This window comes from Wenjunlia vitaminophila DSM 41686 (assembly GCF_000380165.1).
GTDB lineage: Bacteria > Actinomycetota > Actinomycetes > Streptomycetales > Streptomycetaceae > Wenjunlia > Wenjunlia vitaminophila.
On record NZ_KB904676.1, the window covers coordinates 1 to 51,372 of the forward strand.

Genomic DNA, 51,372 nt, shown 5'->3' on the forward strand with positions numbered 1-51,372 from the left:
CGCCCCTGCCAAGAGACGAAGCCAGCGACCGAGGAACGAGGGAGCCGGCTGAGGAACGCCGGCAGGGGCACCCCAAAGCGGCCGGAGGCGAGCGAACACACAAAAGCAGCCGGCGGCGAGCGAACACAGGTAAGGCCGCACCCACTCCCCTTCCTTCCCTACGATGGCCCGGTGACCAGTGACACCGCCACCCAGGCACCAGCCGGCGCCGACCCGGGCCCTGCGGAGGAGGTGGCTGTCCGTCCCGCTTCCTGGCAGCGGAAGCTGCTGCGGTTCGGCTACGCGCCGCGACCGGGGACACCGGTGCGCGAACGGTTGGTCCCGCCGATGCCCGACCCGCGGCGGATGCTCGAGGGGTGGGGTGCCAACCCGGCACTGGCCAGACGGCTGGCCTGGTGTTCCGGCTGGGCGGGGCCGCTGCTGGTCGCGGTGGTCGCGGGGTTCCTGCGGTTCCGGAACCTGGGGCAGCCGCGCGAGGTCATATTCGACGAGACGTACTACGCCAAGGATGCCTGGTCGCTGCTGCACCTGGGGTACGAGGGCACCTGGGGCGAGGGCAAGAAGGTCAACGCGGAGATCCTCGACCCCACGCCGACGATCTCGCTGGATCCGGCCGCCTCGTACATCGTCCATCCACCGGTCGGCAAGTGGACCATCGCCATCGGCGAGTGGATGTTCGGTCTGGAGCCCTTCGGCTGGCGGTTCATGCCGGCCCTGCTGGGCACCCTCTCCGTCCTGATGTTGTGCCGCATCGGCCGGCGGCTGTTCCGTTCCACCGCGTTGGGCTGCCTGGCCGGCGGGTTGCTGGCGGTGGACGGGCTCCACTTCGTGATGAGCCGCACCGCCCTGCTGGACGTGGTGGTGATGTTCTGGGTCCTGGCCGCCTTCGGCTGCCTGCTGGTGGACCGGGACGCCGCGCGGGCCCGGCTGGCGGGTGCTCTTCCCGGTGACCTGCCGGACGACGCCGTGGGGGCCCGGCTGTGGCTGGGCTGGCGGCCGTGGCGGGTGGCGGCCGGGGTGTGCCTGGGGCTGGCCGCCGCCACCAAGTGGAACGGGTTCTTCGTGCTGGCGGCCTTCGGGGTGCTCACCGTGTTGTGGGACGTGGGTTCCCGGAGGGTGGCCGGGGCGCGGTCCGCCTTCCGCTCGGTGCTGTTGCGGGACGCCCCGCTGGCCTTCGCGTCGCTGGTGCCGGTGGCGTTGGCGGTCTACGTCGCCTCCTGGGCCGGCTGGTTCGCCACCGACGGCGGCTACTTCCGGGGCTGGGCGTCGGACCACCCCAGTCCGCTTCCGAACTTCCTGGACCCGTTGCGCAGCCTGTGGCACTACCACAGCGAGATGTACGACTTCCACAAGTCGCTCGAGGAGCCGCACACCTACGAGTCCAACCCGTGGAGTTGGCTGGTCCTGGGCCGTCCCGTCTCCTACTACTACGACGACCCGCGGCAGGGTTTCGACGGCTGCGAGGTGGAGCGGTGCGCCCGGGAGGTCCTGGGCATCGGCACGCCGCTGTTGTGGTGGACGGCGGTGGTGGCGCTGGGGTACCTGCTGTTCCGGTGGGCGCTGCGCCGTGACTGGCGGGCGGGCGCCATCCTGTGTGGGGTGGGTGCCGGTTACCTGCCGTGGTTCATGTACCAGAACCGCACGATCTTCCTCTTCTACGCGGTGGTCTTCGTGCCCTTCCTGTGTCTGGCGGTGGCCATGGCCCTGGGCGCCCTGCTGGGTCCGGCGCGGGCCAGCGAGCAACGCCGCATGTGGGGGGCCGTCGCGGCCGGGGTGGTGGTGCTGTTGATCGTTTGGAACTTCATCTACTTCCACCCGATCTTCACGGGGGAGACGATCCCGGTCGATGGCTGGCGCGACCGGATGTGGCTGGACACCTGGATCTGACGGCGTCGGGGGACGGCCCCGCGGGCCCGGGCCGGTTCCGGCCGGTTACGGCACCACCGTCACCGGCCACCGTCCCGCCCTGACCAGTCGGACGGCGACGGAGCCCGCGAACCGGTGGCCCGCCTTGCTGGAGGCGCCGACGAGGACGCCGTCGGCGCGCTCGTCGTCGGCGGTGCGGGCCAGTTCGGTGTAGACGTCTCCGCGCACGGTGCGGAACTCCCAGTCCTGTTTGCCCAGCTCGTCCATGTAGGCCCGGATGGTCGCGGCGAACTCCGCGGCCAGCTCGTCCTGGGTGCTGGCCATCAGCGCCGTGGCACCGGCGCTGACACCGGACAGCCCGGCGGCCGACTTCACGTAGAGGAAGACCAGGCGGGAGCGTTGGCGGCGGGCGAGACCGATCGCGTAGGCGGCGGCCCGGACGGAGGTCTGGGAGCCGTCGATCCCGACGACCAGGACCTTCGGGCCGTCGGTGCCCAGCTCGAAGGGGCTGGCCGCGGCCCGCTCCGCGGGCCCGTGCGGGCTGTCCGAGTCATCGGCGGGCATGGTGACCGGGTCCACCACCCTTCGTCTCGTCCGGCAGTACGGTCACCGCCGGGGCGTCGCCCTGGTCCGTCCGGCGCTGCCGGTGTCCACCGGCCTGGTCAGGGCTCCGGGTCGAACCCGAACGACCGCAGGAGGCCCGAGTTCGACATCAGGATGCCCCCGTCGACCGGCAACGTCACGCCGGTGATCCACGAGGCGTCGGTGGAGGCGAGGAACAGGGCGGCGGCGGCGACGTCGGCGGGGGNGCCCACCCGGCCCAGCGGATAGTGGGTGGCGACCTGGTCGAGGTCGGTCGTCTGGTCGTCCCAGACGGGGGTGCGGATGGTGCCGGGGGCGATCAGGTTCACCCGGACGCCGCGTCGCCCGTACGCCCCGGCGAGCGTGCGGGTGAGACTGGCGAGTCCGGCCTTGGCGGCGCTGTAGGCGTCGCCGCCGAAGTTCTGTTCCCCGTTGACCGAGCCGATGTTCACCACGGCGCCGTGTCCGGAGGCGACGAGGTGGGGCATCGCCTCGCGGCAGCAGCGGACCGCGCCGAGCAGGGTGGTGTCCAGGTCACGTACCCACAGCTCGTCGGTGAGTTCGTCGAAGGTGCCGGGTGAGCACCGGTAGGCGTTGTTGACCAGGACGTCCAGGCCGCCGAACGCGGTGACGGCGTGCCGCACCGCCTCCCGGACCGAGTCGGGGTCGGTGACGTCGCAGGGGTGGGCGAGCGCTGTTCCGCCCAGGTCGGCGATGGCCCCGGCGACGCGCTCCGCGCGTTCCGGGTCCTGCTCGGCGATGAGGACCTGCGCTCCCTCCGCTGCCAGCCGGCGGGCGATCTCGGCGCCGATCCCCCGTCCCGCGCCGGTCACCAGCGCCGCGTGCCCCTCGAACCGTGTGGACTGAGGTGGTGTCATGGAGGAACTCCAGCACTCGATCGCCCGTTCGACAAGAGTGGGGTGGATCACACGCGCACGGAGCGCGGGTCGAAGCCGAACGGCAGTTCAAGCCGGTGTTGTCGCATCAGGGCCTCGTCGCAGAGCAGTTCACGGGTGGGGCCGTCCGCGACCACGGTGCCGCCGGAGAGCACCACCGCCCGCGGGCAGAGCTGGAGCGCGTACGGAAGGTCATGGGTGACCATGAGCACCGTGACGTCAAGGGCGTCGAGCACCTCGGCCAGCTCTCGGCGGCTGGCCGGGTCCAGGTTCGACGACGGCTCGTCCAGCACCAGGATCTCCGGTTCCATGGCCAGCACGGTGGCGACCGCCACCCGACGGCGCTGGCCGAAGCTCAGGTGGTGCGGCGGCCGGTCGGCGAACTCCGCCATGCCCACCTGGGCCAACGCCCGCTCCACCCGGGTCCGCAGTTCCTCGCCGTCCAGGCCGCAGTTGGCCGGTCCGAAGGCGACGTCCTGGCGGACCGTGGGCATGAAGAGCTGGTCGTCGGGGTCCTGGAAGACGATGCCGACGCGCTGCCGGACCTCCCGCAGGTGCTCCGCGTCCACCGGCACCCCGCCGACCCGCACCTGGCCCCGGCCGCCGGTGAGGATGCCGTTCAGGTGCAACACCAGGGTCGTCTTCCCGGCGCCGTTGGGGCCGAGCAGCGCGACCCGCTCGCCCCGGCGGACCACCAGGTCCACCCCGAACAGGGCCTGGTGCCCGTCGGGATAGGCGAAGGCCAGGCCGGACACCTCCAGGCTCGGCGGGAGCTGCCCGCCGCGCGGCGCCCCGGTCACCGGGTCCACCAGCCGAGCAGGCACAGCGCCAGCGCGGCGGCGGGCAGGGTGACCGCGGTCCCCCACGCGGCCCGGCCCGCGGGCTGCTGGTCGAGGACCGGCATGCTGCCGGTGTGGCCGCGGCTCACCATCGCCAGGTGCACCCGTTCCCCCCGTTCGTAGGTGCGGATGAACAGCGCGCCGGCGGAGGTGGCCAGCACCTTCCAGCTTCGCGGTCCACGGGCGGTGAACCCGCGGGACTCCCGGGCGATCCGCATCCTTGCCATCTCCTGCACCACCACGTCGCTGTATCGGATCATGAACGAGGCGATCTGCACCAGCAGCGTCGGCACACGCAGCCGTTGCAGTGCGATCAGCAGCGCCCAGACCTGCGTGGTGGCCGCGAGCAGCACCGAGGCCGCGACGCCCAGGGTGCCCTTGGCCAGCACGTTCCAGGCGCCGTGGAGCCCGGAGACGCTGAGCGACATCCCCAGCACCTCGGTCCGATCGCCACCCGCGACGAACGGCAGGGCCAGTGCGAACGCCACGAAGGGCACCTCGATCAGCAGTCGGCGCAGCAGGAGCGCCGGTGGCACCCGGGCCGCCGCGGCGACCGCGGTCAGCAGGACCGCGTACCCGAGGAACGCCGCGTAGGCGGTCGCCGGGGTGGCCACCACCAGCAGGACGAAGGCGAGCACGGCGACCAGCTTGCAGTGCGCCGGCAGGCGGTGCACCGGTGAGTCGGCGGCCCAGTACAGGCGGTGCGCGTGCCCGGCCCCCATGGCTCAGCCGCGCCCGGGGTCGGCGGGGCCGGTCCGGGGACCCTGCGAGCGGGGCAGGCGGCGGACCACCCAGAACACCCCCGTTCCGAGCAACAGGGTGGCGCTGACCCCGATCACCCCGGCCAGCCCGCCGGAGAGGCGTTCGTTGCCCACCTCGTCGGTCTGGTAGTCGGCCAGCGGCGAGTCGGCCAGGTCGTGTTCCTCCTCGCCCCGGTCGAGGCCCTTGTCCGCGGCGACCTTCTCCAGGCCGTCGGGCCGGCTGGACGCGTAGTAGCTGACCACTCCGGCGAGCAGCAGCGCCACCAGGACGCCGACCAGCAGGAACGTCCTGTTGCTGCGGGGCCTTCGGGTCACCGTCCGCCTCCCGTGGCTGGTGTGGTGCGGAGTTGGAGTGGGACGCGCAACCGTTCCGCCCCGTACACCAGGTCCGGTCGGACCGCGAGCACACTGCCCACGGTCAGCGCGGTGATCACTCCTTCGCCGATCCCGATGAGCAGGTGAACGCCGATCATCGACGCGGCGACGGTGCCCAGCGGGACGTCAGTGACCCCGCCCAGGGCGTACAGCAGGGTGAAGGCGCCGGCGGCGGTCGGCACGGAGACCAGGGCGGCGGTGAACGCGGCCACGGTGAACGAGCGCCGGTTGGCCGGCAGCACGGTGATCAGCAGCCGGAACACCCCGTAGGCGACTGGCACGCCGACGATGGCCATGTCGGTGATGTTCACCCCGAGCGCGGTCAGTCCTCCGTCCGCGAACAGCAGTCCCTGCATCAGCAGCACCACGGACAGGCAGAGCACCCCGGTGTAGGGGCCGACGAGGATCGCGGCCAGCGCGCCGCCGAGCAGGTGACCGCTGGTGCCGGACGCGACCGGGAAGTTGAGCATCTGGACGGCGAAGATGAACGAGGCCACCAGGCCGGCCAGCGGGGCGGTGCGCTCGTCCAGTTCGCGGCGGGCACCACGCAGGCTGAGGGCGACGCCCGCCACGGCGACGGCACCGGCCGCCACCGACACGGGAGCGTCGATGAATCCGTCGGGTACGTGCATCGGGGTCCTTCCCGAAGAGCTTGCCCTGCGGGGCCGGAATCGGACCCCTGACGATGATGAACTACTGCAAGCAGATTGCAACAGCGTCTGGGGTGCAAATTTATGTCATGTGCGTGAACGGCAACGGGGCGCGCCCCGGCAGGCGCGCCCCGCTGAACGTTCATGCCATCAAGCAGTCGTCTTTCGGTGCCCTACATCTCAGGGTTCGTATGCGCCCTCCCTTCGTCCGGCCGTCATCTGAAGGAGCCCCGTGTCAGGGTGCGCGTCCGGTGTCCCCCAGTTCTCCACGGCCGCGGGCGACCCGGTCGCGCGCCCGTTTCCGTGTTGCCCCGGCGTCACCATCGACACAGTGGTCACGCGGTCGCCGCGGGCGTGGCCTCCAGGCTGAGGACGTCCTCCAGGGACTCCAGCGCGGCCGCGGCCTTGACGATGCCGAACTCGCTGGAGAACCGGACCACGTCCCTGACCTGCTCCGGGGTCACCCCGTTCTTCAACGCCAGCTCGACGTGGTAGCGGAACGACGCACCGAGGGTCTGGTTGGCGACATCGGCTGTCAGTGCCACGCAGGACCGCTCCTGGGCGCTCAGCCTGTTCTCTCCCCAGGCCCTGGCCGTCCTGGAGTCGATGAACCCGGCCACCCATTCGTCGCTGGTCAGGCCGTACTTCGGGGCCTCGTCCGCGGCGTCGTCGGCATCCACGGTGGGCGGCTCCGCGGCCGCGGGGGCCGCGTCCGGGTCGAGCTGGGCGCGCAGCGCCCCCAGGTAGGCGAGCGCGTCCGCACTCGCCGCGTAGCCGGCGTAGGGCGCGATGAAGCGCACCAGCGCCAGAACGTCGGCGAACGGTATGCCGTGCATCATCGCCGCCTGCATGTGCAGGCGCAGCGCCAACGCGGAATGGCCGCGGCAGATGTCGTTGGCCAGGCAGAGCAACACCTTCTGGCGCACGGACAGGTGGGGGAGCCGGAAGGTCATCCCGCCGGTCTCCAGGCCGAGCTTCTGGAACTCGGGGTCGATCTCCGCGAGCGGCTGGCTGGGCAGTTCCACCATCACGGATCTCCTCTTCGCTTCAGGAAACCCCGATCGGGGATGTGGACCGGGGTCGATCACGGATCTCTCCACCGCTGCCTCGGTGTGGCCGCGGCTTCGGTACGGGGAGGTGCGGTTGTTCCCTCGGGCGTGTGGGTGACGCCGAGTGGTACCTGTGGTGCGGAGATGATGTGCTGTGCCGCTGTGCTGGTGGGTCCCGGGAGCGCGGGGCTCCGGGGCTCCCGGGGTCGCGCGGTGAGACGGGGCGTCAGGGGGCTATGGCTCTGCTGAACGAAGCGGCCAGGTCGTTGGCCAGCCGCGCACGCTCCTGAGGGGAAGGAACCCGCCCGGTGACGGAGACGAAGCTGGCCTGGAACAGCGCCGGGCCGGCGAACAGGCTCATCACCGAGCTGATCGACAGGGGACGTACGGTCCCACGGGCACGGTGTCGGGCGAGCCAGTCCTCCACCAGACCCGCGGTACGCGGACCATAGCTGTCCCGAACATGAGCTGCCAGGGCCCCGCTGGGCCGGGACGAGACCTCGGCGATCAGCGCCGGCAACACCGGCGGGTTGCCGAGAAGGGCGCCGAGCACCTCGTTGTAGAGCATCCGGGCGGCCTCGTAGATGTCGTCCGGAAGGTCAGCGAGGACCAGCGCCATCCCGGGCAGCGGGCTGTACCGCTCGAAGACGGCGACGAGCAGTCCTTCCCGGCCACCGAGCCCGCCGTGGATCGCCTGCACGGTACAACCGGCGGAAGCGGCCACGGCGTCCAGGGTGACCTCGGCGACCCCGCGTTCGGCGTAGAGCCCGGCGGCGGCTTCCACGGCCCTCTCGGCCACGGAACGCCGTCGCACCGACTCCACTCCGGCCGCGGCCAGCACCTCGTCCAGGGCACCCCGGCTGCCGATCCTGCGGATCAGGGTGGCCCTTGAGATCCCGGCGATCGCCGCGAGGTCGGCAAGGCTGAGGTCCGCGACCTCACCACCGGTGGCGGCGAGGTGTTGCACCACCGCCTTGCCGATCCCCTGCAAGTCCAACTGCTCGTTCATGTAGCGAGTCTGAGCTTGTCTTTGACTAAAAGCAAGTATCAGTCTCAAAATCAGGCGGACGTTGAACATGTACGAATCCACCAGAAGTGACAAGCAGGGCATCGGGCGCCCCGCCCGAAACCGCTGGCACCACACCCAGAGCACCCAAGAAACCCGAGGTCAGTGCGGATGCACAGCGCCCGGTCAACTCCTGTTGACCTCCGACCCATCCACCGGAGCAACGACCGGGGCCTCCCACGGAAAAACCATGGCCAACGCCCTTCGACCGTGACCAACAGTGACATCGAACACGTCGACCCGGGCCCCAGGCGGCTCCGCCGCGGTGTGTCCGCTCAGCCGACGGGCGGCGTGAGACGGTGCCGGACCCACACGTTGGGCTCCACGTAGACCGCGTGGTCGTGTGTGGTGTCGCAGTGCACCGGGACCAGGGCGCCGGGCACCGTCACCGCACCGTCCCGGTCGAACGGCAGTCCCGTCCACTGCCGCCAACGATCCAGGGACCCGCTGACCACCATGGAACTCGGCGCCACCCCCTCGACCGTGCCGCCGGCCCTGACGTGCACCCGCAGCCAGGGGTCAACCGGCAGACCGTCCGGACGTCGCTGCTGGACGTACTCCTGGAGGGACAGGTGCGGCTGTTGGTGCTTGGCCGTGGGCCGCACCGGCACCAGCAGCGTGTGGTGGCCCTGCCGGGTGGCCGCCTCCCGCAACGAGGCCAGCATGCGGTGGGACAGACCGCGACCGGTGTACTCCGTGTCGATGGAGACCTCCAACGCGCTGACCACGGATACCGCGTTCCCCCGGCGCCGGTCGGCGAACGCCCACACCAGCACCTGGTCCCACCCCCGGTCCGGTAGTTCGGTGCGGCCGGGCAGCTCCGCGCCGAACGGAACGGCGTGTCCTCTGGCGACCACTCGGTCACCGTCGGTAGCCACGACGCAGTAGTCCGGGAACTCCTGCGCCACCTGCCCGAACAGGGCGTCGCCGACCAGGTCGGCCAGCACGAACTCCGGCCAGTCGGCCGCGATGTCGAAGATCCGGGCGATCAGTTCCGGGCGCTGGGCGCAGGTGGTGATGGTGATCCGGTCGATGTCTGTCACGCCGCCGCACCCTGCCAGAGCACCGCCCGGAACGCCACGGCATTTCGCCCCGTCACCTGCGAGAACACCCCTCGGTCGGCCGTCACACGCGACGTCACACGTCGGCCAGCCGGGCAGCACGGCCCGCGCGGGGGCGAGCGGGCCAGCGAACAATTCGGTGGCGGACGGCGGAGCCCCTGGCTAGTCTGCGCCCGTGTCCAGTCCCGAGGCGTCCAGACGCTAGCCACCGGTCCTCCGGTGGCCCCCTGCGCTGACCCCTCCGAGCTGTTGGCCCCCTCCGGCCACAGCCCCGTGGGCCGTGCCCCCGCGCCGCCGGATCACCGTACTGCGGACTGTGTGACCTGACCGCACGTCACTTCCGCTCTCTGCTCGGATTGCGTACCACTGTGACGTGCGCGGGGTCCCCTGCGCGGTGCCGCGCTACCCGGCTGGACGGCCTTCCCTCCCTCCTCACCACGGGTCTCGCCACGGCTCCGTGCCGCCCGGTTGTCGGATCCGTCAGAAGTGGGAAGCCTCCCGTGCCACTCGTGCTCCACGTACTCGCGCTCGCCGTCTTCGCCCAGGGGATGTCCGAGTTCATGCTCTCCGGGCTGTTGGAGGACATCGCCCACGACCTGGGCGTGTCCGTCGCCACCGCGGGAACGCTGACCTCTGCCTTCGCCGTCGGCATGGTCGTCGGCGCCCCGACACTCGCGGTGGTCGGCAGACGCTGGTCGCCGCGCCGCGCACTGCTGCTGTTCCTGCTCGCCTTCCTCCTCGCGCACGTCGTGGGCGCGCTCACCACCGACTTCCCGGTACTGCTGGGAACCCGGGTCGTCGGGGCACTGGCCAACGCGGGGTTCCTGGCGGTCGCCGTCTCCACGGCTGCCGGTCTGGTGGAGCCCACCGCCAAGGGCCGGGCCACCTCCGCCCTGCTCGGCGGGATCACCCTCGCCTGTGTGGTCGGGGTTCCCTGCGGAGCGCTCCTCGGACAGCTCTGGGGGTGGCGCGCCGCGTTCTGGGCAGTGGTCCTCCTGTCACTGCCGGCCCTGGTGGCGATCCTGCGGTCCGTGCCAGACGAGCCCGGTGGCAGCCAACCGGGACGGGACGACGGCGCCCCCGGGGGCACCCGGAGCCTGCGCGGGGAACTGCGGGCGTTGCGCGCACCCCGCGTGGTGGTGACCCTGGCGTTGGGCGCCCTGGTGAACGGCGGCACGTTCTGCACGTTCACCTACCTCGCACCGCTGGTCACCGAGGTCACCGGGTTCGCCGAGCACCGGGTGCCGGCACTGCTCGCCCTGTTCGGCGCCGGAGCGTTCCTCGGGGTCGCCTTCGGCGGCCGGATGGCCGACACCCGCCCCGTGCGGCTCCTCGCCACCGGCGGGGTGGCGCTGCTCGTCGGCTGGGTCCTGCTCGCGCTGACCGCGGGGAACCCCGTGGCGGCCTGCCTGCTGGTCTTCGTCCAGGGTGTCCTGGCGTTCGGCGTCGGCTCGACGCTGGTCTCCCAGGTCCTCTACGCCGCTCCGGGAGCGCCGACGCTCGCCGGCGGCTTCGCCACCGCCGCGTTCAACGTGGGCGCCGCGGTCGGCCCGTTGCTCGGCGCCCTGGCGCTCGAAGGAGGTCTGGGCTACCGCTCACCGCTGTGGGTCAGCGCGCTGCTGGTGGCGCTGGCGCTGGTCAGCGGCACGGCCGCGGCGTCGCTCCAGCGCCGGAGCACCCCTCGTGGGAAGGGTGCACCGGCTGCCGTGGGACGGGCGGAGCCAGGTCGCTGACCGACGGTCCACCCCGCGGCAGCGTGCCCCGGGTCAGCCGGCCGGCCCGCGGAGCGGCGCCGGCCGGTAGACGACCCAGGTCTTGGGGGTTTCGGAGACCCGCACCGCGGTGAGCTCGGGCAGTTGCTCCCGCCACAGGTCGTGTATCCACACCGCGAGGTTCTCCGCCGACGGTGAGACCCCGTCCATCACCTCGTTGAGGTGGCGGTGGTCCAGCGTGTCATCGAGCCACTTCTTGAAGACGTCCAGCTCCCGGTAGTCGCGCACGAAACCGGCGTGGTTCAGCTCCGCGCGCGGCGCTGAGAGCTCCAGCACCACGACGTAGTTGTGGCCGTGCATCCGGGCACAGGGATGCCCCTCCGGGAGTCGGTCCAGCACGTGGCTCGACGAGAAGTGGAACTCCTTGGTGATCGTCAACATGGCGATTGCAGCTCCCCCACCTCGCGCCTGAGGTGCCCGGTCGGCACAACACATCCCTAGCGTCGCGAGCGAGGCGTTCCCGCACGCAGTGCTGTGCCCACCGTAGAACAGCGCTCCACCCACGGTCACCAGTGAGTACCCGTCAGCCCGCGGGTGAGGCGCCGCACTCGCCGGGGCACCGCCTGCCCCGGGTCGCTAGCCGGCCTGGGCCGGTGTGGCCGGCGCCAGTTGCTCGTACGGGTACAGGGCGGTGCGGGCGTCCAGGTCGATGGCGTTGGCGCCGGACGGGGACGGCAGCCGGAGAACGGCGTCGAGCGCCGGCCCCAGTCGGCCGCAGCCCGACACCCGTGGCGCAGCGAACCCGTCGTCCGCGACGCCGAACGAGACGACCAGCGGGTCCCGGGAGACCACCGTGGTGGGATCGGTCTGCTGGAGCACCAGGTGGACCGGGGCGTCGTCGGTGCCGATGGTGCAGCCGTGCGGCACCCCCGGGCCGGTGATCGGGAACGTCAGGGCCAGTTCTCCGCGTCGCTGGTCGTCGGCCTGGAAGTCGGAGTAGCCCGCGTACCGGGGGGTGACCTTCCACGTGGTTCCCAGGACCGGCAGGGGGGCGGCCTTCATCTCGCCGAAGACCTGCTGGTACTCGCCGTCCACCGTGCCCTCGGCAAAGGTGAGCGTCATGGGCACGTCGATGGCCTGGTCGATGCGCCCCAGGGTCAGCCTTCCGGTCGCGGACATCACCTCGCAGCGCCAGTCGGCTGGGGCGGCGCCGGCGGGGAGGTCCGCGCGGTCGGGGCAGCCCCGGGTGTCGAACTCGACGGGGGCGGGGGCCTGTGACGTGCCCGCGGGTTCCGCGTGGGCCGTTGCGGGGGTGGCGGTCACCCCCACGGCGAGAGCGGAGAGCGCCACCGCGAAGCGGCGGACGCGGGCGTGACCGGGGGTGGTGCGGGGCATGCGGGCTCCTGACAGCGGACGGACGTGGAGGGCGTGGGACGTGGTCCCACGACCCGGATACTTGCAGACTTTTCTCTGCACACATAGCTCTGCAGAGAAAAACTTGCAGAATTTCCTCTGCAGACTTCCCGCTGTAGGCTGCCCCCATGGATGAACCGGAGGTGGCTCCCGCACCCGGCGACCAGCGGCGGACCGTCAGTGACCCGGCGGCCCTGAAGGCACTCGCCCACCCGCTGCGCCTGAAGATCCTCCGCCACCTGGGCGTCAACGGGCCGGCCACCTCCACCACCCTCGCCGCCGCCCTCGGCGAGAACACCGGGACCCTCAGCTACCACCTGCGGAGGCTCGAGCGCGGCGGCCTCATCGAGGACGTCCCGGAACGGGCCACCGGCCGGGAACGCTGGTGGCGGGCAGCACGCGGCCTCGACATGCGCAGGCCGCCGCAGGAGGAGATGACCGAGGGCGAACGCGCGGCGGTCCGCACCCTGGACGAAATGCGACTCGACGAGGACATCCAGCTCGCCCGGCGCTTCCTCACCGAACAGGCCGACTCGGGTGGCTGGCTCCAGGGTTCACGGAGCCTCAGCCACCTCACCAGGGAGGAGCTGATCGGTTTCCACGACGCCTACCTCGACCTGCTGAGGCGTTTCTCCCGTGGACCCGAGGAGGCGCCGCCCGGCGCACGCCCCGTGCTCCTGCGGTGGTTCGCCCTCCCCGCCACCCCGGAGCGGGACCGCTGAGCCGCCCCGCGCAGCCCGTTCGCCGGCGCGCCTGAAGTAGGGATGGGCCGTGCGCCCCGCACCCCGCGCGGAACCCCCGCCGCACACCCCCGCGTTCAACTCCGCGGCTGCTGCCCCGGGGCGCGACTCCCCTGGATGCCGTCGAGGAGGTAGTCGAGGCCGAGGCGGAAGCTGACGTCCCAGTCGTTGCCTACCAGCGGGCCGTGGGCCGCCAGGGTGGGGTACCGGTCGCTGTGGGCCCGCAGGTACTCACCGGCGACCCGACGGGCGGCCTGTTCGTCCCCCGTCCGCCACGTGGCCTGCATCATGGCCGAACCGATGACGTAGTTGGACAGCGCGTACGCCGCGGCGGTCAGGTGCGGCTCGGCGAACCCGGCCGCGAGCAGGGTGGCGTGCAGGTACTCACTGCGGGTCAACACGTTGGGGCCCAGCATCGGCCGGCCGAGGAGGGTGGCCGACCAGGGGTGGGCCAGCAGCGCGCCCCGCCAGCCGTTGATCAGGGTGGCGACGGCCTCCCGCCAGTGCCCGGCGTCGGCCTCCGGGACGGGGACCTCTACGAAGATCCGGTCGAGGGCGAGGTCCAGCACGTCGTCCTTGGTGCTGACGTGCCAGTACAGGGTGGTGGAGCCGGTCCCGAGCCGTTCCGCGAGCCGTCGCATGGTCAGCCGCCCCACGCCCTCCTCGTCCAGCAGGGCCACCGCCTCCTCGACGATGCGGTCCCGGCTGAGCGGAGGGGCCTCTCGCCGCCCCCTGCCAGGTCGCAGCCACACGTCCCCGGGCGCTCCCGGCCTGTTCTCACTCGTCGTCACGAAGCCAAGCCTAGTATGGTGATCGACCTCTGGATCGTTGATCCAGTCTCTGGACCAACGTTCGATCACTTGGTGGAAAGGCGGTGCGGCAGGTGGGACACGTCGAAGTGGATCGACTGACCCACGTCCTCCCGGACGGGCGGCTGCTCCTGCACGAGGTGTCGTTCCGGGTCGGCGAGGGGGTCAAGGCAGGGCTCGTGGGACCGAACGGGGCCGGGAAGACCACCCTGCTGCGGCTGATCGCCGGCGACCTGGTGCCGGACGACGGCCGCGTGGCCCACTCCGGAGGGCTGGGGGTGATGCGGCAGTTCATCGGCAGTGTCCGGGACGGCCGGACCCTGCACGAGCTGTTGCTGTCCGTGGCGCCGTCCCCGGTGCGCTCGGCCGCCGCGGAGCTGGAACGGACGGAGTCCGCGCTGGCCGCACGCGGCGACGAGGACGCCCAGCTCTCCTACGCGCAGGCGATCAGCGACTTCTCCGACGCCGGCGGTTACGAGATGGAGGTGGTCTGGGACACCTGCACCACCGCCGCCCTGGGCCTTCCCTTCGACGCCGTCCGGGACCGGCCGGTGAACACCCTGTCCGGCGGTGAACAGAAACGGCTCGTACTGGAGGCCCTGCTGCGCGGCCCGGACCAGGTGCTGCTGCTGGACGAGCCCGACAACTTCCTGGACGTGCCCGCCAAACAGTGGCTGGAGGAACGGTTGCGGGCCACCGCCAAGACGGTGCTGCTGGTGTCGCACGACCGGCAGTTGCTGGCGAACGCCACCGACCGCATCGTCACCGTGGAGTCACGCGGCGTCTGGGTGCACGGCGCCGGCTTCACCACCTACGCCCAGGGACGGCAGGACAGGATCGAGCGTCTGGAGGAGCGACGGCGTCGCTGGAACGAGGAACACGCCAAGCTCAAGCGCCTGGTGCACACCCTTCGGCAGACCGCTACGAACAACGACGCGGTGGCCTCCGCCTACCGCGCCGCCCGCACCCGGCTGAGCAGGTTCGAGGAGGCGGGCCCGCCCGAGCGCCCACCGAAGCGGCAGAACATCCGGATGCGGCTGCGCGGCGGCCGGACCGGCAAGCGCGCCGTCGTCTGCACGGCCCTGGGACTCACCGGCCTCATGCACCCCTTCGACACCGAGATCTGGTACGGGGAACGCGTCGCCGTCCTCGGCTCGAACGGCTCGGGCAAGTCCCACTTCCTGCGGCTGCTGGCGCAGGCCGCGGACGGTGCGACGCCCTCGGTGCGGCACAGCGGCTCGGTCCGCCTCGGCGCCCGCGTGGTCCCGGGCCACTTCGCCCAGACCCACGCCCGTCCCGACCTGCACGGGCGCACCCCGGTGGAACTGGTGACCGGCACCCACGCCCTGACCCTCAACGACGCCATGGCCGCGCTCGCCCGCTACGAGCTCGCCCCGGCCGGACAGCAGCGCTTCGAGACCCTGTCCGGCGGCCAGCAGGCCAGGCTCCAGATCCTCCTGCTCGAGCTGTCCGGCGCCACCCTGCTCCTCCTCGACGAGCCCACCGACAACCTCGACCTGGCGAGCGCCGACGCCCTGCAACAGGGCCTCGCCTCGTTCTCCGGCACCGTCCTGGCCGTCACCCACGACCGCTGGTTCGCCGCGGACTTCGACCGCTTCCTGGTCTTCGGCGCCGACGGCAGCGTCTACGAGAGCGCCGAACCGGTCTGGCACGAGGGCCGGGTGGCCCGCCCGGGGTGAGCGCCCACGCGCGGGGGCCGCAGCCGGCCCCGGCGGTGGAACGCCGCACGGCGGCCCGGACGCCCGTCGGCGGGCGCCCGCATCCCCCACAGAGGACGCCCCCACACTGCCCCCCCCGGGCGGAGACCTCGGCCGAAAACCCGTTCGCCCCTCGCAGGAACCTGTCATCATCCCCGCATGGAGATCCACCGCGTCACCCGGGCCGAGGCCGTCATGGACGCTGGGCACCTGTTCGACGCACCACCTCGGCCGGAGGCGACCGAGCGGTTCCTGGCGGACGCACGCCACCACCTCCTGATCGCCTACGTGGACGGCGTCCCAGCGGGCATGGTCACCGGCGTGGAGATGACACACCCGGACAAGGGGACCGAGATGTTCCTGTACGAGCTGGGGGTGGACGAGCGGTTCCGTAGGCGCGGTGTTGGCCGGGCCCTGACCCTGGCACTCGCTGACGTGGCGCGCGCACGCCACTGCTACGGCATGTGGGTCGCCACCGACGAGGGCAACTCCGCGGCACTGGCGACCTACGGCCGGGCCGGGGGCGCGCCGGAGGGCGGGCAGGTGATGTTCGAGTGGACCTTCGAGCAGACCTAGTTCCGTGGCGTGAACCCACGTGTCCCTGTGGTGTTGAGTCTCTGCATGACAGCTCTGATGATGAGTCGTGCCGCTCCAGACGGGCGAACGGGCAGGAGGCGTGCGCACATGCGTGGTGTGAACGGCCTGACAGACCCCGGCGATTCCTTGCTGGCGATCTATGACAACCAGCTACGGGGGGTCTTCCCGAACCCGTCGGCCGGGGTCTGGTGCGATGACGACGGGCCGCTCCTGCGCGTCGTGGGACAGACCCAGGCGCTGATCACCGGCCCGCAACACATCGAGTTGCACGACGACGACCTGAGGCGTCTGATCACTCGGCAACGCGACTTCTTCGCGGAACGTGGCCTCCCAGTCGAGTGGCGGACCCACCGGCACGACGAGCCAGCATCACTCCCCAGTTGTCTGGAGTCAGCCGGCTTCACCCCAGGAAGAGAGAAGACGGTACTTGTCGGGCGAGCCGTTGACTTCGCCAGGGAACCGGCACCACCGCCGGGGGTCGTCCTGCGTCGCGTCGCCGCCGATCACGAAATGCGCCGGATCGCCGCGCTGGCCTCCGCGGTCTGGGGTGGCGACTGGACCTGGCTCGGCGACCACCTGATCCAGCGGATCGCCGCAGCTCCGGACGAGACCGCGGTTCTGGTGGCCGAGGCTGACGGCGAGGTCGTCGCTGCCGCCTGGCTGGTCTACAGGCCGGGCACCGACTTCGCCGGGCTTCGGGGCGGTTCGACCTTGGCCCCGTACCGCGGTCGCGGGATCTACCGATCTCTCATCGCCGCCCGAGCCCAACTCGCCGCTGGACGCGGTGTGAAGTACCTGCAGGTCGACGCCTCCGACGAGAGCGCACCCATCCTGCGTCGCCTCGGGTTCTGCTCGGTCACCACCACCACGCCATACCTGTGGACGCCGTCCCGAACCACCAGTTGAGCACGGGTACCGGCTGGCCAGCCCCGACTCAGCCACCTGGAGATCGTTTCCAGGCGCAAGTGATCACTGCCCGAGGGCGGTACGCCGCCGGGGAGGTCTCCGACCCGGACCGGGCAGCGTTCCGCGGTGGTGATCGCGGTTCGCACATGTGACCTGGCTCTTCGCGGGCTCGGTGCAGTAGCCGGTTCCGTTGGTCAGGCGATGCTCCGCGGGAGGTCGTCGGCCTGCTGTCGCCATGACGGTTCGCGAGCGCGGTCAGTTCGACCCCACCCCGAACAGCCGCGAGCAGTCCCAGAAAAAGACGAAGATCCCAAGCGATCACCGAAGTAGCCAGGATCTCGCCATTCGGCCTTGAAGGTACCCAGGAACAGTCGGAAAATGCTGGGGGGTTCACGAGATGGGTCGCCGTGCGGCGCCGAAGCCGCGCGAAGATTGTTTCCCGATCACTGGAGATCGTTTCCCGGCAGTCGGCAGGTTTCGCTCATCGTGGCGGTAACCCGAAACGTACTTCTTTCCAGGCCCTGGACTTCGCTGCTGGGGCCTCGAGACCGCCGGCAGCGGAGCTGCGTCACCCCGCAGACAAGGGCAGTCGCCTTGGGGGAGGAGTGTCATGGGGTTACGCCAGCAACTGGACCGCGAGTACGAGCAGCTCCGGGCGGCGCAGATCGATCGCGCGCGGAGCAGCCCGACGCCCGCCCAGTGGCAGTCTCTGGTGGACAGGTACCGCGGCGCGTCACGGGACCACCCAGATGTCGACGCCACCCGCGGCCTGGCCCGGGCGCTGTGGCGGTTGTCCATGACGCTGCACGCGGCAGGGGACCCGACCGGCGCACTGGGGCCCGGTCGGCAGGGAGTGGCCGAGTTCGACACCGCGTTCAGAAGGACGCTGGACTGGAACGCCGACGAGCAGTCACCTGCCGTCGACGCGGTACTGGCGGAGCTGCTCGTGGCCCGATGCGACCTCGCCGAAGCCGCCGCCGCGGCGGGGAAACCCGTTGAACGCATCCGTATCCTCGAGGGCGCACGCGAGATCGGCACCAGCATCACCGCGGGCCCACGCTCGCTACGCGCACTGGGGACGGTCTACCACAATCTGTCCATCGCGGAGTTGCACCGTCTGATGGAGAGCACTCGCCAAGGGAGCTTCGACGTCGATCTGAGGGCTCCCGCGCTGTCTGCGTCGCGTGCGGTTGAGACTCGGCTGAAGGCGGTCACACCGGCCGAGCCGTTGAGCATCTGGGAACTCGCCAACACCTACATCCAGTACCTGCGGTGCCTGGGCATAGCCGAGGAACCCGAAGTTGCGGTGAGGGTGACCGAGCAGGCAGCGAAGCTCGTCGCGCTGCACTCCAAAGGGCCGCTCGCTGACCTCCGCCCCCAACTCACCGCCGCGGTGGCCATGCTGTGCATCGCGTACCCGACGCACGCCCGCAGGTTAGGCAGGGCACTCAGGTCCGCTCGGCCGCGCCGACCCTGGCGCCGGCGCGGGATCTGAGACCCATGAAGGAGGGGACGGCGGTGGTCGCGCTCCGGCTCGAAGCCCAGGACGTCGTGGGGCCGAACCGTTGGCGCTGGGCGCTGACCGGGCCTGGCGGCCGAGCACTCGCCGGCCACGACGTGCGGCTGGATCCGAACAGCCCGCAGTACGAGGCGTCCCTGGATCTCCCGCGATATCTCCGGCGCCATGCCGCACCGGACCTGCTCAGGATACGAGAGGCAGAGATCGTCCGCGACGCGGGCAGGTGGCTTCGCGAGGAGGTCCTGGGACCGGTCGCGGACGCGTTGTGTGCGGCAGCTCCGGCCGTCGTCCAGGTCGTGGTGCCCGCGGATGCGCCAGGCCTGCAGAACTGGCCCCTTGAGCTCGCGTGGGTGGGGGGACGGCCCCTCGCTCTGCGACACGTGACGCTGGTGTGGCAGCACGTCCATGAGGCGGTACGTCCCGTCGATGAGCCGATGCCGCGAGGCCGGCGACCAGTGCGGATTCTTGCGCTGTTCAGCCTGCCGGAGGACAGCAGGGCGCTGAATCTGCGCCGCGAACGGCAGACGCTCCACCGGCGCTTCGCCGAGGCTGCCCGGACGGGGCGTGGGATCGAGTTCCACGGTCTGCAGTACGGCGTGACCCGCGACCGGCTCCGGTCCGTGCTGGCGCGGCCCGAGGGCTGGGACCTGATCCACATCTCCGGACATGGGACACCGGGTGAACTGCTGCTGGAGACGGAGTCGGGGCGGACCGACCGGGTCTCGGCGAGCGATCTGGCGGAACTGCTCGGGACGGCGCGCGGCGTCAGCCTCGTGACGCTGTCGGCGTGCTGGTCGGCCTCGGGAGCGGTACGTGAGCAGCACAGACTCCTCGAGCTGCCCGACCAGGGCGATCCGGCGAGTGACACGGTGCAGGCGGCCCACCCGGTCGGCGCGATCGCGAGCACGGTTGTCGACCGGCTGGGGTGCGCGGTGCTGGCGATGCGGTATCCGGTGATCGACGACTTTGCGATCGACCTGGCAGAGCAGCTCTATCCGCGGCTGATCCTCCACGGGCAGCCATTGCCGGAGGCCCTGGCCCGCACGCTCGTGGAACTCGCGAGGGAGCGGCGGGGCGGTGTGCCTGAAGCGCTGCAATCAGCGACGCCGGTGCTCTTCGGTACGCGAGCGGCTGAACTTGTGATGCCCGCCCCGCACATCGCGAAGCCGTCCGGTCGCAGCGAGGCACCACCAGACGCACTGTCCACGGCACCGGGGGCGTTTACCCGGACGCCGCCCGTGCCGGAGCGGTTCGTCGGCCGTGTCGCCCTGATGGCACGGGCAGGCGCGGCACTGGCACGGCGCGGTGGGTATCGCGGTGTGCTGCTGCGGGGGATGCCCGGTGTGGGCAAGACCTCGTGTGCCGCGGAGCTGGCGGACACCCACGGACACGACTTCGAGAAGGTTGTCTGGTTCCAGGCCACGCGCGCATCGGCACTGGAGCCGGCCCCCGACAGCACCCTCGCGGAACTGGCCCTGGCCATGGAGCAGGCTGTGCCCGAGTTGCGCTGCGTCGACCTCCTGGCGGACGCCGACCGCTTCGGGGAACTGCTCGCCCGGCTCGCCACCTGCATGGACCGTCGCCGGCTCCTGCTCGTCATCGACGGTATCGATCCGCTGCTTGACGGCGACAACGGCTGGCGGGACCAGCGGTGGGGGCGGCTGCTGGACGCCCTGGCCGGGCCAGGGGGAGCCGGACGGCTGATCGTGACCGGTCGCAGGTCCCCGCGCGCCCTTCCACCAGGTCTGCTCATCGAACCCGTTGGTCTGCTCTCCCGCGACGAGAGCACACTGCTGACCCGGGAGCTGCCGCACTTCGCCAGCCTGCTGAACAGCGGGCCGTCCGGTAAGGCCGGAGCCGCACCCCGACTCGCCCGGAAACTCCTGGAAGACGCGCAGGGACACCCTCAGTTGCTGGAGCTGGCCGACGGCCTGTGCGGCGAGCCTGGCCGGCTCACCTCGCCGGCGGCCGACGGACGGGCACTGGAGAGTGCCGGAGGCAATGACCAGTTGCGGCACGTGATGCGCGCCTGGACCGGCGCCATCGTCCACGACCTGTTGCCGGAGCACCGCAATCTGTTCTCCTTCCTGTGCTGCCTGGAGCCCACCGACCGTACGCATCCGACCGTGGAGCAGAACTGGCCGGAGCTGCGCGCGCAACTCCGCCATGGCGAGGCACCACCGGACGCAGGCCTGCGGGCGCTGGCGGAGCGCGGTCTGCTGACGCCGCGCCGCTCCTCGACGTTCTACGACATCCAGGCTGAGCTCGCCGCCACGGGTCGCGACCTGGCCGGCGGCAGCTTTCGCGCCGTGATCGACAAGCGGCTGGCCGCGTACTGGGTCACGGTGTTCCGGATGGCGTGGCAACGAGAGGGAACCGACACGGAACGGGCGCACCTGGCCGGTCCACTGATCGCACGAGCCGGGCTGTCCGCCGCGCCCTATCTGGCGCGCCAGAACGAGTTGCTGACGGCCGAGGTACTTCTCGAGGCGGTGCTCCGCGGGGACCCGTCGCGGTCCACCATCGCCCTGGTGAACCCGCTGCTGCGTCAGCTTGCCAGCCTACGGGCCACGTCCGGCGGCCAGCCCCTCTCCGGGGCTCTCGACCTGGTGCTCGAAGTACTCAGACCCGAGGAGGCGGCGAAGCAGGCCCGCATCAAACTGGAGAAGGCGCGTTCCGAGGCGGACTGCTCGGGGGCGGCCGCTGCCGCGGGCAGCCTGCTCCGATTGTGTGTGCGGACGGGTCGCCTGAAGGAAGCCCTCGAACTCGCCGATGTCCAGATTGACTGTGCACGGCAGGCGGGGCTCGGTCCGTGGGCGCGTCTTCACAGCGAGGTCCAGCGGGTTCATGTGCTGGCTGAGTCGCAGCACGCGGAGCAGGCGCTGACCGAGGCGGCCGAACTGCTCCGCCGGATCGAGCCGGTACCGCGAGAGCGAGCCGAACAGGACGGCGTGTCCTGGTGGGAGGTGTGGGAGGAACTTCACGAGTCCGCCCAGCGGGCAGCCATTCGTACGGGTCGCTGGCAGCAGGCACTCAACCACAACGCCGAGTTGTGCCGTACGAAGGAGGCGCGCGGCGCCCCGGCTGCCGAGCTCGCACAGGCGCGCTTCCCCACCTACATGCCACTGGCACAGCTCGGGCGGACCGACGAGGCGCTCGCCCTGCTGGATGAATGCAGGGTGCGCCTCTCTGGCTCTGACAGTCTGCTACTCGGCGAGGTGCTCGGCGCCCTGGGCAACGTCGAGCACCTGCGGGGGCACGGCGACATCGCCATCGCCCGTGCACAGGACTCCCTCCGCCACGCCTACCTGGCGGGCAACGCCTCCTTCATCGCGATCGGGCACGCGAATCTGGGCAGTTATCTGCACGAGCACGCCAGGGACGGCGCGCAAGCGGCGGCCCATCACCTGGCCGCTGCGCTGTTGGGCCGGCTGACCAGCAGCATCGCCACCAGTGCCGTGCAGGCTCTCGCGGACGACCTGCACGAGTTCGGACAGGCAGCCGAGCCGCCCACCGCCCCAGAGGGGCTGTCCGAGCTGGCCGGCCAGGTCCCCGGCGTGCGGCTCGACGGCCTCCTGCGGCAGTTGGCACCCCACCCGACCCAACTGCGCGACACTTTGACGAACCTGGTGGTCGAAGCACGCCGGCTGGCAGACCGTTTCGCCAAGCGGGGCATCAGGGAAGCAGTGTGGGCCGTGATCTGGGATCCGGTGGTCGCCGCCCTCGTCGCGGCCGCCCGCGGCAACACGGCGGCCTACATACAGTTCCGGAAGCGCCTCATCGTTCTGGAGAACTTCGACCCGCAGTTCGCGGAGCTGCCCGCGGTGCTGCGCCGGATCTACGACGGTGAGCGGGGGCCGCACCTCCTCGCTGGGCTCGGCCCGCTCGACGCCTCCGTCGCCATGCGGGCCCAGGACGCCCTGGTGGATCCAGCGAGTACAGACACTGATCTGTGGCCGGCGATGCCTCTCGGCCTGGCGCTCGGCAACATCGTCGCCACCGCCACCGGGCATACGGAGACGGCTGTCGCGAGCCGGGAAGCGTTGGCTGGCTACGCCGGCGACCCCGTCCTCGCGCCCATGGCCTCGGTCCTGAACGACATCGTCGCCGGCAGCCGCGACAGCGGTCTGCTGACGCGACTGAACGACGCGACGCAGCGCGCCGTGGTGCGCATGGTGTTGCACCACATCGGCAACGTCGAAGAGACCAACGCGTAGTGTTTCTACGAGTGTTGTCGGCACGAACCGGAACAACGCCCGACAAGGAGGACGCAGCAGCCATGGAGGAAAGGCCGCAGATCAACGCCGTGCGGCAGCGTGAGAACGGCGACCTGGAGCGCTTCAACGGTGATGTCTGGGAGCCGTATCTCGACATCGAGTCAGACCCAAGTGACTGGCCTCTGGGGGTGACCCGGGACGACGATCGGCGATGACGACCGCGGCGCCCGACGACAACGGCACAGGTCCGCCGTTCGACGCACTGCCCTCACCGCTGGAAGCCGTTCCTGATCTGCGGGCCGCGGCGCGCTGGATGCTCGCTGCCTTCGGAGCAGTCGGCGCCACTTTGATCGGCGGCGGCCCTCTCGTCGCCGTCGGCCGGATACACGGCGTCGCGGAGGCATTGTGCGCGGGCGTTTCACTGCTCGTCGCCCTGACGGGGGTGAGTGTAGCCATCTGGCAGGTGAGCCGGGTGTTGGAACCGCAGATCACCACGCCCGCCACGCTTGACACACCGGCTCTTCGAAGCCTGCGCGAGATGATCGACAGGGCCCCGGCTGACTTCTTCGGCACTGCCGCCACCAGCGTGAACGACCTGCTGAGCCATCGGGCCGTCGCCGTGAACATCTATCGCGCCATGCTCTCCGAGAGCGATCCCCGGCGACGCGAGGTGTGGCGCCGCCACCTGGAGCGCGCCCGAGCCAACGTCGCTCGCGCTGCCCCCCTCGAGCGCTGGCTGCTTTCCATGGCGCACGTGTGGCAGATCCAGGTGGCACTGCACAGGGCTCGACGCTGGTGTCTGGCGGGAGTCGCGCTCGTCACGGTCGGCTCGGTGGGGTTCCTCGTCATCACCGGAAACAGTTGACTGGCCTCTGCCGCACCCCCGCGCCGGGCGCCCGTGGGCGGCCTGAGCACCCCTGACTGGACGCCTACCGACCCGAGCGAGCGTCGCGCCCTTGCTGCCCAGCGCCGAGGTCGCTCGCGAGGATCGCTGGCGATCGCTCCCGTCACCGAGTTCCTGGCGGGCCGGTACGGCCGGTGGGCCTGCGAACGGAACGAGTCTGCCGGCGAGGGAACCGCGCGCTGACCGCTCTCGACTTCGCCGACCCCGAGCAGGGCACACCGCTACGCGGGCGCAGTTCGAACGCTGTCTGCCCGAGAGATCCCAACCGGATCTGCCCCGTCCGTCCCCTCACGTGCTGCCCGGACCTACCTCGACATCCTCTTCTTCCCCCGTTCGAAGACGGCCCGCCCGCACGGCCATGCTGGCGTTGGCCTTCGTCTGGCGCGGGAAGGCGTCCTCCTCGACCATGTTCACCCACCGCAGACCACCCGCTGGGCCGCTCCCATCCGCGTAGTCTCGGTCGTCGCCCTGCCCTGTTGAAGATCGTTCCGCGTTTCGACCGGGCGGCTGGCCCTCGGGCCAGCCCGGTGAGTCAGTACCGCAGGGGGTGAGGCCCAGGGTGACGAGGGAGCTGAGGTCACGCCTTGGGTTCGGTGTCGTAGGCGTACACACGGCTGGGGTCGAGGTGCAGTTCATGGGGCCCGAGACAGTCCGCGGCAAGGGTTGCCACGAGGGTTCCACAGGCGCACGCCATGTTGCGGCCTCCTGTTCCCAACGGCCCGCAGCATCCGCGATGTATGCCCAGCTCGCCGGCCAGACGGAGGCTCGGCACGTCGTTCGGATGCACGATCACCAAGTTCCTGGGGCCAGTGGAGACCGCTCCGTCCAGCTCGGGCGGCACAAGAAGAGCCCGATTCCCGGCTGCATCAGGTTCGACGTCGTGCGCCGACGGTCGCACAAAGGGGGCGCCCCATGGTTTCGGGTCGATGGCGTAGGACCCCATGGGCACGGTCGACGGTGCCAACCGGGTTTTGTGGTCGCGGTCCGTGTCGGCTACGCGGGCGTCAGGGACCTCTGGTAGCTCCTGAAGGTCGCGGGTCAGCTGAGCGCCGCACTTCGCACATCACGCCAGCGCTACTCCAGGACACGACGTTCACCTGCGCCACCCTACGAATCCCCTGACCACCTGCCCCCAACTCAACCAGTACGGACTCGCGCCTGCTGTCAGAGGTCGCTTCTATCGTGCGGGAAACAGTGCTGGAAACCGCGAGCATGCCACCACGTACTGACACCGGTCTGGGGCCGTGCCTGTCAGAGGGCACCGGCTACCGTGCTGGCGTGTCGAACTCATACACGACGTTGTGGACCAACGACTTGTGCCGAGAGCTTGAGCGGTCCGGCTATGCCGGTCGACGGCTGACGATGCTGTTCGGGGGGCCGCACCAGTCGCTGCCGAGCTTCCAGCGCGCGGGGGTGCAGCCTGGCGACCACATCTACCCCGTGCGAGCCAACCGCACCCGTCTCCATGTGCTGGGGGTGCTGGAGGTAGCTCGCATCGTCCCCTACGAGGACGCCGGCTCGGCGCTTCCCGATGATGACTACGTGAAGTTGCTGGACTGGCGCCCGCTCAAGACCGGGTGTGTCACCGAAGTGCTCATCGGGCCGCCAGGTGCCCCGCTCAGGTTCGACACGGTCGTCCCCGGGGGCCTCCTGGAGCGGCTGACGTACACATCCCGCCGGGGCGAGCGACTGCTCAAGCACGTCGAGGATGGGCGCCTGATCCGTGCAACGAGCCTCCAGGGCATCTACCGCCTCGCCGCCGACTCGGCCGAAGAGCTTGACCAGCTGATTCGCCAAGACGCCCCGAACGGAGGGGGCGATGAAGTTTGATGAGATCAACGCGTCCTTCTGGAGCGGAGATACCTACGGTGTCCAGCCTGCCTTGACCCAAGCAACCGTCACCGACGCGGATCAAGTCCCCGGGCTTCGACTCCCCGAATCACTGCTCGACCTTCTGCGTGTGCAAAACGGCGGCGGCGTAAAGGCCGACCGGGACGCCTTTCCGACCAGTCAGCCAACTTCGTGGAGCGAGGACCACATCCCGTTGCCCGAGTTGATGGGGATCGGCACTCGCGGACACGGCTTGTCGCTGCTGGACACTCCGTACCTGGTGGAGGAGTGGGGACTGCCGTCTCCAGTCGTGCTGCTGTCTGGTGACGGTCATTACTGAATTGGTCTCCACTACCAGCCCTGCGGCGCGTTGGGGGACCCGTCGGTGACCTGGTTCAACACCGACTCCGGCGTAGAACTGCCGCTCGCGGCAGACCTCCGGGCTTTCGTGAAGGGCATTCAGCCTCACAGCCGGTTCGAGTGAGCGGCCGTAGAGACGGTCGAACGCTCGGTTTTGGCATCTGCGACGGGAACGAAAGAACACGTCCGTGCAGTCCTGCCAGTGCTTGGCAGTGAGGCCCGGCTGTCTTCAGTCGGCATGTTCCGACTCTACGGTGTGAATGAGTGTTGCCCGCGGCTGGAGCGCGAACGCAAGGCGATCACATGCGGTCACTTGGGGGCATCTGCGGTCACCCTCTGCGATCTTGCTAGGGCGAACCCTATGTTCGGCTGGGGCTTGGAGTGCCATCGTGGCCCTGGGGTCGGCAAGTGAAGGTAGGCCGGTATGGCGCCACTGTTTAAGCGTCTGGATCAGGAAGAGGTAATCGTTCGCGGCGAGTTGGCCGCGCTGCGCGAGAAGGTCGCGGTGGCCGAGGAGCGGCTGGCTCACCTGACGATCACACGGGAAACGCTGTTGTCCCTGGTCGGCGAGGAGTACACCGACCAAGACGACGACGCCATGCAAGAGCCACCAGAGGCCCCCGCAGACGAACCAGTGGCGAATGACCCTGCCCCCGATTCCCAGCCTGCTGATGCAGAAGTACGTTCAGCAGGTCCGCGTCTGCCGGCCCGTTGGATTGGGAAGAGGCGCGTGAGCAGATGCTGGTGCTGCTGGCGGGGGCTGGTCGGGCGATGAAGGTGCAGGACATCGCCGCGGCGATCGGTGAGGACGCCTCGGACACATCGAAGGGTCGGCGGGTGGAGACCACTCGATCCCGGCTGAAGCGGCTGGTGAAGGAGGGCCGCGTGGTGGAGGGCCCGACAGCCTGGTTCGCGATCGCTCCGGCCAATGCCAGTGAACAGCAGCAGGGGGATGCTCGGGAGTGAACCGGGGCCGCGAGCGTGCGGCGTTTCAGGTGGCACCGCCGAGGGACTACCAATCGACTCGGCGGTGCACCAGATCCTCGCACCGCGACCTGTTCCCGTCGATCTCACCGACCGGCGGGCCGCCGCCGCACACACCGCGGCCAAACCGACCGTGCCCATCCCGCAGGCCGAACGCCTGCGACCGCTGCCCAAGAAGGAGCTGCCGCGGATCTGCCGGAAACCGACGAACACGGTCCGGCCCGGGGACCTGGGCAAGAGCGACAAGTTCCGCCAGGACCGGCACTACCTCCACCCCAGCTGGCAGGACGCCTACCGGCCCGAACGGGCCAACATCGAGGGAGCGAACGGGAGGCTCAAGAGCCACGGCATCAACATCGCCGACCCCAGCAAGCGGCTCGCCCACGGCCGCGTCGCGCAGACCATCCTCCTCGCCTTGATGGTCTGCAGCGCCAACCTGCAGATGCTGTTCACCTGGGACCAGACCGTCGGCACCACAGCAAACGAGGATCCTGCCGATGTGATCGCGGCGCCCTCGAAAACGGCTCCGGGTTCCCTCGCCGCGAACGGGCTCTCCACACCCCAGCCGCCAACGATGGTCCACACGAGCACGTAACGCCCCAGCACGTCACGACGAGCTCAAGCACGCCCAGCAGCAGCTCCGACGCCTCTCACGCACCCGAACCACCCCGCACCCCAGGCAGATCCTCCGCCGGGCAATCGTCCTGAGCCCCGTCCGCGTTCGGACGCCACCTCGAACACACCCCACAAACGCCGAGATCCCGCCCAGCCTCTCGGCTGAACGGGATCTCGTGACGATTCTCGAGAGCTACTCGAGAACTGTCCAAAGGTGGACCTGAGGGGATTTGAACCCCTGACCCCCTCGATGCGAACGAGGTGCGCTACCGGGCTGCGCTACAGGCCCAACGGGAAGAAAGACTAGCACCCCGGGCAGGGTGCTCGTTAATCGTATTCGCTGGGGCGCGCGGGCCTGTAGCCCCCCTCGTTCCGGCGGTCACTCGTTGGCGGCGCGGGGGCGGTCCTCGTCGGCGTACTGGTCGAACAGCGGGGTCCGGCCCCGCTCGCGGGCGCGGCGGGCCAGGTCGGGGCGGGGGCGCCGGGGGGTCGCGGGCGGCGCCGACGGGGTGGGCTGGGCGGCGGTGCCCGGGGCGCCGGGTTGCTGCGCGGACGGGGACGCGGGGTGGGACGCCTGGGGGTCCCGGGCGGGGGCGTCGGTGGCGCGGCCGGAGCTCCAGGTGCCTGGGGCGCTGAGGTCGACGTTCCCCGTGCTGCGGGGGGCGACCGGGGCGGTGACGTAGGTGGGCAGCGGCACCGGGACCGGCTCCCAGCCGTCCTGGTCGGCGGTGGTGCGCTGGCCGTCCACCCACTCGGCGTGGTCGGTCTCCTCGACCACGGCACGGCGGGCCTCCTGCTCCGCCGCCGTGGGGTGCTTCTGCTCCGCGGGGGCCGGCCGTTCCGCCTGGTTGTACGGCGGGTGCGGGGGGTGCGTCGAGCGGGAGGGGGAGGCGGCGGGAGGGGGTGACGCGGCCGGGGGGGCGGCCCGCCGCGGGGCCCGGTCGCGCAGGCGTCGGGCGGCCTCGGCGGCGGCCCGCTGGTCGAGCCTTATCGCGTAACGGCGTCGCTCCTGGCGGCGCAGGTAGGCGATGTAGGCGGTGAGCAGCACCCCGGGGACGGCGGGCAGCCACAGCAGCTTCAGGCCGACGATGGCGGCGGCGACGGCCCCCGCGGTGAAGGTCAGGAAGAGCACCACGGTGGTCCTGCGGCGACGGGCCAGGACCCGGTCGCGGCGGGTGCCGCCGGCGTACCCGGGCTGTGGTTGCCTGGCGCGCACCGGTACGGCCAGGTCCCGCACGTCGACCTGGCCGTCGGGGTGTGCGGCGTCGGCCGTGGCCGGCTCGTTGGCCGGGGGGCCCGCCGGGCTCGGGTCGTCGGGGTCGGAGGCGGCGTCCGAGTGGGGCGCGGCGTCCTCGGCGTCGGGGAGGTCGCTGGGGTTCCGGGCGTAACGGCGCTCCATGGCCGCCCGCCCCGACAGGAGGCGGATGGCTGTGCTGAAGCGTTCCGTCGGACGTGCTTCGTTGAGTTCGTCCTGCCTACGGAGCCACATCGGCACCAGGTAGGCAGCCCAGGCCCCCACGATGACTGCGTAGATGAGGCCGCTGCTGCTCACGCCTCACACCGTAGGGGCCCTGACGATGGGCCAACAGCGATTTCACACGGTGTGTCGCACGATCTGGCTGATACATCGAGCTTTTTTTGCGACTGGTGCGATGGTCCGCTCAAGAATGGGCCAGAAGGGGCAGTCTTCGAAAGAATTCGAACGCTCATCTTATTTATGTGAGGTGTTGGCCTGCCGCCACCGGCTGAGCAGCCCCTCCGGTACGTCCTCAACGGTCAGGGCGTACGCGAGGTGGTCCCGCCAGCCCCCGTCGATGTGCAGGTACCGGGGCCGCAGCCCCTCCTCGCGGAAGCCCAGCTTCTCCACCACCCGGCGGCTGGGCAGGTTCTCCGGGCGGATGCAGACCTCGATCCGGTGCAGCCCCAGGGTGCTGAAGCAGTGGTCCACCGTCAGGGCCACCGCCGTGGGCATCACCCCGCGGCCGGCGACCGCCTGGTCCACCCAGTAGCCGATGTGTGCGGAGCACATCGACCCCCAGGTGATCCCCGCCACGGTGAGCTGACCGACCAGTCTGCCCTCGTAGGTCACCACGAACGGCAGCATGCGCCCTGCCGCCGCCTCGGTCCGCAGGTGGCGCACCATCTGCCGGTACGTGGGGCGCAACGCCTGACCACCGGAGTGCGGAGGAACGGTGGCCTCCCACGGGCGCAGCCAGTCCCGGTTCCGCTGGTTCACCTCTCGCCAGGCGCGCTGGTCGCGCACCCTGATGGGGCGGAGGGCGACCACGCCCTCCGCCAGTTCCACCGGCCAGGAGGCGTTCAGCTCGGTCTCCCCGGACTCATCGACTCGGGGTGGTCACCGCCGTGTACCTGGTCCACGGCGTGCGGCAGCAGCGGCGCCAGGACGGCGAGTCCGTCCTTGACCCCGCCGGTGGACCCCGGGAGGTTGACCACCACGGTGGCCCCAGCCACTCCGGCGACACCCCGGGAGAGCACCGCGGTCACCACCTTGGCCCGACCGGCGGCCCGGATCGCCTCGGCGATCCCGGGGATCTCGAAGTCCACCACCCGACGGGTCATCTCCGGGGTGCGGTCGGTCGGTGAGATGCCGGTGCCGCCGGTGGTGAGGACGACGTCGTAACCCGCCGCGACCGCCTCACGCAGCACCGCCTCCACCGGCTCCCCGTCCGGCACCACCCGGGGACCGTCGACCGCGAAACCCATCGAGGCCAGGCCGGCCACCAGCAGTGGGCCTCCCCGGTCCTCGTAGACCCCGGCGGAGGCACGGTTGGAGACGGTCACGGCCAGGGCACGCGGCGCGGTCACCGCCCGGCCCCCTCACTGGCGTCCGGGACCGGGGCGCCGGGGACTCCGAGGGCCTCGGGGTCCTCCAGGCCCTCGGGGGTCCGGGCGGTGTCGGAACCCGGTCCGGCCTCCCCGGCGGACTGGGGGGAAGGGGCCGTGGAGGCGCTCCGGGGAGCCACGGCGTCGGCCCTGCGGTACTCGCCCGATCTGCCGCCGGTCTTCTCGTCCACCCGGACGGCCTCGATCACCGCGGCCCTGTCCACCGCCTTGACCATGTCCACCACCGTGAGGGCGGCCACGGTGACGGCGGTCAACGCCTCCATCTCCACGCCGGTGCGGTCCGTGGTGCGCACCGTGGAGGTGATCTCCACCGCCGTGTCGGTGACCGCGAGGTCCACCGTCACCCCGGAGAGCGCCAGCGGGTGGCAGAGGGGGACCAGGTCCGGGGTGCGCTTGGCGCCCATGATGCCGGCGATCCGGGCGACCGCCAGGGCGTCGCCCTTGGGAACGCCCTCGCCGCGCAGCAACTCCACCACGCGGGGTGAGACGCGGACCCGGCCGGAGGCGCGTGCGGTGCGCACGGTCGCCTCCTTCTCCGAGACGTCCACCATCCGGGCCGCGCCCGTCGCGTCGATATGGGTCAGGTACTCGTCCTTGCCCGTGCTCATCGCTCTCCCGTGGGCCGTGTCAGCGCAAGTACGGTACTCCCGTGCCTCGGCCCGGACCGCGCGGGTACGGAGTCGGAACCCGATCGTGGTGTTCTCGCACGGCGGCGCGGCCGGACCGGACTCAGTCCAGCGGGATGACCTGGACCTCGGCCCCCGCGTCCAGCGAGGTCGTCTTCTCGGGCACCACCAGCAGTGCGTTGGCCCTGGCCAGCGCGGCGACGAGGTGGGAGCCTGCGCCTCCCACCAGGGTGACCTCTGCTTGCTCCGGCCGGTACCGGGCCCGCAGGAACTGGCGCTTGCCCTCCGGCGAGGACGCCACCTCCCCAGCGAGCCGGGCGGTGACGACCGGCCGGCGCACCGGGCTGACGCCCATCAGGGCGCGGATCGCCGGGCGGACGAACAGCTCGAACGACACGTAGGCGCTCACCGGGTTCCCCGGGAGGGCGCACAGCGGCGTGCCGTCCGGACCGATGCGCCCGAAGCCCTGGGGCTTGCCCGGCTGCATGGCCAGCCGGCGGAAGTCCACCGTGCCCAGTTCGGCGAAGACCTCCTTGACCACGTCGTAGGCGCCCACGCTGACCCCGCCGCTCGTGACGATCAGGTCGGCGCGGACGAGCTGGTCGGAGATGGTGTCCAGCAGCGTGTCCGGGTCGTCCGGCACGGCCCCCACCCGGAAGGCGACGGCGCCGGCGTCCCTGGCCGCGGCGGTGAGGGCGAAGCTGTTGGAGTCGTTGATCTGTCCGGGCCCGGGCGTCTGCCCCGGTTGGACGAGCTCGCTTCCGGTGGAGATCACCACCACCCGCGGACGCGGCCGGACCCTGACCGTGCTCCGGCCGATCGCCGCGAGCAGGGCTATCTGCGGCGGGCCGAGCACCGTGCCGGCCGCCAGGGCGGGCTCCCCCGGGGAGGCGTCGCTGCCGCGCCGCCTGATGTGCGCGCCCTGCGGGACCTGGCGGAAGATCCGCAGCTCCCCGGCCGCGCCCTCGGGGGCTGCCCGGTACGCCGGCATGCCGTTGACCGGGCCGCTGCCGGTGCCCCCGTCGGTCCACTCCACCGGGGCGACCGCCTCGGCACCCGGCGGAACCGGTGCACCGGTCATGATCCGCACGCACTGACCGGGAGCCACCCGAACCGTCTCGGCGGTGCCGGCGGCGATGTCGCCGACGACCTCCAGCACGGCGGGGAACTGCCAGCTCGCTCCTTCGGTGTCGGCCGTGCGCACGGCATAGCCGTCCATGGAGCTGTTGTCGAACGGCGGCAGCGGGGTGCTCACGGGAACGTCGTCCACCAGGACGCAGCCCTGGGCGTCGAGGATGTTCAGCTCCAAGGGCTCCAGTGGGGTCAACGCCCCCAGGATGTCCTCAATGTGCTCGTCCACCGACCAGATCCGGTCCCGCGTGGCACCCTGCTGGCTCACGTCATCTCCTCCGCGACGAACGTCCGCAGCCAGGACCGGAAGTCCGGTCCCAGGTCCTCACGTTCGCACGCCAGACGGACAATGGCACGCAGGTAGTCACCGCGGTCCCCGGTGTCGTAACGGCGGCCGGTGAACAGCACGCCGTGCACCGGGCCGCCCTGGTCCGTGCGCTGGGCGAGCATCCGCAGCGCGTCGGTGAGCTGGATCTCCCCGCCCCGGCCGGGCTGGGTCTGCTTGATCTCGCCGAACACGCCCGGGTCCAGGACGTAACGGCCGATCACCGCGTAGTTGCTGGGCGCCTCCCCGGGGCCGGGCTTCTCCACGAGGTCGGTGACCCGCACCACGCCGTCCTCCTCGGTGGCCCGCACCGCGGCACAGCCGTACAGGTGGATCTGCGAGGGGTCCACCTCGATGAGTGCGATCACGCTCCCCCCGAGCCGTTCCTGCACCTCGATCATGCGGGTGAGCAGCGGGTCCCTGGGGTCGATCAGGTCGTCGCCGAGGAGCACCGCGAACGGCTGGTCCCCGACGTGCGGCTCGGCGCACAGCACCGCGTGGCCAAGGCCCCTGGGGTCGCCCTGGCGAACATAGTGTATGGCGGCGAGGTCGCTGGACTCCTGGACCCGGGCGAGCTTGCTCTCGTCCCCCTTGCGGGCGAGCTGCTCCTCGAGCTCGTAGTTGCGGTCGAAGTGGTCCTCCAGCGGACGCTTGTTCCGGCCGGTGACCATCAGGACGTCGGGCAGTCCTGCGGCCACCGCCTCCTCGACCACGTACTGGATGGCGGGTTTGTCGACGACCGGAAGCATCTCCTTCGGCGTGGCCTTGGTCGCGGGGAGGAAACGCGTACCGAGGCCGGCCGCGGGAACGACGGCCTTGCTGATGCGGGAGCGAAAGAGGGTCATGCCCGGCACACTAACGGGTGTTTCTGTGCATCCGCTGTAAACAACGCGATCAATCCGATATGGAGGCATAAGCGAGCGATGAGGGCAGGATCCGATGAGCGTTCCGGCGGAACGTCAGACGGTAGTAAGGCCGCCTTGCGGCGCGCCGTACTGGATGCGAGGAGCGGGCGGACGCCGGATGAACGGCAGGAGGCGGAGCGCGCGCTGCTGACCCATGCCCTGGGGCTGCCGGAACTGGTCAGGGCCCGGACGGTGGCCGGGTACGCCGCGATCGGCACCGAGCCGGGCACCCGGTCCCTGCTCGAAGCGCTGCGGGTGCGCGGGGCCCGGGTGCTGCTGCCGGTGCTGCGGGCGGACCACGACCTGGACTGGGCGGAGTACGCGGGGGCGGACGGCCTGCGGCGGACCCCGCACGGCCTGCTGGAACCGGCCGGTCCGGGGCTCGGGGTGGACGCGGTCACCGAGGCCGACGCGGTGCTGCTCCCGGGGCTCGCGGTGGACCGGCGCGGGGTGCGCCTGGGGCGCGGCGGCGGGTCCTACGACCGGGCGCTGGCCCGTCTGGACCGGGCGGGGCGGCGGGTCCCGCTGCTGCTCCTGCTCTACCCGGACGAGATCGTGGACCACGTTCCGGCGGAGCGGCACGACCGTCCGGTGACGGCTGTGGTGACGCCGCGGGGGGTCACCCGTTTCCCGTCCGCGGCCGGTGGCTGACCGGCCCTGAGCGGTGGGTGGCCGGCCCTGAGCGGTGGGTGGCCCCTGGGGGCGCCGTTCCCCGGCTCGCGGCGGGCGCGGTGGGCGTGCCCGTGGTGTCCCGGCCGGGGCTAGGCCCTCGCTGCCCCGGCCGGTCGTGGCTCAGCGGACGAGCACCAGGGAGTCCACCGTGGCGTCGTCCACGGCCTTCTTGGTGAAGGCCCAGGGCAGCAGCTCTCCGCGTTGCCACAGGGCCGTCTGGTCGTTGTAGTGGGCGTGGTAGGCGTGGCCCGAGGCCCCGGTGAGGTTGATCCAGCGGGACTTGTCGAAGTCGTCGAGGTTCACCACCATGCGCATCGACGGGACCCACACCACGTCGTAGCCGCCCGCCGCGTTCCAGCCGGTCGCGTCCACCGCGGCCTCTCCCCCACCGAGCTGGTAGGGCCCGCGGTTGAACAGCCACTTGACCACGCCGGGGGCGTCGGTGCCCAACGTCTGGTTCCGTAGCTGGAGCTTGTGGAGCCGGCCCCAGCTCCAGGTGGAGATGTCCTTGCCCAGTTTGGCGGTCATCTCCCAGCGGGCGTCCCGCATGGCCCGCCGCAGCACGTCGTCCCGCGTGGTCTTCTCGTCGTCGGACTCCTTGGCGGTGTTCCACCAGGGGTTCTTTTCCTGGGGCAGGATCTTGCGGACCACCTCGGACCAGCGGTCCCCGCCATCGGGCTGGGCCACGTCGGGGTCGCGCTCGCCGCACTCGCGGACGAGTCGTGGTTCGTCGTCGAGGTCGTCCACCGGTCCCGCGCCCTTCACCGGGGGCACGTTGAGGCACTCGCCCTCGGGGCGTACCTCCTTCGGCATCCGCTGGCCGAAGGTGATCTGGAGCAGGTTGCGCCACACCGCGTTGAAGTAGGCGGCTGCCGCGGAGTCGGAGTCCTGCTGGTAGTCCCAGTCCCGCAGCAGGTCCTGGGCGTCGCGCACGTAGTCGCTCTTGATCTTGATGTCCAGCAGGTACGGGACCAGCAACTTGGCGATCTCACTGCTGTTGTCGAGCTGCATGGACTGCATGTCGTCCATGGAGATCTTGCCGCCGCCCTTGAGCTTGCCCTGGATCATCTTGTTGATCCGCTGGCTGCGGGTGCCGTAGCCCCAGTCGGAGGTGAGCAGGTACGGGTAGTCCTTGTCCACCACCGCCTGGTTGGCGGTGACGATGTAGCCGCGTTCCGGGTTGTACTCGTACGGCATGGCGTCGAACGGGATGGTGCCCTGCCAGTCCGCCTCCGGGTCCCAGCCGGGCGCGGGGTAGCGCCCGTCCAGGTCCTTGCCGCGTACCGGCACCTCGCCGGGGGCCTGGTAGCCGATGTTGCCCTCCCGGTCGGCGTAGATCATGTTCTGCGAGGGGACGGCGAAGCCGCGGGCGGCCTTGCGGAAGGACTCCCAGTCGGTCGCCCGGTTGAGTGCGAACACCGCGTCCATGGTCTTGGACGGTTTGAGGGCGGTCCACTTCAACGAGACGGCGTAGCCGTCCTTGCGGTCCGGGGCCGCGTCGGGGGCGGGGGCGTCCTGGCCGACCTGGGCGAGTTCGTCCTCGCGGTCGGAGACCACGGGGCCGTGGACGGTGGACCGGATGGTGATCGTCCGGTCCTTGCCGTCGGCGACCACGATCTTCTCCCGGCGGGTGGTGAACCTGCGGTTGTCCTCGCCGTAGACGTAGGTGTCGCCCTCGACCTTCTCCAGGTACAGGTCAGTGACGTCGGCTCCGAGGTTGGTGAACCCCCAGGCGATCTCACCGTTGTGGCCGATGACCACGCCGGGCAGCCCGGCGAAGGTGAACCCGGCGACGTCGAAGTCGCAGTCGTCGTCCAAGTCCCGGCAGTGCAGGCCCATCTGGTACCACACCGAGGGTATCGACGGGGCCAGGTGCGGGTCGTTGGCCAGCAGCGGCTTCCCCGTGGTGGTGTGCTCACCGGCGACCACCCAGGAGTTGGAGCCGATGCCGCTGCCCGAGGGGCCGAGCATCGACGGCAGTTCCTCCAGCTTGTCGGCGACGGTCGCCAGTTCCGCCCTCGCCGTCATCGAGGAGTACCCCGACCCGTCGTCGCCCTCTCCGTCCTCGGGGTCGTACTCCGGGTCGAACTCCTCGGTGGAGGGGTCGACCCCGCCCTCGGAGACGATCGGCTCGTTCCGCGCGTACGGGTAGGCCGGGTAGAGCTGGTTGATCTGCTTCAGGTTCAGCCGGGTGGTCATCAGCGAGCGGTCGATCTCGTCCTGCATGTTGCGGCGCAGGTCCCAGGCCATCGCCTTGAGCCAGGCCACGGAGTCCACCGGTGTCCAACGCTCCGGTCGGTAGTCGTTGGTCAGCCCGAGGACCGCGTACTCCAGTGACAGTTCGGAACCGCTGCGTCCGCTCAGGTACGCGTTGACACCCTTGGTGTAGGCCTCGAGGTACCGCTTGGTCTCGTCGGAGAGCTTGGTGTCGTACTCCTGCTGCGCCACGCGCTGCCAGCCCAGGGTGCGCAGCAGCGCGTCGTTCTCCACCTGCCCGTCGCCGAACATCTCCGAGAGCCGGCCCGCGGTGATGTGCCGCCGGACGTCCATCTCCCAGAAGCGGTCCTGCGCCTGGACGAAGCCCTGCGCCATGAACAGGTCCTCGTTGGTGTCGGCGTAGATCTGCGGGACGCCCTTGCCGTCCCGCTTGACGTCGACCGGCGCGGACAGGCCCGGGAGCTCCAACTGGCCCGTGGTCTGCGGGAAGGAGGCCCGCACGGTGCGCACGCTCCAGAAGCTCCCGCCGGCCACGCCGACGACCAGCAGGACGGCCAACCCGATCAGAATGAGCCGGGAGCGTCGGAACTTCTTCTTGGCGGGCATCGCTGTCCTTCGAGGTCCTTCACGGGGGCCGTTGCTGGAGCAACACTAGGCCGATTCGCGAAGGGCGGTGACACCGCGTCCCGTTCCGACCGCGCTGGGCCATCCGGGAGAGCCGGTGGAAGCGCCGGTTCAACGGCTCGGGGAACGTCCGGCGAAACCCGCTTGGACCTGGGCGTTCGAGTGCTCCGGGGGCACCGGGGGCGCGCCGGCGACGATCCGGGTGGCGCCCTCGAGCAACAGGAGTTGTCGCTTCCGGGCGAGCCCGCCCGCGTAGCCGGTCAGCGCGCCGTCGGCGCCGACCACCCGGTGGCAGGGCCGGAGGATGGACAGGGGGTTGGCTCCGACCGCGGCCCCCACCGCCCGGGTCGCGCCGCGGGGGGCGCCGATGGTCGCGGTGACCTCGCCGTAGCTGCGGGTGGAACCGTAGGGGATGTCGTCCACCGCGCCCCACACCCGCTGCTGGAACTCGGTTCCGGTGGGCACCGGGACGAAGTCGAAGCGGGTCCGCCGCCCGGCGAAGTACTCGGCGAGCTGGGCGGCGATCTCGGTGAACGCGTCGGGGGCGTGGACCCAGTCGTCCTGGACGACCGCGCCCCCCTTCTGTCCGGGCACGCTGACCGCGGCGAGCGCGGTGCCGCCGGGGGCCGCGGCGCACTCCTCGCCCACCAGCAGCAGCTCGCCGACCGGGCTCGGAACGGTGGTGTGGATGACGGTCACGGGTCGGGTCCCTCCGCATGGTGCTGGTGGCGGGCAGCGGTGCCCGCCGGGGTGGGTTCATGTCCGGCGCACGGCCGGTCGGGTGCCGTCACCACGGCGCCACCAGCAACTCTGGACCGTTCCCCCGGTGGTTCCTAGCGGAAATCGGACGGCTTACTCGCACGCGCGAAAGGGCAGCGAACCCGGTTCTGAGCTGGGCTTCCTTCGTCCGCCCTGGAGCCAGACCGGGTGAGATCCCGGCGGCGTCGTGGCGTCAACGAGCCAAGAGCAGGTAAAATATTAGACTGCGCAACTATTTCCCGACTGCACCCGTTCCGTCGCTGGCGGGCCGGAGCCGTGCCAGAAAGGGCTGCCCCCTGAGCATCGACCGCCTCAACCAACTCCTGATCGTCTCCAGTGCCGTGCTGCTCGTGGCCGTCGCGGCCGTGCGCCTCTCCTCCCGCAGTGGCCTGCCCAGTCTCCTGCTCTATGTGGGCATCGGGGTGGCGATCGGTCAGGACGGGGTGTTCGGTGTCCAGTTCAACGACGCGGAACTGACGCAGGCACTCGGCTACGCGGCCCTGGTGGTGATCCTCGCCGAAGGCGGCCTCGGCACCAAGTGGCAGCAGATCAAGCCGGCGCTCCCGCTGGCGGCGGCGCTGTCCACCGTCGGGGTCGCGGTCAGCGTGGGCGTCACCGCGGCGGCGGCGCACCTGCTGGTCGGTCTGGACTGGAAACCATCGCTGTTGATGGGCGCGGTGGTGTCGTCGACCGACGCGGCCGCGGTCTTCTCGGTGCTGCGCAAGGTTCCGTTGCCGTCCCGCCTCTCCGGCGTGCTGGAGGCGGAGTCCGGGTTCAACGACGCCCCGGTGGTCATCCTGGTGGTGGCCTTCTCCACCACCGGCCACATCCACCCCTGGCCCCGGCTCCTCGCGGACATCGCCCTCGAGCTGGTCATCGGTGCGCTGATCGGCGTCGCCATCGGCAAGCTCGGTGCACTCGCGCTGCGCCACGTTGCCCTCCCCGCGTCCGGGCTCTACCCCATCGCGGTACTCGCTCTCGCCGTGTTCGCCTACGCCTGCGGGGCGCTCGCCCACGGCAGCGGCTTCCTCGCCGTCTACCTCGCCTCGGTGATCCTGGGCAACGCCAGGCTGCCGCACCGTCCGGCCACCCGGGGCTTCGCCGAGGGGCTGGCGTGGATAGCGCAGATCGGCCTGTTCGTGCTGCTCGGGCTGCTGGTCACCCCGCACGAGCTGGGCGACGACGTACTGCCGGCCGTGGTCGTCGGCCTGGCCCTGGTCCTGGTGGCCCGGCCCGCGTCCGTGCTGGTCGCCGCGCTGCCGTTCCGGCTGCCGTGGCGCGAGCGGGCCCTGCTGTCCTGGGCAGGGCTGCGCGGCGCCGTGCCGATCGTGCTGGCCACCATCCCGTTGGTCGAGGAGGTGCCGGGCGCCCGCCGCGTGTTCAACATCGTCTTCGTCCTGGTGATCGTCTTCACGCTGATCCAGGCACCGACGTTGCCCTGGCTGGCCCGCAGGCTCCGGATCGGAGGCGAGGAGGCTGCCGCCGACCTCGGGATCGAGTCGGCGCCTTTGGAACGGCTGCGCGGCCAGTTGCTCACCGTCTCCATCCCCGAGGCCTCCAGGATGCACGGTGTCGAGGTCGGGGAACTGCGGCTGCCCACGGGCTCCGCGGTCACCCTGGTGGTGCGGGAGGGCAGGAGCTTCGTCCCGCTGCCCACGACGATGTTGCAACGCGGCGACGAGTTGCTCGTGGTCTCCACCGACCAGGTCAGGGACGCCGCCGAGGAACGCCTGTGGGCGGTGGCCAGGGGCGGCAAGCTGGCGAGCTGGCTGGGGACCGGCAGCAGGCCCGGTTCCGGACGCTGACCGCCCCGCCGCACGGTGGGGCCACCCCCACCGAGACCCGCCTGACCAGGTCGAACACGCCTTGGGATATCGCACGGACGGGCGAGTGGAAGCCCGTTCCACCGGGTCGCGGTGGACTTATCACCTTGGAATGCTGCACCATGGACCGTCGTTAGCACTCAATGAGTAAGAGTGCCAGGAGGAGCACGTGCCGACCTACCAGTACCAGTGCACCGAATGCGGCGAGGGCCTCGAAGCGGTGCAGAAGTTCACCGACGAGGCGCTCACCACGTGCCCGAGCTGCGAGGGACGCCTGCGCAAGGTGTTCTCAGCCGTCGGTGTGGTGTTCAAGGGCTCCGGTTTCTACCGGAACGACAGCCGTGCCGGTGCTTCAGGGGGCGCCAAGTCCTCCTCCAACGCATCAGGCGAGTCGTCGTCCAAGGAATCCACCAGCGGTTCGTCGGGGTCCAAGGACTCCGGCGGGTCATCGACCAAGAGCGACAAGGGCTCGTCGTCCGGTTCGACGAAGACCGGTTCCACCACCGGCAGCACGGCCGCCTGAGCATGACGGCTCGGACGGACGGCCCACACGACCGGGCCAGCATCGGGGTGATCGGGGGCTCCGGCCTCTACACCTTCCTCGAGGACGTCACCGAGGTGGCCGTCGACACGCCCTACGGGGCCCCGAGCGACTCCCTGTTCCTCGGCGAGGTCGCCGGTCGGCGGGTGGCGTTCCTGCCCCGGCACGGCCGCAAGCACCACCTGCCGCCCCACCGGATCAACTACCGGGCCAACCTCTGGGCGCTGGCCTCGGTGGGCGTGCGGCAGGTGCTCGGGCCCTGCGCGGTCGGTGGGCTCCGCCCCGAGCTGGGGCCCGGCACACTGCTGGTGCCGGACCAGCTCGTGGACCGGACCCAGGGCCGGGCCCAGACCTACTACGACGGGGAACCACTCCCCGACGGCTCCGTGCCGAACGTGTGCCACGTCCCCTTCGCCGACCCGTACTGCCCAGCGGGACGCGCCGCGGCCCTGGACGCCGCCCGGACCAGCGGATGGGACCCGGTGGACGGCGGGACCATGGTCGTCGTCGAGGGGCCGCGGTTCTCCACCCGGGCCGAGTCACGCTGGTACACGGCGCAGGGCTGGTCCGTGGTGGGCATGACCGGGCACCCGGAGGCGGTGCTCGCCCGCGAGCTTGGGCTCTGCTACACCTCGCTGAACCTGGTCACCGACCTGGACGCGGGGGTGGAGGCGGGGGACGGCGTCACCCACCACGAGGTGCTCGAGGTCTTCGCCCGGAACGTGGACCGGCTGCGCTCGGTGCTCGTCACGACGCTCTCCGCGCTGCCGGGCGAACGGAACTGCCTCTGCGCGCGGACGCTCGACGGCCTGGACACCGGGCTGGTCATCCCGGGTTAACGGCCCTGGGACCAGCCGTGCACACCCGCCCCGCGCCCCTGCCTCCGGCCCTTCGCGCCGACCGCTGCCCCGGGCCGGTCCCGGTCCGCCGGGGGCGGCGGTCGAGCGGTGTCAGCACCAACGCGTTCACTCTCGCGAGTGAGCGCGTTGTGCACATCCGGGCCACTGTGCACAGTTCGATCATGCGGCGCACACGATCCGGCCGGGGCCGGGCATGGTGGTGCGGTCCACCAGGTTCCTCCCCAGGGCGGTGACTCACCGTGCTCGCTGTTCCCAGCGTGTCCCGCGTCCCAGTGTTCGAGCCGATCAGGGCCAAGGGCGGTCGCCACCGGTTACGGCGCACGCTCCGCAGGCGCCGCAGGGCGGTGGCGTCCGGGCTGGCCATGACGGTGGCCGCGCTCGCCGCCACTGCCCAGCGCGGCGCCGGTCCCCCGACGGCGCGGACCGAGCCGGTGCTCGTCGCCGCGCGTGACCTGTCGGCCGGGGCCCAGCTCCACAACGACGACGTCACCACCGCCCGGCTCCCCGCCGACCAGGTGCCCCGGGGTGTGGTGCGGCGGGCCGAGGGAGTGCGGGGGCGTACGCTCGCCGGCCCGGTGCGGCACGGTGAGCCGCTGACCGACCGACGGCTGCTGGGCCCCTCTCTGCTCGCGGGGTACGGTGCCCGCGGGGAGCACTACGTCGCCGCGCCCATCCGGGTGGCGGACGCCGCGACGGCGGCGCTGCTCCGCCCGGGCGACCGGATCGACGTGCTGGCCGGGCCGCTCACGGGGGCGGGTGAGCCGGCGGGCGACGGTTCCGCCAGAGTGGTGGCCGCGGGCGCCCGGGTGGTTGCGGTGCCCCCGCGGCAGGACGACGGCCCCGGGGCCGCGCGGGGCGCGCTGGTGGTCCTCGCGGTGCCGAGGGCGGTGGCCGCCGCCCTCGCCGGGGCGGCGACGGCGGCCACGCTCAGCGTGACGCTGCGCTGAGCCCCGCGCCCGGCGTGACCCATGACCGCGGTCGCCGTTGAGATCACATAACCGTCACGTGAGAGAAGAGCTTTGCACGATGGGTGGAAACCCCTCCGAGCGGTGGGTCAGGCCACTGCGGGACCCGCTCGCCGGGTTCAAGGAATTCCTGATGCGCGGCAACGTGGTGGAGCTCGCCGTCGCCGTCGTCGTGGGAACCGCCTTCACCAAGATCGTGGACTCGGTGGTCAAGGGCGTCATCAACCCCATCATCGGCGCGATGGGCAGCAAGGACCTGGAGCGCTACCGGTCCTGTCTGCGGGGGCCCTGCCACGTGACCGCCCAGGGGGAGGTCGACAAGGGGATCTACATCCTCTGGGGGCAGGTCATCAGCGCCACGCTGACCTTCCTGCTCACCGCGGCGGTCGTCTACTTCCTGATGATCCTGCCGATGAACCACTTCAACGAGATCCGCAAGCGCAAGCTCGCCAGGCCCGCGGAGGCGACGCCCGCCCAGCCCACCGAGCTCGAGCTGCTCACCGAGATACGGGACCTGCTGGCCCAGGGGCGAGCCGGCGTCCTGCCTGGCGACCAGGCCGTGGCCGGCCTCATCCCCAGGCCGGACCGCGGGCCGGCAGCCCAGCGGGAGAGCACGCAGGAGTGAGCCCAGCCGGCGCCGTGTCCGGTTCGCTCGGCCGGGGCGACCCGGGGCCCGGGGGTCACAGGTGGTGCGGGGGCTTCTCCGAGAGCAGGCGGTCGAGGTCGCCCTCCGTGCTCCGCTCGGACCAGCCGTGGTCCGTGTCCTCCGGGCTCTGCTGGGCCAACGGGTCTTCGAACACCAGGGGGTCGACGCTGCCACTCATGGGTCCAGGGTACGGGCAGCCCATTCGCGGGACGTGCCCGCGCGGGCACGCACCCGCCCGACGAACAGCCCCGCCGCGGCGGGGCCCGCGCCCCCGGCACAGCACGACGGCCCCTACCCGGGCCCGACCATCCTGGCGAACACCACCACGTTCCCCAGGTAGCCGAGTTGCTTGGAGTAGCCGCCACCGCAGGTGATGAGTCGCAGCTCGGGTTGTCCGGTCCGGCCGTAGACCCGTTCCCCGGGGAAGTCCTTCTTGTCGAACACCTCGACGCCGTAGACGACGAACTCGGCGACGCTCCCGTCCCTCCTGGTGATCTGGATGGTGTTCCCCTTCTCCAGGGCGCCGAGGCCGTAGAAGACGACAGGGCCCGCCTCGTTGTCCACGTGGCCGACGACGACCGAGGTGCCGTCGGCCCCTGGGGCGGGGGAGCCGCGGAACCACCCGGCGAGGTTGGTCCGCGTCGGGGGCGGCGGGGCTATCCCCCCGTCCTCGTCCGATCCCACGCCGGCCACGGGCGCCTCCACCCGGATCGCCGGGATGCTGATCGCCACGGGCGGGGACGCCGGCAGCGCCCGCACCGGGGTGCCCGTGCGGTGGGCCCGGACCCACGGGTGTCCCACCCCGCTCACCGCGGCGCTGGCCGGGGGCTGCGGCGGGCCGGTCCGCGCCGCCATGCCGTCACAGAGCATGCAGACCCCGATGGCCGCGGCGAAGGCGGCCACGCCCAGGGCGAACAGGTTGCCGCGCTCCGGCCGTCGCCGGGCGCCGCCAGCGCTGCCGCGAGGTGCCGTCATCGCCGTCCTCCGGGTGACCGGGCCCGTTCCAGGGACGCTAGGCCCGTCCCCCGTGCCCCGCGAGCGGGGGACGGCAAACGGGCGCCCCACGTTCCGTGCACGACCGCGCCCGCCTCCCCGACCAGCAGGTCCTGGCTGGGCCCGCCAACAGCCGGCGGTGCGGCCGACCAGGTTCCCGAAAACCGGAGCGGGCTCGCCGGAGGTCGGAGCGCAGCCGGGCGCCCGTTGCACCGCGCCCGTTCTTCAGGGGTCACCCGTGCTCCCGGCCTGGGCTCCCTTGGGCGCCTCGAGCGACACCCCTGGGGGGCAATCACCCCACTCACCGGGCCCGTGCTGGCCGGGGAGCGCCACCGATGGCGGGTCGTCACCTCAGCCATTCGGCGTCGCCCCGCCCTCCGCTCCACATGCGCCGGCGTCCGGGCCGGGCGAGGTTCTTGGTGGACGCGGAAACCCTCAACGCCTCGCGGAAAGCCCTTCCGCAGCCGCGTCCTGCGGAGGTTCGACATGCGTGCTGCACGCATCCTCGCGGCCGCGGTGCTGACCGGAGCGGCCCTGGGCGGCACGGCACCTGCGGCGCTCGCCGAAGAACCGACAGAGGCCACCAGGGATGCCGGTGAACAGAGTGAGGGGACGGGCAGCCACGCCCCGCACGACCTGAGAGTCACTCCCCAACGCGTCTACCAGGGCGGCAAGGTGACGGTCACCGTGCGGGGAGAGAACTGCCGGCACGGCCAGGGCCACGTCGAGTCGAGGGCGTTCCCTCGTACCGCTCTGAACGCGCTCAGGACCGAGGGCGCCGCCTACGCGGCACCGAGCGTCCACCGGGACATCTCGCCGGGGCCCTATGCCATCACTGTGTCCTGCAGGGGCAGGTCGGTCACCGGGGCGCCGTTCACGGTGATCCACGGCCATGGTCCGGAGGGGGGTGAGGGCGGCAGCGTCGAGGGCGTGAGCACCCTCCAGACGGCCGTCGGTGCGGCACTCGTGGCCGCGGCAGTCGGCGGAAGCGTCTACCTGACGCGCCGCCACTCGGACGGCGGTAGCGCCTGACCGGCTGAACCTCCCCGGTCTTGTCCACCGCCCCCGGTCCCGGGCCCCCCGAGGCGCCCGGGACCGGATCCACCCCCGTGTCCCCGATTCGGCGCCGTGACGACGACGGGGAGCGGAGGCGCCTGCGCCTGACCGCTCCCCGTGATCACACGGCGTCCCATGGCTTTCACGCGGCCTCGAGTCCGGTGGCCCGGGCCATGCGCTTCAGCTCGACCAGTGCGTGCTTCTCGATCTGCCGGATCCGCTCCCGGGTCAGCCCGTGCTGCTTGCCGACCTCGGTCAGGGTCCGTTCGCGCCCGTCCTCGATGCCGTAGCGGGCCCGGATGATCGACGCGGTGCGGTCGTCGAGACGGCCGATCAGCCCCTCCAACTCCTCGCGGCGCAGCATCACCAGCACCGACTCCTCCGGCGAGGACGCACCCGCGTCCTCCACCAGGTCGCCGAACTGGGTCTCGCCTTCGTCGTCCACGGTCATGTTCAGGCTCACCGGGTCACGGGCCCAGTCGAGCACGTCGGTGATCCGCTGCGGGGTGCTCCCCAGCTCGGCGGCGACCTCCACGGGCTCGGGATCGCGGCCGTGCTCACGGTTGAACTCCCGCTGGACGCGTCGGATCCGGCCCAGCTCCTCGACGAGGTGCACCGGAAGCCGAATGGTCCGCGACTGGTCCGCGATCGAACGGGTGATCGCCTGACGAATCCACCAGGTGGCATACGTGGAGAACTTGAAGCCCTTGGCGTAGTCGAACTTCTCCACGGCGCGCACCAGGCCCGCGTTCCCCTCCTGGATGAGGTCCAACAGGGGCAGACCACTGCGCGGGTAACGGCGCGCGACCGCCACCACGAGGCGCAGGTTGGAGCGGATGAAGACCTCCTTCGCCCGTTGCCCGGCCTCGGCTATCGCCTCGAGCTCCTTGTCGTCTGCCCCGGCGGCCGTGGTGCCGGAGTCCAGCAGTTGCTGGGCGTAGACGCCGGCCTCGATCTCCTTGGACAGCTCAACCTCGGTCTCCGCGTCGAGCAGAGGGGTCCGTGCGATCTCGTCCAGGTACATGCCGACCAGGTCGCGATCGGTGGCCTCCCCACCCACTGCGCGAACGCTGCCCTTCCCGTCGGTTCTGCCACGGGCGACGGCACGGGTTGCCATGCGTGCTCCCTTGCGGTTGGTTCTGGGTCGGTCGTGGAGTACCGAGCATCGAGCCGTAGGCCCGACTACTCGGAGTCCACCTAGCACAACGACTGGAATCCGGACAGAATTCCCATGTCGATCTGCGTTCTCTGCGGCGTTGCAGTACCCTGCCACCCCACACGCGATCGTCAGCTACCCAGCGTGATGGATCGCCTGCGTGGCGCGGACGCCCCGGCCTCGGGGGCTGCCAGCTCCAGGCGAGTGGCAGCCGTCCACGGGCAACGAGTCGGCCTCAGTTCCCCGTCCTCGTTGCCAACGCCACGAAACGGTGTTTTTCATCCTCGTACCGCGTCAGCCGCCAACCGGCCCGGGTCAGGGCCGGACGGAGGTTGGGCTCGGCCAGCAGGTCGTCGGGCCCCAGGACGCGGCCGTGTCGCGCGGCGAGCACGGCACGGCCCACCGGGTGGAAGAGCGCCAGTCGGGCCCCGGGGGCGCAGACCCGGGCCAGTTCCCGCAGCCCCGCGTGAGGATCGGGCAGGTGGTGCAGCACACCAGCGGCGAACACCCCGTGCAGCGCCCCGTCCCCCAGGGGCAGCCCGGCGCAGTCGGCCACCGCCAGGACCGCTGACCGCCCGCGCCCCAGTCGCGTGGCCTCCCGGAGCATGGCGGGGGTGAGGTCGGTGCCCAGCACCGTGCCCCGGGGGCCGACCGCCTCGCGCAGCAACGGCAGCGCTCGGCCCGTCCCACAGCCCACGTCGAGGACCACCTGCCCCGGGACCAGTCGCAGCAGCGCGACCGCTGCCCGGTACCTCGGCTCGTCATCGGGGAACCGCTTCTCCCAGCCCTCCGCACGAGGGGTGAAGAACGCCCTGGTCATCGCGTGCTCCCGGCCGGCAGCCACCATTTCGGCGAACCGCAGGCACGCTTCCCCGCGCTCCCGTCCCGCCCCTCGGGCGGGCAGCGACCAGATCGTGCGGGAGGACCTGCGAACGGCTCCCTCCGGCTCCTCCTCCCCCAGCAGCCGGGCCGCCGGGCCCAGCGTCAGCAAGGGCAGCTCGGCCGAGCGGGCGGCGTCCACCAGGGCGGACACCTCCAGATGCCCCTTCGGGTCCGCCGTCGCGGACGCCCCCGACGCCAGCGCGCTCCCGGAGAGCACCAGGGCCTCCACTCCGCGCAGGTCCGCCGGCAGCGGCTGGCCGACCCGCCAGGCCCGCACCTCGAGCCCGCTGAGGGCCAGCGCCTCGGCCAGCTCGGTCTCCGCCTCTGCCGGGGCCTCCCCGCCAGGCCCCAGGGCCGTGGTCAGCCCCAGCCACAACACCGCCACTGTTCGGCTCCTCCCCGTTCACCGCGCGCCACCTCGCCCGCGCGGTGCCAGCAGACACCATCCCGCCGGGTACCGCCGTACCTCCGGTCCACCAGCAAGGCCCGGCGCCGTCGCGTACCCCGGGGCTGGGTCCACATGCGTCCCCGGTGGGCGAAGAACCGTCCCTCCCCGTGCCGGGACGGCCCCGCATGATCCGACGACGCCGGGGTATCCGGGGGTTCCCCCCGTTCCACTGCTTCTGAGGAGTTCCGCATGGCCGAGAAGCGCTTCAGCCCCATCGACATCCAGAAGGCGCTGCACGGCGCCGGTTACCCGGCGAAGGCCAAGGACCTCGCAGCACTGGCCCGCAGGAACGGCGCCGACGACCGCATCGTCGAAATGATCGAGAAGTCGGGCCAGGAGCAGTTCGACAGACCCAGCGAGGTCCAGAAGGCCATCTTCCACTCAGCGTGAGCCTTCCGCGACGGTGCGGCCGGCGGAGTCGCTCCGCCGGCCGCACCGTCGCGGAACGGGACTCACCCCGTCTTTCGAGGCTGCGTCGGGTTCTCCGGCGTCCCGTGGGACGGCGGGGTCAGCGCGGGCCCACGGGTGCTGGGGCTGACCTTGCTCGTGGCATCCGGCCCCGGAGGGTGCTCGGGGGCCGGGGCGTCGGGCGTCCCACCCGAGGGAACCGCCCCCGCCGCCAGCTCCGCCAGCCGGGCCGACATGGCCTGGACCACGGGCAGGCGGTCGCCGTGGGCGCGCTCGTAGTCGAGCAACCGCTCCAGGTCGTCCCGGCCCAGGGAACGGATGCGGTGACGCAGGCTCCCCACCGGCAGGTGGTCGTAGTCGGGGATCGGCAGGTTCTCGCGCTCGCTCATCGCCACACCTCACCTGATGTCTCCAGACCGGACTTTCGCCGGCTGGTGTGGGTACCCCGTATCGCGCCCGTCGATTCACCCCAGCGGAGGACCGTGGTCCCCCGCGGGAACGACGACCGCGGGAGACCACGGCGTTGCGGGGGCGTCCTCCCGAGAGGAGGGGAGGAGGGGAGCCCCCGGTCCGTGACGTGTTCAGCCAGGCCCTCTCGCACGGGCGGTCACACGTGCCGCCCTCACCGTCGGGACGCCGAAGCACCGACGGCACCCACCACAACGTCCCGCGGTCCCCACGGTCACGCCCACTGCGCCGAACCGGTGACGCCCATCGCCGAGGGGACGGCGACCCACGGTCGCACCTCGGCCCCGGTAGCAGATCGGCGTGGTGGCGACCACGGTTGTGCACACCATGTGGCGCGGGACACCCAGCGGGAGGCGATCAGCCACATGGACCGGCTGCTCGGGCGGCCTCGCGACCGTGGTTGATCACTGCCGTTGATGTCAGAACCTGATGTCAAACGCCCCGGACCATGATCGGTCCGGGGCGTTTCGGCTTGTGCCCCAGGCAGGATTCGAACCTGCGACACCCGCTTTAGGAGAGCGGGTGTCATCCAACCCAGACTTGCTGGTTAAGGGCTTGCGAGACCTTCCGCGAAGATCATTTAGGAGAAAAATTGGAGATCACCTTCTAGGAGGCCTTCTCGAGGCTCACACGGCCCCACAGCGTCTCCAACCCGACGTTCGCCATCGCCTTCCAGAATAGTTCCTCCAAGCCCTCCAGGCGCTCGGCACGCATCCCGGGCGTGGGCTTCTGGTAGTGCCGCTTGATCCCCGGCCGCCGGTGCCCAGCCGCCTCGAACGCCAGGGGCTCCTTCACCCCGATCTCCGCCTGCATCGTGTCGTGCAGAGCGCGCAGCGCCTGCATGTCGAGGCCGGGAAGGATCGGCTCCCACGCCGGCCGGTACGCCACGCCGCGCCGCCGAGGACGCTCCGGCCGGCCGTCACAGGCCGGGCGGAGCGTCTTCGACCAGTTCCCTCGTCGCCACGGGGTGCCGCTGTCGGTGCTGAAGATGCGCTCGTGCGGCCAGTCGTCCAGGTGGTGACGCAGCAGCCGGGCCAGGAAGGGCGGGACGTCGATGTCGCGCGTCGACCCGTCGTTCTTGGTGGGCTCGAGCCTCAGGACGTACCCCTTCTTCTCGCCTTGCTCGTCGCGCTCCTGGTACTCGGCGTACTCCTCGACAACTCGCAGGATGGGGCAGACGAACTCGGCGGCGCCCCACGGCTGCCGCCTGGTCAGCAGCGTGTTGTCCCGGTGAAGGCCGAGTCCCTCACCCCACCGCAGGCCGGTGAACGCGGTCGTCAGGATGTGGATGCCGCGGGCGGGCCCGAGGCGTTCGGCCACCAGGATGGCGGCTTCGGGCCGGGCGCCGCCGTCCTGGACCTTCGGCGCCTTCGGCCTGACGGTGTCGAAGGAGGTGACTCGAGTGCGGCGCCGGCCGAAGAGCGGGTTGACGGTGATGTGCTGCGCGTCCACCGCGGCCGTCATGATCGTGGACATCAGCGAAACGCAGTGCCCGCGGCTGACCTCCTCGACGGGCAGCGTCTGTTGCCAGGAGTCCACGTCGAACCAGGTGATCGCCCCGAGAGGGGTGTGTTCCCACCTAGGGAGGATGTGGTTCTCCAGCCGGTCCCACCGGGTGCCGACGGTGCGGCCCCTCTTCTGCCTGGACGCCATGAAGGTCCGCGCGAACGCGCCGAAGGTGGTGGCGCGCTTCTGGGGGTCTATCCAGGTGCCGGCCTTGATCTGCCGCTCCTGCTCGCGGCCCCAGGCGACGGCTGTCTTCTTCGTCGGGAAGCCCGACTCACTTCCGTACGTGCCGTCAGGTAGCAGGTACCGCGCCCGCCAGGTGACCTTACCTTTGCTTCCGCGCGCCGTACTGACGACTTTCTCGGCATACCCCATGGCAACCCCTCACTCGTGGTCTGTGGAGTGGGGGGGACGCGGCAGGGGGTCGTCCACGCGTTCCCAGTAGCGACGAGCCACGGAGGTGTTGAGTGCCTGCTCGACCAGCGCGCTGACCCGCTCGGCGGGGAGCGCCGCGTCTACGTATATCTCGTAGCAATCGAGATCGTCCAGTACCAGGAGTTCGGTGTTGTGCGGCATGCCCGCGACGCGCATCACCTGTACCCGCGCCATTGCGTCCCCCAGACCTTCGAGTGGTGCCCCCTCTCGCAGGTCCGCCCCATATAACCACACAACGGGTGGTTACACAGGAACAATTCGCTGTTTCCCCAAGGTCACGTGTCGGTGTCCGCTGACTCGCTTTGCGCGCCGAGCTTGCCCAGGTGACGCTGTGTCCGGCGCCACGCCAGGAGGTCTCTCCGGATTTCCTCGGGGGAGGCGTCGGGGCGCCCTTTCATGATCACGATCATGCGGGCGTCGGAGCCCAGTTCGGTCAAGTCCAGGACCGTGGCGCCCAGGAGCGCCCCTTCCCGCAACTCCTCGGCGACGAGCACGGGGAGGTCATCCACCTCCGGGGCCTGGCGGGCAGGACGCCCTTCGGGGGCGCCTTCTCGGATCGGTTCTCTTCCGGCGAGCACCGCCTCCAGGGACCCGTCTTGCCACCCGACCAGGCGCGCGTAGCTGCGCATCGTGCCGGTGGGTTTGGCTCGCGGGTCGCCGCGCTCGATCGACTGGATCGGCGTACGGCTGACGCCGATCCGGTCTGCCACCTGTCGCTGGGTCAAGCCGAGGGCCTTGCGAGCCTCTACCAGCTCGCGGCCCAGTCGCTCCCAGTCAGTGCTCATGGCTCACATCATGCCGTAGGTGAATGCAACCCTGCGAGGGCAGTTCTAGCCGATTGACCAGCGATCGAGCAAGGAAAGAGGGCGTCAAGGGTTGCACGTGGGCAACCAGTAGCCTCAGTTCACGCCGCTACTACCCTCTCGAGGGCTCTAAAAAAGTGCCCACAACGTGCTCCCAACGCTTGCCCAACGTAGTGCCAGCGGGCTAGCTTTGAGCGCGTGAGACTGAACGGGCCCGCCGTAAGGGAGCTCAGAAGAGCACGCAATGTTGGCCTTCGGCAGCTCGCCGACCAGATCGGACGCAATCGCGGCTACCTCTCCCGCCTAGAGCGGGATCTGGTCCGCGAGCCGGCCGACGAGGTCGTCCACCTGCTCGCCGAGGCGCTGGCGGTGCCCGTGATCGCCATCACCCGCGATATCCCCAAGGAGTCACCGTGACGGCCACCAGGATGCGCGTCGCGCGACCGGAGCCCCCGGCGCCGAGCACGCCGGAGGGGGAGCTGTACCACTACACGCCCGAGGAGACCGCCTACTGGCTGCCCTTCTCGCCGCGGAAGCTCAAGGAAATGGCCTACGAGCGGGAGATCCCGCACGTCAACAACGGAAACCGCGTGTGGTTCAGCGGTGCGCACATTCGGGCCATCAGCCGCCAGTTCACGCGGGAGCCGCTTAAGCAGCCGCTCTCGGTCTCGGCCTGACCAACGCGCGAGAGGCCGCCTCGGCGGACACCAGGCGGCCTCTCCGACCCACCCACACAGCTCAACGAGAGAGGTGGACCGTGTCCACATCATTCCAGACCCCACGCCCGCC

General features: G+C 71.0%; 49 protein-coding genes, 1 tRNA gene and 2 pseudogenes. 24 read left to right on the top strand and 28 right to left on the bottom strand.

The window, feature by feature from the left end:
- The first annotated feature begins 171 nt into the window (after positions 1 to 171).
- Positions 172 to 1,887 (top strand): dolichyl-phosphate-mannose--protein mannosyltransferase, encoded by a 1,716-nt coding sequence (locus tag A3IG_RS0115960; RefSeq protein WP_018384579.1) that lies wholly within the window; start codon positions 172 to 174, stop codon positions 1,885 to 1,887.
- Positions 1,888 to 1,932: 45 nt separating this feature from the next.
- Here A3IG_RS0115960 and A3IG_RS0115965 read toward each other — a convergent pair whose 3' ends face one another.
- The 8 genes and pseudogenes from A3IG_RS0115965 to A3IG_RS0116000 all read right to left on the bottom strand — a co-directional run bounded on the left by A3IG_RS0115965 (position 1,933) and on the right by A3IG_RS0116000 (position 9,127).
- Positions 1,933 to 2,430: a universal stress protein gene (locus tag A3IG_RS0115965; RefSeq protein WP_051087523.1), complete on the bottom strand. Its 498-nt coding sequence runs from the start codon at positions 2,428 to 2,430 to the stop codon at positions 1,933 to 1,935.
- 98 nt (positions 2,431 to 2,528) lie between these two features.
- Positions 2,529 to 3,326, bottom strand: a complete 798-nt coding sequence (locus A3IG_RS0115970; RefSeq protein ID WP_018384581.1) for an SDR family NAD(P)-dependent oxidoreductase — start codon at positions 3,324 to 3,326, stop codon at positions 2,529 to 2,531.
- Positions 3,327 to 3,373: 47 nt separating this feature from the next.
- Positions 3,374 to 4,153, bottom strand: a complete 780-nt coding sequence (locus tag A3IG_RS0115975; RefSeq protein WP_018384582.1) for an energy-coupling factor ABC transporter ATP-binding protein — start codon at positions 4,151 to 4,153, stop codon at positions 3,374 to 3,376.
- The gene (gene cbiQ / locus A3IG_RS0115980) at positions 4,141 to 4,905 is read right to left on the bottom strand and encodes a cobalt ECF transporter T component CbiQ (protein ID WP_018384583.1); all 765 of its coding nucleotides are present in this window, start codon (positions 4,903 to 4,905) and stop codon (positions 4,141 to 4,143) included. Before cbiQ ends, A3IG_RS0115975 begins: the two co-directional genes overlap by 13 nt.
- 3 nt (positions 4,906 to 4,908) lie before the next feature.
- Positions 4,909 to 5,951: pseudogene (locus tag A3IG_RS29955) on the bottom strand (energy-coupling factor ABC transporter permease).
- Between the two features lie 353 nt (positions 5,952 to 6,304).
- Complete coding sequence (locus tag A3IG_RS0115990) at positions 6,305 to 6,997, bottom strand: carboxymuconolactone decarboxylase family protein (protein WP_018384584.1); 693 nt, start codon at positions 6,995 to 6,997, stop codon at positions 6,305 to 6,307.
- Between the two features lie 247 nt (positions 6,998 to 7,244).
- Positions 7,245 to 8,027 carry a TetR family transcriptional regulator gene (locus A3IG_RS29960; protein ID WP_018384585.1) on the bottom strand — a complete coding sequence of 261 codons (783 nt, stop codon included), beginning with the start codon at positions 8,025 to 8,027 and terminating at the stop codon, positions 7,245 to 7,247.
- A 332-nt stretch (positions 8,028 to 8,359) separates the two neighbouring features.
- On the bottom strand, positions 8,360 to 9,127 hold the full coding sequence (locus tag A3IG_RS0116000; protein WP_018384586.1) for a hypothetical protein: 768 nt from the start codon (positions 9,125 to 9,127) through the stop codon (positions 8,360 to 8,362).
- Positions 9,128 to 9,645: 518 nt separating this feature from the next.
- Here A3IG_RS0116000 and A3IG_RS0116005 point away from each other — a divergent pair.
- Positions 9,646 to 10,878, top strand: coding sequence for a Cmx/CmrA family chloramphenicol efflux MFS transporter (locus tag A3IG_RS0116005; protein ID WP_018384587.1), 1,233 nt, complete (start codon positions 9,646 to 9,648; stop codon positions 10,876 to 10,878).
- A 33-nt stretch (positions 10,879 to 10,911) separates the two neighbouring features.
- Here the strand turns inward: A3IG_RS0116005 and A3IG_RS0116010 are convergent, their stop codons facing one another.
- Complete coding sequence (locus A3IG_RS0116010) at positions 10,912 to 11,298, bottom strand: 6-pyruvoyl trahydropterin synthase family protein (RefSeq protein WP_018384588.1); 387 nt, start codon at positions 11,296 to 11,298, stop codon at positions 10,912 to 10,914.
- A 195-nt stretch (positions 11,299 to 11,493) separates the two neighbouring features.
- Entirely contained in the window at positions 11,494 to 12,252 is a 759-nt protein-coding gene (locus A3IG_RS0116015; RefSeq protein WP_018384589.1) for a hypothetical protein, read from the bottom strand.
- Between the two features lie 146 nt (positions 12,253 to 12,398).
- On the opposite strand from A3IG_RS0116015, the gene A3IG_RS0116020 reads away from it, so the two are divergent.
- Complete coding sequence (locus A3IG_RS0116020; RefSeq protein ID WP_040911641.1) at positions 12,399 to 12,992, top strand: ArsR/SmtB family transcription factor; 594 nt, start codon at positions 12,399 to 12,401, stop codon at positions 12,990 to 12,992.
- A 95-nt stretch (positions 12,993 to 13,087) separates the two neighbouring features.
- On the opposite strand, the gene A3IG_RS0116025 is transcribed toward A3IG_RS0116020, so the two are convergent.
- Positions 13,088 to 13,801, bottom strand: coding sequence for a TetR/AcrR family transcriptional regulator (locus tag A3IG_RS0116025; protein WP_051087519.1), 714 nt, complete (start codon positions 13,799 to 13,801; stop codon positions 13,088 to 13,090).
- A 92-nt stretch (positions 13,802 to 13,893) separates the two neighbouring features.
- Here A3IG_RS0116025 and A3IG_RS0116030 point away from each other — a divergent pair, with 92 nt between their 5' ends.
- From A3IG_RS0116030 to A3IG_RS0116080, 11 genes are all read left to right on the top strand, one after another.
- Positions 13,894 to 15,519 carry an ABC-F family ATP-binding cassette domain-containing protein gene (locus A3IG_RS0116030; RefSeq protein ID WP_026220312.1) on the top strand — a complete coding sequence of 542 codons (1,626 nt, stop codon included), beginning with the start codon at positions 13,894 to 13,896 and terminating at the stop codon, positions 15,517 to 15,519.
- A gap of 177 nt (positions 15,520 to 15,696) precedes the next feature.
- Positions 15,697 to 16,113 (top strand): GNAT family N-acetyltransferase, encoded by a 417-nt coding sequence (locus A3IG_RS0116035; protein WP_018384593.1) that lies wholly within the window; start codon positions 15,697 to 15,699, stop codon positions 16,111 to 16,113.
- Positions 16,114 to 16,221: 108 nt separating this feature from the next.
- The gene (locus A3IG_RS0116040) at positions 16,222 to 17,040 is read left to right on the top strand and encodes a GNAT family N-acetyltransferase (protein ID WP_018384594.1); all 819 of its coding nucleotides are present in this window, start codon (positions 16,222 to 16,224) and stop codon (positions 17,038 to 17,040) included.
- A gap of 610 nt (positions 17,041 to 17,650) precedes the next feature.
- On the top strand, positions 17,651 to 18,535 hold the full coding sequence (locus tag A3IG_RS0116045) for a hypothetical protein (protein ID WP_018384595.1): 885 nt from the start codon (positions 17,651 to 17,653) through the stop codon (positions 18,533 to 18,535).
- A gap of 5 nt (positions 18,536 to 18,540) precedes the next feature.
- Positions 18,541 to 22,776 carry a CHAT domain-containing protein gene (locus A3IG_RS0116050; protein WP_026220314.1) on the top strand — a complete coding sequence of 1,412 codons (4,236 nt, stop codon included), beginning with the start codon at positions 18,541 to 18,543 and terminating at the stop codon, positions 22,774 to 22,776.
- 62 nt (positions 22,777 to 22,838) lie between these two features.
- Positions 22,839 to 22,991: a hypothetical protein gene (locus A3IG_RS34285; RefSeq protein WP_018384597.1), complete on the top strand. Its 153-nt coding sequence runs from the start codon at positions 22,839 to 22,841 to the stop codon at positions 22,989 to 22,991.
- Entirely contained in the window at positions 22,988 to 23,641 is a 654-nt protein-coding gene (locus A3IG_RS0116060; RefSeq protein ID WP_040911644.1) for a hypothetical protein, read from the top strand. The genes A3IG_RS34285 and A3IG_RS0116060 overlap by 4 nt, the downstream gene beginning before the upstream one ends.
- A gap of 1,317 nt (positions 23,642 to 24,958) precedes the next feature.
- Positions 24,959 to 25,510, top strand: a complete 552-nt coding sequence (locus A3IG_RS29965) for a hypothetical protein (RefSeq protein ID WP_051087520.1) — start codon at positions 24,959 to 24,961, stop codon at positions 25,508 to 25,510.
- Complete coding sequence (locus A3IG_RS29970; protein ID WP_018384601.1) at positions 25,500 to 25,850, top strand: SMI1/KNR4 family protein; 351 nt, start codon at positions 25,500 to 25,502, stop codon at positions 25,848 to 25,850. The genes A3IG_RS29965 and A3IG_RS29970 overlap by 11 nt, the downstream gene beginning before the upstream one ends.
- 758 nt (positions 25,851 to 26,608) lie before the next feature.
- Positions 26,609 to 26,836 carry a hypothetical protein gene (locus tag A3IG_RS0116075; protein WP_018384602.1) on the top strand — a complete coding sequence of 76 codons (228 nt, stop codon included), beginning with the start codon at positions 26,609 to 26,611 and terminating at the stop codon, positions 26,834 to 26,836.
- 64 nt (positions 26,837 to 26,900) lie between these two features.
- The gene (locus tag A3IG_RS0116080) at positions 26,901 to 27,449 is read left to right on the top strand and encodes a hypothetical protein (RefSeq protein WP_018384603.1); all 549 of its coding nucleotides are present in this window, start codon (positions 26,901 to 26,903) and stop codon (positions 27,447 to 27,449) included.
- A 235-nt stretch (positions 27,450 to 27,684) separates the two neighbouring features.
- Here A3IG_RS0116080 and A3IG_RS0116085 read toward each other — a convergent pair.
- The 7 genes and pseudogenes from A3IG_RS0116085 to galU form a co-directional block, all read right to left on the bottom strand.
- Positions 27,685 to 27,758: transfer RNA gene (locus A3IG_RS0116085), tRNA-Ala, on the bottom strand.
- Between the two features lie 90 nt (positions 27,759 to 27,848).
- The gene (sepX, locus tag A3IG_RS0116090) at positions 27,849 to 29,021 is read right to left on the bottom strand and encodes a divisome protein SepX/GlpR (protein ID WP_018384604.1); all 1,173 of its coding nucleotides are present in this window, start codon (positions 29,019 to 29,021) and stop codon (positions 27,849 to 27,851) included.
- Positions 29,022 to 29,180: 159 nt separating this feature from the next.
- A complete protein-coding gene (locus tag A3IG_RS0116095) occupies positions 29,181 to 29,792 on the bottom strand; it encodes a GNAT family N-acetyltransferase (protein WP_078500568.1) in 612 nt (203 codons plus the stop codon).
- Positions 29,789 to 30,295: a MogA/MoaB family molybdenum cofactor biosynthesis protein gene (locus A3IG_RS0116100; RefSeq protein WP_018384606.1), complete on the bottom strand. Its 507-nt coding sequence runs from the start codon at positions 30,293 to 30,295 to the stop codon at positions 29,789 to 29,791. Before A3IG_RS0116100 ends, A3IG_RS0116095 begins: the two co-directional genes overlap by 4 nt.
- A gap of 167 nt (positions 30,296 to 30,462) precedes the next feature.
- Positions 30,463 to 30,942, bottom strand: a pseudogene (gene moaC, locus A3IG_RS29975) (cyclic pyranopterin monophosphate synthase MoaC); the annotation flags it as partial.
- A gap of 121 nt (positions 30,943 to 31,063) precedes the next feature.
- Entirely contained in the window at positions 31,064 to 32,359 is a 1,296-nt protein-coding gene (glp, locus tag A3IG_RS0116110; protein WP_018384608.1) for a molybdotransferase-like divisome protein Glp, read from the bottom strand.
- On the bottom strand, positions 32,356 to 33,261 hold the full coding sequence (gene galU, locus A3IG_RS0116115) for a UTP--glucose-1-phosphate uridylyltransferase GalU (RefSeq protein ID WP_018384609.1): 906 nt from the start codon (positions 33,259 to 33,261) through the stop codon (positions 32,356 to 32,358). Before galU ends, glp begins: the two co-directional genes overlap by 4 nt.
- Before the next feature lie 135 nt (positions 33,262 to 33,396).
- Between galU and A3IG_RS0116120 the strand changes: the two genes are divergently transcribed.
- Positions 33,397 to 33,972: a 5-formyltetrahydrofolate cyclo-ligase gene (locus A3IG_RS0116120; protein ID WP_018384610.1), complete on the top strand. Its 576-nt coding sequence runs from the start codon at positions 33,397 to 33,399 to the stop codon at positions 33,970 to 33,972.
- Between the two features lie 141 nt (positions 33,973 to 34,113).
- On the opposite strand, the gene A3IG_RS0116125 is transcribed toward A3IG_RS0116120, so the two are convergent.
- Together A3IG_RS0116125 and A3IG_RS0116130 are read right to left on the bottom strand one after the other, a co-directional pair.
- Entirely contained in the window at positions 34,114 to 36,816 is a 2,703-nt protein-coding gene (locus A3IG_RS0116125; protein ID WP_018384611.1) for a penicillin acylase family protein, read from the bottom strand.
- 129 nt (positions 36,817 to 36,945) lie between these two features.
- Positions 36,946 to 37,533: a methylated-DNA--[protein]-cysteine S-methyltransferase gene (locus tag A3IG_RS0116130; RefSeq protein ID WP_018384612.1), complete on the bottom strand. Its 588-nt coding sequence runs from the start codon at positions 37,531 to 37,533 to the stop codon at positions 36,946 to 36,948.
- A 401-nt stretch (positions 37,534 to 37,934) separates the two neighbouring features.
- Between A3IG_RS0116130 and A3IG_RS0116135 the strand changes: the two genes are divergently transcribed.
- From A3IG_RS0116135 to mscL, 5 genes are all read left to right on the top strand, one after another.
- Complete coding sequence (locus A3IG_RS0116135) at positions 37,935 to 39,398, top strand: potassium/proton antiporter (protein ID WP_018384613.1); 1,464 nt, start codon at positions 37,935 to 37,937, stop codon at positions 39,396 to 39,398.
- 187 nt (positions 39,399 to 39,585) lie between these two features.
- Positions 39,586 to 39,939, top strand: coding sequence for an FmdB family zinc ribbon protein (locus A3IG_RS0116140; RefSeq protein WP_018384614.1), 354 nt, complete (start codon positions 39,586 to 39,588; stop codon positions 39,937 to 39,939).
- A 2-nt stretch (positions 39,940 to 39,941) separates the two neighbouring features.
- Positions 39,942 to 40,796 carry an S-methyl-5'-thioadenosine phosphorylase gene (locus tag A3IG_RS0116145; RefSeq protein ID WP_018384615.1) on the top strand — a complete coding sequence of 285 codons (855 nt, stop codon included), beginning with the start codon at positions 39,942 to 39,944 and terminating at the stop codon, positions 40,794 to 40,796.
- Positions 40,797 to 41,074: 278 nt separating this feature from the next.
- Entirely contained in the window at positions 41,075 to 41,764 is a 690-nt protein-coding gene (gene cpaB / locus A3IG_RS0116150; RefSeq protein ID WP_158676914.1) for a Flp pilus assembly protein CpaB, read from the top strand.
- 79 nt (positions 41,765 to 41,843) lie between these two features.
- A complete protein-coding gene (mscL, locus tag A3IG_RS29980) occupies positions 41,844 to 42,407 on the top strand; it encodes a large conductance mechanosensitive channel protein MscL (RefSeq protein WP_018384617.1) in 564 nt (187 codons plus the stop codon).
- Between the two features lie 55 nt (positions 42,408 to 42,462).
- On the opposite strand, the gene A3IG_RS34580 is transcribed toward mscL, so the two are convergent.
- The gene (locus A3IG_RS34580; RefSeq protein WP_018384618.1) at positions 42,463 to 42,606 is read right to left on the bottom strand and encodes a hypothetical protein; all 144 of its coding nucleotides are present in this window, start codon (positions 42,604 to 42,606) and stop codon (positions 42,463 to 42,465) included.
- 113 nt (positions 42,607 to 42,719) lie between these two features.
- Positions 42,720 to 43,403, bottom strand: coding sequence for a class F sortase (locus A3IG_RS0116165; RefSeq protein ID WP_018384619.1), 684 nt, complete (start codon positions 43,401 to 43,403; stop codon positions 42,720 to 42,722).
- 504 nt (positions 43,404 to 43,907) lie between these two features.
- Between A3IG_RS0116165 and A3IG_RS0116170 the strand changes: the two genes are divergently transcribed.
- Complete coding sequence (locus tag A3IG_RS0116170) at positions 43,908 to 44,453, top strand: hypothetical protein (RefSeq protein WP_018384620.1); 546 nt, start codon at positions 43,908 to 43,910, stop codon at positions 44,451 to 44,453.
- 166 nt (positions 44,454 to 44,619) lie between these two features.
- Here the strand turns inward: A3IG_RS0116170 and A3IG_RS0116175 are convergent, their stop codons facing one another.
- Both A3IG_RS0116175 and A3IG_RS35970 read right to left on the bottom strand, forming a co-directional pair.
- Positions 44,620 to 45,594, bottom strand: a complete 975-nt coding sequence (locus tag A3IG_RS0116175) for a sigma-70 family RNA polymerase sigma factor (RefSeq protein ID WP_026220317.1) — start codon at positions 45,592 to 45,594, stop codon at positions 44,620 to 44,622.
- A 274-nt stretch (positions 45,595 to 45,868) separates the two neighbouring features.
- The gene (locus A3IG_RS35970) at positions 45,869 to 46,480 is read right to left on the bottom strand and encodes a class I SAM-dependent methyltransferase (protein ID WP_026220318.1); all 612 of its coding nucleotides are present in this window, start codon (positions 46,478 to 46,480) and stop codon (positions 45,869 to 45,871) included.
- Between the two features lie 672 nt (positions 46,481 to 47,152).
- On the opposite strand from A3IG_RS35970, the gene A3IG_RS0116185 reads away from it, so the two are divergent.
- Entirely contained in the window at positions 47,153 to 47,353 is a 201-nt protein-coding gene (locus A3IG_RS0116185; protein WP_018384623.1) for a DUF2795 domain-containing protein, read from the top strand.
- Positions 47,354 to 47,415: 62 nt separating this feature from the next.
- Here A3IG_RS0116185 and A3IG_RS0116190 read toward each other — a convergent pair whose 3' ends face one another.
- From A3IG_RS0116190 to A3IG_RS29985, 4 genes are all read right to left on the bottom strand, one after another.
- Positions 47,416 to 47,760, bottom strand: a complete 345-nt coding sequence (locus A3IG_RS0116190) for a hypothetical protein (protein ID WP_018384624.1) — start codon at positions 47,758 to 47,760, stop codon at positions 47,416 to 47,418.
- A 685-nt stretch (positions 47,761 to 48,445) separates the two neighbouring features.
- Entirely contained in the window at positions 48,446 to 49,720 is a 1,275-nt protein-coding gene (locus tag A3IG_RS0116195; protein WP_018384625.1) for a site-specific integrase, read from the bottom strand.
- Between the two features lie 9 nt (positions 49,721 to 49,729).
- Positions 49,730 to 49,954 carry a hypothetical protein gene (locus tag A3IG_RS0116200; RefSeq protein ID WP_018384626.1) on the bottom strand — a complete coding sequence of 75 codons (225 nt, stop codon included), beginning with the start codon at positions 49,952 to 49,954 and terminating at the stop codon, positions 49,730 to 49,732.
- A gap of 101 nt (positions 49,955 to 50,055) precedes the next feature.
- On the bottom strand, positions 50,056 to 50,565 hold the full coding sequence (locus A3IG_RS29985; RefSeq protein ID WP_018384627.1) for a helix-turn-helix domain-containing protein: 510 nt from the start codon (positions 50,563 to 50,565) through the stop codon (positions 50,056 to 50,058).
- Positions 50,566 to 50,781: 216 nt separating this feature from the next.
- On the opposite strand from A3IG_RS29985, the gene A3IG_RS0116210 reads away from it, so the two are divergent.
- Positions 50,782 to 51,000: a helix-turn-helix domain-containing protein gene (locus tag A3IG_RS0116210; RefSeq protein WP_018384628.1), complete on the top strand. Its 219-nt coding sequence runs from the start codon at positions 50,782 to 50,784 to the stop codon at positions 50,998 to 51,000.
- Positions 50,997 to 51,260, top strand: a complete 264-nt coding sequence (locus tag A3IG_RS29990) for a MerR family transcriptional regulator (protein WP_018384629.1) — start codon at positions 50,997 to 50,999, stop codon at positions 51,258 to 51,260. Before A3IG_RS0116210 ends, A3IG_RS29990 begins: the two co-directional genes overlap by 4 nt.
- Positions 51,261 to 51,372: the final 112 nt, after the last annotated feature.

Excerpts from the sequence above, each read along its gene's own strand:
- A3IG_RS0116020 (WP_040911641.1), top strand. The coding sequence starts at position 12,399 with ATGGATGAACCGGAGGTGGCTCCCGCACCCGGCGACCAGCGGCGGACC.
- A3IG_RS0116015 (WP_018384589.1), bottom strand. The coding sequence starts at position 12,252 with ATGCCCCGCACCACCCCCGGTCACGCCCGCGTCCGCCGCTTCGCGGTG.
- A3IG_RS0116170 (WP_018384620.1), top strand. The coding sequence starts at position 43,908 with ATGCGTGCTGCACGCATCCTCGCGGCCGCGGTGCTGACCGGAGCGGCC.
- galU (WP_018384609.1), bottom strand. The coding sequence starts at position 33,261 with ATGACCCTCTTTCGCTCCCGCATCAGCAAGGCCGTCGTTCCCGCGGCC.
- A3IG_RS35970 (WP_026220318.1), bottom strand. The coding sequence starts at position 46,480 with ATGGTGGCTGCCGGCCGGGAGCACGCGATGACCAGGGCGTTCTTCACC.
- A3IG_RS0115965 (WP_051087523.1), bottom strand. The coding sequence starts at position 2,430 with ATGCCCGCCGATGACTCGGACAGCCCGCACGGGCCCGCGGAGCGGGCC.
- A3IG_RS0116165 (WP_018384619.1), bottom strand. The coding sequence starts at position 43,403 with ATGACGGCACCTCGCGGCAGCGCTGGCGGCGCCCGGCGACGGCCGGAG.
- A3IG_RS0116125 (WP_018384611.1), bottom strand. The coding sequence starts at position 36,816 with ATGCCCGCCAAGAAGAAGTTCCGACGCTCCCGGCTCATTCTGATCGGG.
- A3IG_RS0116040 (WP_018384594.1), top strand. The coding sequence starts at position 16,222 with ATGCGTGGTGTGAACGGCCTGACAGACCCCGGCGATTCCTTGCTGGCG.
- A3IG_RS29985 (WP_018384627.1), bottom strand. The coding sequence starts at position 50,565 with ATGAGCACTGACTGGGAGCGACTGGGCCGCGAGCTGGTAGAGGCTCGC.
- A3IG_RS0116035 (WP_018384593.1), top strand. The coding sequence starts at position 15,697 with ATGGAGATCCACCGCGTCACCCGGGCCGAGGCCGTCATGGACGCTGGG.
- A3IG_RS0116145 (WP_018384615.1), top strand. The coding sequence starts at position 39,942 with ATGACGGCTCGGACGGACGGCCCACACGACCGGGCCAGCATCGGGGTG.
- A3IG_RS34285 (WP_018384597.1), top strand. The coding sequence starts at position 22,839 with ATGGAGGAAAGGCCGCAGATCAACGCCGTGCGGCAGCGTGAGAACGGC.
- A3IG_RS34580 (WP_018384618.1), bottom strand. The coding sequence starts at position 42,606 with ATGAGTGGCAGCGTCGACCCCCTGGTGTTCGAAGACCCGTTGGCCCAG.
- A3IG_RS0116175 (WP_026220317.1), bottom strand. The coding sequence starts at position 45,594 with ATGGCAACCCGTGCCGTCGCCCGTGGCAGAACCGACGGGAAGGGCAGC.
- cbiQ (WP_018384583.1), bottom strand. The coding sequence starts at position 4,905 with ATGGGGGCCGGGCACGCGCACCGCCTGTACTGGGCCGCCGACTCACCG.
- A3IG_RS0116190 (WP_018384624.1), bottom strand. The coding sequence starts at position 47,760 with ATGAGCGAGCGCGAGAACCTGCCGATCCCCGACTACGACCACCTGCCG.
- A3IG_RS29960 (WP_018384585.1), bottom strand. The coding sequence starts at position 8,027 with ATGAACGAGCAGTTGGACTTGCAGGGGATCGGCAAGGCGGTGGTGCAA.
- A3IG_RS0116050 (WP_026220314.1), top strand. The coding sequence starts at position 18,541 with ATGAAGGAGGGGACGGCGGTGGTCGCGCTCCGGCTCGAAGCCCAGGAC.
- A3IG_RS0116200 (WP_018384626.1), bottom strand. The coding sequence starts at position 49,954 with ATGGCGCGGGTACAGGTGATGCGCGTCGCGGGCATGCCGCACAACACC.
- A3IG_RS0116185 (WP_018384623.1), top strand. The coding sequence starts at position 47,153 with ATGGCCGAGAAGCGCTTCAGCCCCATCGACATCCAGAAGGCGCTGCAC.
- mscL (WP_018384617.1), top strand. The coding sequence starts at position 41,844 with ATGGGTGGAAACCCCTCCGAGCGGTGGGTCAGGCCACTGCGGGACCCG.
- A3IG_RS0116010 (WP_018384588.1), bottom strand. The coding sequence starts at position 11,298 with ATGTTGACGATCACCAAGGAGTTCCACTTCTCGTCGAGCCACGTGCTG.
- A3IG_RS0116060 (WP_040911644.1), top strand. The coding sequence starts at position 22,988 with ATGACGACCGCGGCGCCCGACGACAACGGCACAGGTCCGCCGTTCGAC.
- A3IG_RS29970 (WP_018384601.1), top strand. The coding sequence starts at position 25,500 with ATGAAGTTTGATGAGATCAACGCGTCCTTCTGGAGCGGAGATACCTAC.
- A3IG_RS0116195 (WP_018384625.1), bottom strand. The coding sequence starts at position 49,720 with ATGGGGTATGCCGAGAAAGTCGTCAGTACGGCGCGCGGAAGCAAAGGT.
- A3IG_RS0116045 (WP_018384595.1), top strand. The coding sequence starts at position 17,651 with ATGGGGTTACGCCAGCAACTGGACCGCGAGTACGAGCAGCTCCGGGCG.
- A3IG_RS0116075 (WP_018384602.1), top strand. The coding sequence starts at position 26,609 with ATGCTGGTGCTGCTGGCGGGGGCTGGTCGGGCGATGAAGGTGCAGGAC.
- A3IG_RS0115990 (WP_018384584.1), bottom strand. The coding sequence starts at position 6,997 with ATGGTGGAACTGCCCAGCCAGCCGCTCGCGGAGATCGACCCCGAGTTC.